Annotated in this window: 54 protein-coding genes and 1 tRNA gene (2 of these 55 cut by a window edge); 22 read left to right on the top strand and 33 right to left on the bottom strand. The window is 49.2% G+C overall.

Translation table 11 applies throughout. From position 1 onward, the window contains the following. Together H6F90_RS27480 and folE are read left to right on the top strand one after the other, a co-directional pair. Positions 1-561 carry the 3' portion of an SDR family oxidoreductase gene (locus H6F90_RS27480; RefSeq protein ID WP_190555172.1) on the top strand. It extends 165 nt beyond the left edge of the window, so only the last 561 of its 726 coding nucleotides appear in the window; its start codon lies beyond the left edge, outside the window; it ends in the stop codon at positions 559-561. 57 nt (positions 562-618) lie between these two features. Further along, positions 619-1,326 carry a GTP cyclohydrolase I FolE gene (folE, locus tag H6F90_RS27475; protein ID WP_190434647.1) on the top strand — a complete coding sequence of 236 codons (708 nt, stop codon included), beginning with the start codon at positions 619-621 and terminating at the stop codon, positions 1,324-1,326. A gap of 79 nt (positions 1,327-1,405) precedes the next feature. On the opposite strand, the gene H6F90_RS27470 is transcribed toward folE, so the two are convergent. Then, entirely contained in the window at positions 1,406-2,071 is a 666-nt protein-coding gene (locus tag H6F90_RS27470) for a phosphoribosylanthranilate isomerase (protein WP_190555171.1), read from the bottom strand. A 221-nt stretch (positions 2,072-2,292) separates the two neighbouring features. Here H6F90_RS27470 and psaK point away from each other — a divergent pair, with 221 nt between their 5' ends. After that, positions 2,293-2,568, top strand: coding sequence for a photosystem I reaction center subunit PsaK (gene psaK, locus H6F90_RS27465; RefSeq protein ID WP_190555170.1), 276 nt, complete (start codon positions 2,293-2,295; stop codon positions 2,566-2,568). A gap of 315 nt (positions 2,569-2,883) precedes the next feature. Continuing rightward, positions 2,884-4,113: a site-2 protease family protein gene (locus H6F90_RS27460; RefSeq protein WP_190555169.1), complete on the top strand. Its 1,230-nt coding sequence runs from the start codon at positions 2,884-2,886 to the stop codon at positions 4,111-4,113. On the opposite strand, the gene H6F90_RS27455 is transcribed toward H6F90_RS27460, so the two are convergent. From H6F90_RS27455 to glnA, 4 genes are all read right to left on the bottom strand, one after another. Next, the gene (locus tag H6F90_RS27455) at positions 4,106-4,927 is read right to left on the bottom strand and encodes a biotin/lipoate A/B protein ligase family protein (protein WP_190555168.1); all 822 of its coding nucleotides are present in this window, start codon (positions 4,925-4,927) and stop codon (positions 4,106-4,108) included. The two genes, H6F90_RS27460 and H6F90_RS27455, sit on opposite strands and share 8 nt — an antisense overlap. Then, positions 4,884-5,384, bottom strand: coding sequence for a YbjN domain-containing protein (locus H6F90_RS27450; RefSeq protein ID WP_190555167.1), 501 nt, complete (start codon positions 5,382-5,384; stop codon positions 4,884-4,886). Before H6F90_RS27450 ends, H6F90_RS27455 begins: the two co-directional genes overlap by 44 nt. Positions 5,385-5,625: 241 nt before the next feature. Continuing rightward, the gene (locus H6F90_RS27445) at positions 5,626-6,534 is read right to left on the bottom strand and encodes a ferritin-like domain-containing protein (RefSeq protein ID WP_190555166.1); all 909 of its coding nucleotides are present in this window, start codon (positions 6,532-6,534) and stop codon (positions 5,626-5,628) included. A 170-nt stretch (positions 6,535-6,704) separates the two neighbouring features. Continuing rightward, positions 6,705-8,123: a type I glutamate--ammonia ligase gene (gene glnA, locus H6F90_RS27440; RefSeq protein WP_190434626.1), complete on the bottom strand. Its 1,419-nt coding sequence runs from the start codon at positions 8,121-8,123 to the stop codon at positions 6,705-6,707. A 521-nt stretch (positions 8,124-8,644) separates the two neighbouring features. On the opposite strand from glnA, the gene H6F90_RS30285 reads away from it, so the two are divergent. Together H6F90_RS30285 and apcB are read left to right on the top strand one after the other, a co-directional pair. Further along, positions 8,645-9,007, top strand: a complete 363-nt coding sequence (locus H6F90_RS30285) for a hypothetical protein (protein ID WP_199296219.1) — start codon at positions 8,645-8,647, stop codon at positions 9,005-9,007. A gap of 352 nt (positions 9,008-9,359) precedes the next feature. Then, the gene (gene apcB / locus H6F90_RS27430) at positions 9,360-9,869 is read left to right on the top strand and encodes an allophycocyanin subunit beta (protein ID WP_190434623.1); all 510 of its coding nucleotides are present in this window, start codon (positions 9,360-9,362) and stop codon (positions 9,867-9,869) included. A gap of 167 nt (positions 9,870-10,036) precedes the next feature. Here the strand turns inward: apcB and H6F90_RS30280 are convergent, their stop codons facing one another. Further along, entirely contained in the window at positions 10,037-10,645 is a 609-nt protein-coding gene (locus H6F90_RS30280) for a hypothetical protein (RefSeq protein ID WP_199296218.1), read from the bottom strand. Positions 10,646-10,718: 73 nt separating this feature from the next. On the opposite strand from H6F90_RS30280, the gene H6F90_RS27420 reads away from it, so the two are divergent. Beyond that, positions 10,719-11,549, top strand: a complete 831-nt coding sequence (locus H6F90_RS27420) for a TlyA family RNA methyltransferase (protein ID WP_190555165.1) — start codon at positions 10,719-10,721, stop codon at positions 11,547-11,549. A gap of 194 nt (positions 11,550-11,743) precedes the next feature. On the opposite strand, the gene H6F90_RS27415 is transcribed toward H6F90_RS27420, so the two are convergent. The 8 genes from H6F90_RS27415 to H6F90_RS27380 all read right to left on the bottom strand — a co-directional run bounded on the left by H6F90_RS27415 (position 11,744) and on the right by H6F90_RS27380 (position 19,391). Further along, the gene (locus H6F90_RS27415; protein WP_190555164.1) at positions 11,744-13,177 is read right to left on the bottom strand and encodes a GTP-binding protein; all 1,434 of its coding nucleotides are present in this window, start codon (positions 13,175-13,177) and stop codon (positions 11,744-11,746) included. Beyond that, on the bottom strand, positions 13,149-14,795 hold the full coding sequence (locus tag H6F90_RS27410) for a DUF697 domain-containing protein (RefSeq protein WP_190555163.1): 1,647 nt from the start codon (positions 14,793-14,795) through the stop codon (positions 13,149-13,151). Before H6F90_RS27410 ends, H6F90_RS27415 begins: the two co-directional genes overlap by 29 nt. Before the next feature lie 237 nt (positions 14,796-15,032). Continuing rightward, a tRNA-Met gene (locus H6F90_RS27405) sits at positions 15,033-15,109 on the bottom strand. A gap of 50 nt (positions 15,110-15,159) precedes the next feature. Then, positions 15,160-16,113 (bottom strand): asparaginase, encoded by a 954-nt coding sequence (locus H6F90_RS27400; protein ID WP_190435073.1) that lies wholly within the window; start codon positions 16,111-16,113, stop codon positions 15,160-15,162. Positions 16,114-16,243: 130 nt separating this feature from the next. After that, positions 16,244-16,741: a CGLD27 family protein gene (locus H6F90_RS27395; RefSeq protein ID WP_190555162.1), complete on the bottom strand. Its 498-nt coding sequence runs from the start codon at positions 16,739-16,741 to the stop codon at positions 16,244-16,246. Positions 16,742-16,798: 57 nt separating this feature from the next. Next, positions 16,799-17,230: a ribosome silencing factor gene (gene rsfS / locus H6F90_RS27390; protein ID WP_190434608.1), complete on the bottom strand. Its 432-nt coding sequence runs from the start codon at positions 17,228-17,230 to the stop codon at positions 16,799-16,801. 3 nt (positions 17,231-17,233) lie between these two features. Then, positions 17,234-17,941, bottom strand: coding sequence for a bis(5'-nucleosyl)-tetraphosphatase (symmetrical) YqeK (yqeK, locus tag H6F90_RS27385; RefSeq protein ID WP_370588110.1), 708 nt, complete (start codon positions 17,939-17,941; stop codon positions 17,234-17,236). A 160-nt stretch (positions 17,942-18,101) separates the two neighbouring features. Further along, on the bottom strand, positions 18,102-19,391 hold the full coding sequence (locus tag H6F90_RS27380; RefSeq protein ID WP_190555161.1) for a glycosyltransferase family 4 protein: 1,290 nt from the start codon (positions 19,389-19,391) through the stop codon (positions 18,102-18,104). Positions 19,392-19,706: 315 nt separating this feature from the next. Here H6F90_RS27380 and H6F90_RS27375 point away from each other — a divergent pair, with 315 nt between their 5' ends. Then, positions 19,707-20,492, top strand: coding sequence for a 7-carboxy-7-deazaguanine synthase QueE (locus tag H6F90_RS27375; RefSeq protein WP_190555160.1), 786 nt, complete (start codon positions 19,707-19,709; stop codon positions 20,490-20,492). 140 nt (positions 20,493-20,632) lie between these two features. On the opposite strand, the gene H6F90_RS27370 is transcribed toward H6F90_RS27375, so the two are convergent. From H6F90_RS27370 to H6F90_RS27340, 7 genes are all read right to left on the bottom strand, one after another. After that, on the bottom strand, positions 20,633-21,238 hold the full coding sequence (locus tag H6F90_RS27370) for a DUF3318 domain-containing protein (RefSeq protein ID WP_370527488.1): 606 nt from the start codon (positions 21,236-21,238) through the stop codon (positions 20,633-20,635). A gap of 196 nt (positions 21,239-21,434) precedes the next feature. Further along, positions 21,435-21,992 carry a hypothetical protein gene (locus H6F90_RS27365; RefSeq protein WP_190434592.1) on the bottom strand — a complete coding sequence of 186 codons (558 nt, stop codon included), beginning with the start codon at positions 21,990-21,992 and terminating at the stop codon, positions 21,435-21,437. A 158-nt stretch (positions 21,993-22,150) separates the two neighbouring features. Next, positions 22,151-23,557 carry a ferredoxin:protochlorophyllide reductase (ATP-dependent) subunit N gene (locus tag H6F90_RS27360; protein WP_190434588.1) on the bottom strand — a complete coding sequence of 469 codons (1,407 nt, stop codon included), beginning with the start codon at positions 23,555-23,557 and terminating at the stop codon, positions 22,151-22,153. 47 nt (positions 23,558-23,604) lie between these two features. After that, positions 23,605-24,468, bottom strand: a complete 864-nt coding sequence (gene bchL / locus H6F90_RS27355; RefSeq protein WP_190434586.1) for a ferredoxin:protochlorophyllide reductase (ATP-dependent) iron-sulfur ATP-binding protein — start codon at positions 24,466-24,468, stop codon at positions 23,605-23,607. A gap of 721 nt (positions 24,469-25,189) precedes the next feature. Further along, entirely contained in the window at positions 25,190-26,257 is a 1,068-nt protein-coding gene (locus H6F90_RS27350; protein ID WP_190555159.1) for an LOG family protein, read from the bottom strand. Between the two features lie 335 nt (positions 26,258-26,592). Beyond that, positions 26,593-26,916 (bottom strand): thioredoxin, encoded by a 324-nt coding sequence (gene trxA, locus H6F90_RS27345; protein WP_190434580.1) that lies wholly within the window; start codon positions 26,914-26,916, stop codon positions 26,593-26,595. Between the two features lie 288 nt (positions 26,917-27,204). Beyond that, the gene (locus H6F90_RS27340) at positions 27,205-28,368 is read right to left on the bottom strand and encodes a GuaB3 family IMP dehydrogenase-related protein (RefSeq protein ID WP_190434577.1); all 1,164 of its coding nucleotides are present in this window, start codon (positions 28,366-28,368) and stop codon (positions 27,205-27,207) included. A 379-nt stretch (positions 28,369-28,747) separates the two neighbouring features. Between H6F90_RS27340 and H6F90_RS27335 the strand changes: the two genes are divergently transcribed. The 4 genes from H6F90_RS27335 to H6F90_RS27320 all read left to right on the top strand — a co-directional run bounded on the left by H6F90_RS27335 (position 28,748) and on the right by H6F90_RS27320 (position 34,096). Continuing rightward, positions 28,748-31,153 carry an endonuclease MutS2 gene (locus tag H6F90_RS27335; protein ID WP_242024651.1) on the top strand — a complete coding sequence of 802 codons (2,406 nt, stop codon included), beginning with the start codon at positions 28,748-28,750 and terminating at the stop codon, positions 31,151-31,153. A 250-nt stretch (positions 31,154-31,403) separates the two neighbouring features. After that, on the top strand, positions 31,404-32,036 hold the full coding sequence (locus H6F90_RS27330) for a DUF3038 domain-containing protein (protein ID WP_370588109.1): 633 nt from the start codon (positions 31,404-31,406) through the stop codon (positions 32,034-32,036). Between the two features lie 73 nt (positions 32,037-32,109). Then, a complete protein-coding gene (locus tag H6F90_RS27325; protein ID WP_190555157.1) occupies positions 32,110-33,642 on the top strand; it encodes a DUF4335 domain-containing protein in 1,533 nt (510 codons plus the stop codon). Between the two features lie 175 nt (positions 33,643-33,817). Continuing rightward, positions 33,818-34,096: a YiaA/YiaB family inner membrane protein gene (locus tag H6F90_RS27320; protein ID WP_190434567.1), complete on the top strand. Its 279-nt coding sequence runs from the start codon at positions 33,818-33,820 to the stop codon at positions 34,094-34,096. 109 nt (positions 34,097-34,205) lie between these two features. Here H6F90_RS27320 and H6F90_RS27315 read toward each other — a convergent pair whose 3' ends face one another. Genes H6F90_RS27315 through H6F90_RS27305 form a run of 3 tightly spaced genes read right to left on the bottom strand, consistent with a single transcriptional unit; the run spans position 34,206 to position 35,327 of the window. Then, the gene (locus tag H6F90_RS27315) at positions 34,206-34,685 is read right to left on the bottom strand and encodes a ferredoxin (protein ID WP_190555156.1); all 480 of its coding nucleotides are present in this window, start codon (positions 34,683-34,685) and stop codon (positions 34,206-34,208) included. Next, complete coding sequence (locus tag H6F90_RS27310) at positions 34,685-35,071, bottom strand: DUF1257 domain-containing protein (RefSeq protein WP_190434562.1); 387 nt, start codon at positions 35,069-35,071, stop codon at positions 34,685-34,687. Before H6F90_RS27310 ends, H6F90_RS27315 begins: the two co-directional genes overlap by 1 nt. A gap of 46 nt (positions 35,072-35,117) precedes the next feature. Beyond that, complete coding sequence (locus H6F90_RS27305; RefSeq protein ID WP_190434558.1) at positions 35,118-35,327, bottom strand: DUF2997 domain-containing protein; 210 nt, start codon at positions 35,325-35,327, stop codon at positions 35,118-35,120. Between the two features lie 367 nt (positions 35,328-35,694). Here H6F90_RS27305 and H6F90_RS27300 point away from each other — a divergent pair, with 367 nt between their 5' ends. Both H6F90_RS27300 and H6F90_RS27295 read left to right on the top strand, forming a co-directional pair. Then, positions 35,695-36,738, top strand: a complete 1,044-nt coding sequence (locus H6F90_RS27300; RefSeq protein ID WP_199296217.1) for a saccharopine dehydrogenase-like oxidoreductase — start codon at positions 35,695-35,697, stop codon at positions 36,736-36,738. A gap of 240 nt (positions 36,739-36,978) precedes the next feature. Beyond that, the gene (locus H6F90_RS27295) at positions 36,979-38,877 is read left to right on the top strand and encodes a serine/threonine-protein kinase (RefSeq protein WP_190555155.1); all 1,899 of its coding nucleotides are present in this window, start codon (positions 36,979-36,981) and stop codon (positions 38,875-38,877) included. Positions 38,878-38,903: 26 nt separating this feature from the next. On the opposite strand, the gene H6F90_RS27290 is transcribed toward H6F90_RS27295, so the two are convergent. The 4 genes from H6F90_RS27290 to H6F90_RS27275 form a co-directional block, all read right to left on the bottom strand. After that, positions 38,904-39,515 (bottom strand): hypothetical protein, encoded by a 612-nt coding sequence (locus tag H6F90_RS27290; protein ID WP_190555154.1) that lies wholly within the window; start codon positions 39,513-39,515, stop codon positions 38,904-38,906. Between the two features lie 237 nt (positions 39,516-39,752). Beyond that, positions 39,753-40,982 carry a type II secretion system F family protein gene (locus H6F90_RS27285; RefSeq protein WP_190434549.1) on the bottom strand — a complete coding sequence of 410 codons (1,230 nt, stop codon included), beginning with the start codon at positions 40,980-40,982 and terminating at the stop codon, positions 39,753-39,755. Between the two features lie 246 nt (positions 40,983-41,228). Beyond that, positions 41,229-42,341 carry a type IV pilus twitching motility protein PilT gene (locus H6F90_RS27280; RefSeq protein ID WP_190434546.1) on the bottom strand — a complete coding sequence of 371 codons (1,113 nt, stop codon included), beginning with the start codon at positions 42,339-42,341 and terminating at the stop codon, positions 41,229-41,231. An 85-nt stretch (positions 42,342-42,426) separates the two neighbouring features. Next, complete coding sequence (locus H6F90_RS27275) at positions 42,427-44,427, bottom strand: GspE/PulE family protein (RefSeq protein WP_190434544.1); 2,001 nt, start codon at positions 44,425-44,427, stop codon at positions 42,427-42,429. A 723-nt stretch (positions 44,428-45,150) separates the two neighbouring features. Here H6F90_RS27275 and grpE point away from each other — a divergent pair. The 5 genes from grpE to rsgA all read left to right on the top strand — a co-directional run bounded on the left by grpE (position 45,151) and on the right by rsgA (position 50,648). Further along, positions 45,151-45,903, top strand: a complete 753-nt coding sequence (gene grpE / locus H6F90_RS27270; RefSeq protein WP_190555153.1) for a nucleotide exchange factor GrpE — start codon at positions 45,151-45,153, stop codon at positions 45,901-45,903. Between the two features lie 185 nt (positions 45,904-46,088). Then, the gene (gene dnaK, locus H6F90_RS27265) at positions 46,089-48,047 is read left to right on the top strand and encodes a molecular chaperone DnaK (protein ID WP_190555152.1); all 1,959 of its coding nucleotides are present in this window, start codon (positions 46,089-46,091) and stop codon (positions 48,045-48,047) included. Positions 48,048-48,136: 89 nt separating this feature from the next. Then, a complete protein-coding gene (gene dnaJ / locus H6F90_RS27260; RefSeq protein ID WP_190434536.1) occupies positions 48,137-49,264 on the top strand; it encodes a molecular chaperone DnaJ in 1,128 nt (375 codons plus the stop codon). Then, the gene (locus H6F90_RS27255; protein ID WP_190555151.1) at positions 49,261-49,530 is read left to right on the top strand and encodes a sulfurtransferase TusA family protein; all 270 of its coding nucleotides are present in this window, start codon (positions 49,261-49,263) and stop codon (positions 49,528-49,530) included. The genes dnaJ and H6F90_RS27255 overlap by 4 nt, the downstream gene beginning before the upstream one ends. Beyond that, a complete protein-coding gene (rsgA, locus tag H6F90_RS27250; RefSeq protein ID WP_190555150.1) occupies positions 49,527-50,648 on the top strand; it encodes a small ribosomal subunit biogenesis GTPase RsgA in 1,122 nt (373 codons plus the stop codon). Before H6F90_RS27255 ends, rsgA begins: the two co-directional genes overlap by 4 nt. 22 nt (positions 50,649-50,670) lie before the next feature. On the opposite strand, the gene H6F90_RS27245 is transcribed toward rsgA, so the two are convergent. The 5 genes from H6F90_RS27245 to hisF form a co-directional block, all read right to left on the bottom strand. Further along, entirely contained in the window at positions 50,671-51,900 is a 1,230-nt protein-coding gene (locus H6F90_RS27245) for a DUF445 domain-containing protein (RefSeq protein WP_190434527.1), read from the bottom strand. 5 nt (positions 51,901-51,905) lie between these two features. Further along, complete coding sequence (ubiE, locus tag H6F90_RS27240) at positions 51,906-52,688, bottom strand: bifunctional demethylmenaquinone methyltransferase/2-methoxy-6-polyprenyl-1,4-benzoquinol methylase UbiE (protein ID WP_190555149.1); 783 nt, start codon at positions 52,686-52,688, stop codon at positions 51,906-51,908. 208 nt (positions 52,689-52,896) lie between these two features. After that, the gene (locus H6F90_RS27235) at positions 52,897-53,868 is read right to left on the bottom strand and encodes a response regulator (RefSeq protein ID WP_190555148.1); all 972 of its coding nucleotides are present in this window, start codon (positions 53,866-53,868) and stop codon (positions 52,897-52,899) included. 496 nt (positions 53,869-54,364) lie between these two features. Further along, positions 54,365-54,712, bottom strand: coding sequence for a hypothetical protein (locus H6F90_RS30925; protein ID WP_242024650.1), 348 nt, complete (start codon positions 54,710-54,712; stop codon positions 54,365-54,367). A gap of 160 nt (positions 54,713-54,872) precedes the next feature. Next, positions 54,873-55,643 carry an imidazole glycerol phosphate synthase subunit HisF gene (gene hisF / locus H6F90_RS27225; protein WP_190434515.1) on the bottom strand — a complete coding sequence of 257 codons (771 nt, stop codon included), beginning with the start codon at positions 55,641-55,643 and terminating at the stop codon, positions 54,873-54,875. 197 nt (positions 55,644-55,840) lie between these two features. Here hisF and H6F90_RS27220 point away from each other — a divergent pair, with 197 nt between their 5' ends. The 3 genes from H6F90_RS27220 to chlG form a co-directional block, all read left to right on the top strand. Continuing rightward, positions 55,841-56,035, top strand: a complete 195-nt coding sequence (locus H6F90_RS27220; protein ID WP_190555147.1) for a DUF2862 domain-containing protein — start codon at positions 55,841-55,843, stop codon at positions 56,033-56,035. A gap of 157 nt (positions 56,036-56,192) precedes the next feature. Next, positions 56,193-57,305, top strand: coding sequence for an ArsA family ATPase (locus H6F90_RS27215; RefSeq protein ID WP_190555146.1), 1,113 nt, complete (start codon positions 56,193-56,195; stop codon positions 57,303-57,305). Between the two features lie 57 nt (positions 57,306-57,362). After that, positions 57,363-57,671, top strand: the 5' end (the start) of a protein-coding gene (chlG, locus tag H6F90_RS27210; RefSeq protein ID WP_190555145.1) for a chlorophyll synthase ChlG. Its footprint extends 783 nt past the window's final position; 309 of the gene's 1,092 nt are visible here — the first part of the coding sequence; its start codon is at positions 57,363-57,365; the stop codon falls past the right edge of the window.

Here is a 57,671-nt window from a genome sequence, read left to right as displayed (position 1 = left end):
ACAGTGAAAACTTATCCGCTGGACTTGTCTCAAGTAGACCAAGTGAAAGAGCGCATGAGTGCGATCGCAGCAGATTTTGGCCCACTAGACATCCTGATCAATAATGCTGGCATCGCCTACACCGGCAGTCTAATGGAAACTCCATTAAATGACTGGCAACAAGTGCTAGATCTCAACCTGACAAGTGTGTTTCAGTGCATCCAAAGCATTTTGCCTAGCATGCGCGATCGCCAACAGGGAACCATCATTAATGTGGTGTCCATTGGAGGACAGCAAGTTTTTCCCAACTGGGGAGCTTACTGCGTCAGTAAGTTTGGCCTCATGGCCCTCTCCAAAGCCCTAGCGGCTGAAGAACGAGCTAACGGTATTCGTGTTTCTGCTATTTGTCCAGGCTCAGTTAACACACCACTTTGGGATACTGAGACTGTTCAGGCTGACTTCGACCGCTCGGCGATGTTAACACCAGAAGTTGTGGCTCAAGTAATTCTACAAGCCGTGCTTTTACCCAAGCAGGCTGTGATGGAAGAGTTAACCTTGATGCCCAACGCAGGAGTGTTTTAAGTTTTTCCCACTCCTGATTCGGCAACACCCACTTTGCAGCTACAAAATCTCTAACTTATGACTACTGCTTCTTCCAACAGTGCTACCGGCTCTAACGTACCTACTGTGTCTGATTCCATAACCCCTGAAGTTCGGCCCGATCGCAATACACTTCATGGTCAAGAGGCCAAAGTAGTTCCTCCTGCGGATAACGAACTCAAGGATGAGATGGCGGATGCCGTCCGGACTCTTTTGCTAGGGGTGGGAGAAGATCCGGAGCGAGAGGGATTGCTGAAAACTCCCAAGCGAGTGGCAGATGCTATGCGCTTTCTTACGAGTGGCTATACCCAGTCTTTAGAGCAACTGGTGAATGGTGCCATTTTTGATGAAGGCCACAACGAAATGGTCTTGGTGCGAGACATTGATGTTTTCAGTCTCTGCGAACATCACATGTTACCGTTTATGGGCAAAGCGCATGTTGCTTACATCCCCAACCAAAAGGTGGTAGGTCTGAGCAAATTAGCTCGGATCGTTGAGATGTATGGCCGTCGCTTACAAGTGCAAGAGCGCCTAACTCGTCAGATCGCTGAAGCGGTACAACAGATTTTGGATCCCAAAGGTGTGGCTGTTGTCATAGAAGCGACTCATATGTGTATGGTGATGCGGGGTGTTCAGAAGCCAGGCTCTTGGACAGTCACCAGCGCGATGGTCGGTGTGTTTCAGGATGACCAGAAAACTCGTGAAGAGTTTCTCAACCTGATTCGTCATCGTCCTTCTTTCTTCTAAAGCACCATTCTGGGTGACCTAACCCCCAGCCCCTTCCTTAGCAGGGAAGGGGAGCAAAATAAAAAAGGTAGGGGTGAGTCTAACTGACCCCTATTTTCTGTGTTTGTTGAAGTTGGTGAAAGAGGTGAGCCACCTGAGCTAGATCTTTGTCACCGGGCGATCGCTCAACTCCACTTGAGAGGTCGATACCGTCGGGTTGTAGCTGAGCGAGTGCCTGAGTAATATTGTCTGGGTTTAAGCCACCAGCTAAAAACCAAGGACAAGCGGGCGCAAATTTTTGCAAGCTTTGCCAGTCCAGGGTGACACCTGTGCCTCCTAGGAGCCCAGGGTGATAGGCATCCAATAGAAGGGTATGAACGTGACTATAGTAATCGGCGGCTTCCTGGAGTGCTGCTGCCGTTTTGATTCTGAGCGCTTTAATCACTTCTGTGTCTGGTAATGTCTCACGTACCTGAGCACAGAATTCTGGGGTTTCTGCGCCATGCAGTTGAACAGCGTTCAAGCCAGCGATCGCGACGACTTGACTAATCTCAGCTAGCGTTGCGTTGGCAAACACGCCGATCCGATCTACTAAGTGACCTGTTTGAGGATGAAGGGGTAACTGTTCTACTACCTGACGAATCTGGTTAGCCGAAACATAGCGAGGGGAAGCTGGAACACAGATAAACCCTAAAGCCGTAGCTCCTAGTTCTGCGATCGCTTGTCCTTGGTCTGGTTTGGTAATGCCGCAAATTTTAACCCGCATGCTGACTTGTAAACTCGTTAAGTAGGTTGTCGGTAAGATATTTAACCAAGGTTCAGGATTGATCGAGGTGGTTGCGATCGCGATCGGTTGCCGAAACTGTTGCGGATTTGTAGCAAAAGTTTAGTGGACTGTTAACTCTTAAGACAAATCCTAATTGTTTAGAAGGCTCTTTTTATAATCCTTCTTGTTTGTATAAGTTTATCAATGCAGGAGACGAAATCTTGCTTTATCCGACCTTGGTAGCGCTACAGGTGGCCTCGGCTCGCTCCACTGATTGGAGCCCCACTATCGGGCTAATTATGACTGCTTGCTGCTTATTTGCAGTTGCGATCGGTCGCTTTGCGATCAGAAAGAAGGGTGTAGGTCCAAAACTTCCTGTCCAAACGCCTGCTCTCTTTAGCAATTTTGGCGTTCCTGAGTTACTCGCCACCATGAGTTTTGGTCATATCTTAGGTGCAGGTGTCATCCTGGGGCTCACCAACGCAGGTGTTCTCTAGACTCCGCACTTTTTGAAACTCTCAATCTAGTTCAGGTAGTAGCGCTCAGCCTTGCGAAGTTTCTTGACAGGCTAGCACTACTACTTTTTTTGCCTATTTTCTAGCTGCTGATTATCTACGGCACCGCTAGCCTGATGTTTCCGTGAGCCATTGTCTATGCTAGTAGGGAGAGGGCTCTAGCTAGATGGTTGTTTCACAAAATTAGTACCGCATACATCGACTGAGCCTGACTTAGCTGCACATTTAGGAAAGGCAGCGCAGAACAATGGGGCTGGGTTTTGGCCGCATTGATCAACCTCAATTTAGGAAATTCCTATGCAGGCAGGCTGGCGAATCGGATCTGTATTTGGTATTCCCCTCTTTATCGACCCCAATTGGTTGTATGTTCTCGCGTTCTTTTCGATCCTCAACAGCGAGAACTACCTCAAACAACAATCCTGGAATCCAGCTTTTGCTTGGGCTGCGGGTTTCATGCTCGCTCTATTATTGTTTACCTCGGTACTGCTACACGAATTGGGTCATAGCCTGGTAGCACAGTCGCAGGGAATCAAAGTTAACTCAATAACGCTGTTCTTGTTTGGAGGGATTGCCTCCATCGATCAGGAATCTAAAACTCCAGGCAAAGCATTTCAGGTTGCCGTTGCGGGGCCTGCGGTCAGCCTCAGCTTATATCTGCTGTTGCGAGCGATCGCGCATATTCTACCAACTCAGAGCGTGGTTGCAGTCGTCACCGCTGATCTATCCCGCATCAACTTAGTTTTAGCCTTGTTCAATTTGATTCCTGGGTTGCCACTGGATGGAGGCCAAATCTTTAAGGCGGCGGTGTGGAAGGCGACAGGCAACCGATTTCAAGGTGTGCGTTGGGCAGTACGATCTGGCCAAACTTTGGGCTGGTTTGCCATTATCCTCGGAATGTTCGTTGTCTTTTTGGACTCAGACTATTTCATTAGTGGATTGTGGGTAGCCTTTCTGGGTTGGTTTATCTTGCGGAATGCTAGCGCTTACGATCGCATGACTGACTTGCAAGAAGCCTTAATGCAGATCAAAGCCGCAGATGCGATGACCCGAGAATTTCGAGTAGTAGATGCCAATCTCACCTTACGTCAGTTTGCAGATGACTATTTGCTAGAAGTTGCCCGACCCCCCACTTACTTTGCCGCCTCCGAGGGGCGCTATCGCGGAATGGTGGCGGCTGATGACTTACGCCAAGTGGAGCGGAGCCAATGGGAAAACCAGGCTCTACAAGCGGTGCTGCATCCACTGACCGCAATTCCTGCGGTCCAAGAATCTACTGCATTGATTGAAGTGATTAATCAGATGGAGACTCAACAACTCAACCGGATCACCGTATTGTCTCCAGCAGGTACTGTTGCAGGCGTGATCGATCGCGGTGATATTGTCCGGGCAGTTGGCAATAAACTGAATATCCAAGTTTCTGAAGCGGCAATTAAACGAATTAAGGAAGAAGGCAGTTACCCTCCGGGTTTACCGTTGCCTGCGATCGCTAGAACTACCGCAGAATCATTTTCTCTAGAAACTAACTAACCGCTACTGGCCCAGAGCCAGCGGGTGATTTGATTAGCTCTGCTTGGGTCATGACGGCTTGCCATTCAGATTCTGAGAGCGGTTGCGGCACGAGTTGCACTCCAAAGCAGCGTTGCAATGCTGTGACTAAGGCTTCTATGAGCGTTTGAGTCAAAGCTGTTCCCTGTAAAGATAAAGGCAACTTTGGCAAATGCAGGTTATCAGGTCCAAATACTTGGGCAAAGAGCGTAGCATCGGGTTCTAAGCGCATAGAACCATGCTGTAGAATTGCAGACCCTCGGCGTAGCTGGGCACTACCAATCAGTTTTTCGCCGTTCGGCAGAATTAAATCTGCGCTAGTGGCTGTGCCAAAGCAGTTGGGATTGTGAATATAGCCTCGGCCCGCCTCGCCGTATTGCAACTCAACGCCAAGCGATCGCCAACCCTGAATCAAAAACTCGCAAATGGCTTGGTACGCTTGCGTGCGGTTGCCTGGAAAACCGGAAGTAATCACGGCATAGGTTAAGTCGCCTTGATGCAGCACAGCGCGACCGCCAGTTGGTCGTTGCACCAACTCTAATGGCCTTTCCTGCCAAGTAATTTCTTGCCACTCAGTAGGCCACTGCCGCTGATGAAAGCCCAAGGAAATCGCCGCTGGAGCCCAAGTGTAAAACCGTAAGGTGGGTGGGTGAAGTCCTAAACAATGCTGATGAAACAGCCAAGCATCCAAGGCCATTTGCAGTCGCCCTGGCGCTTGGAATGGGGGAATGAAGCGCCACGGAGTTGCAGACTCAAGCGGCACTAAACTCAGCTTGGAGGGCGTCGTCGTTGTCATCGGCAATAGAGGCGACCACAGTAATGGCGCGGGAGATTTCACCCGGAGATAACTCTGCAACGGTGCGGGTGGCCACAACGACAACTTGCTCATCAATCAGAGCAAAACGAGCTTCAAAGGTGTCGCTCCAGTTCATCTCCAACAATTTGCGTAAAAGCTGGGCTTCATTTTGCACAGGCAGCTTCAAAATCTGCGCCCAAGTGGTAAATGTGTCGTCGTCCGTGTTGCCCGTGAGTTGGACAAAAACTTCGACGCTACCATACTTAAATTTCCACAGATGGCCGCTCTCGGTATGATTGACCATTGCGCTTTGGTCTTGATCCAGGCTAGAAATCACTGTTTCAATCACATCTGCGTGATTGTTCTGGGTAGAATTCTCGATTAGCTCGTTAACCAGCTGATTGCTAGATAAACTCTGGGTTGAGACAGCTTCCGCATCGGGTTGATAGTTAGTCATAGGAGTTCCTGCTCAGTAGAGTAGATCGGCGTGACGCAAGTACCAATCTACCTCACGTCTCGTCGGTTGTCGCTACCCCAACTGTAGCTTGTGAGGGATTTTTCAATCACGGAATAATTCAGGTAAGGGTAGGTCTTGTGCCCACCCTGTCACCCATCAGGGCAACCATAAGGGATTGCCCCTACAGGCAGCATTTCATAATGTGCAATGCCTTGTGTGCGTTTAGGCGATCGCCAAACCGCTAGGCAGTGGCTTTAGCGTTTTCCGGCTTGCTGGTGCTTGGTTTGCTGATGCCACTGATAAACATGGGGACAAATTTTTGTAAGAAAGCTTGAGGGTCACGCTTCCAAGCCCGCTGCACCACGTCAATCCGGGTTTGTTGTAGATCGGGTGCCAGTAGGGTTTGGGGCAACCGCTCCATCAGGTATTGAGGGCGTTGCCACAATGGCATGGTCTCCGCGATCGCCATCAGTTTCTCCACCCGACGAATTTCAGCCCCCAGCGTAATGTCCATGCCTGATTCAAAGGCAGCTTGCTCAACAGCGGCATATTTGCGCTTGGCTAAATCTACCTTCTGGGCATGTTCTGGACTCTTGCGAGCCAGTTCTGCCAGCCAGCGGTTGCCCCAGCGTACATGCCCCGCTTCCTCAGGCAAAATCCGCTCAATGGTTTCCCGAATTTTAGTATTTTCCTCAGTTTGCGGAGCTTTTTTCAAAGCATGAATGTGAGCTGAAAAATACTCGCAACCGCGCTTTTCAGTGACATTAATGGCTGCCAGAACTGAAATCAAGAATTCATCGCGATCGCGTCCTAGATCCACAGCCTCGCTATCGAGTAAGCGCTCAAACTCTTGAATATAAGAAGAACCAGGTGGCAAGCCGACATTGGCACCCAAATCCACCAGCAGATCCGTCAGCCACATAGCGTGCCGAGCTTCATCAGAAATATGCCGAGAGAGATCGCGGATTAGCTCCGGAGGCTGCCCATCCAACTGTTCGATTAAATCGGTTAAGTCTTTGCAACTGCGCTGCTCACTATAGCGGTAGCGGTTGAGAGTGACTAAATGTAGCTCGCGATCGCGCACTACTTGGCTCAAAATCTCGCGTGCGCCCAGCGTGTTGAGCAGCTTGCGAGGATAAGCAACAGTCATACTTTTTATGTGGTTTTGTAAAGCAACTCTCTCATCCTAGCGTAGTCATTCCTGGCTTAGCCTAGAAAATTGATGCGCTATGCGAGCCATAAAAAAGCCACCCCGTAGAGTGGCTTACAAACTACCCTGGGCGGTAGCTAAAAAACTAGATGTTCAGGGCATTCAGGAGATTAGACATCGTAGTAGAGCGCAAACTCGTAGGGGTGAGGCCGTAACCGCATGGGGTTGACTTCGTTGTCGAGCTTGTACTCAATCCAGGTATTGATAAAGTCTTCGGTGAAGACACCACCCACAGTCAAGAACTCATGGTCTTCTTCCAGAGCCTTTAGGGCATCGAGCAGAGAGCCAGGGGTGGAAGGAATCTTCGACAGCTCTTCAGGGCTGAGGTCGTAGATATCCACATCCAAAGGCTCACCCGGATCGATTTGATTCTTAATTCCATCGATACCCGCACAGAGCATGGCTGCGAAAGCGAGGTAGGGGTTAGAAGTCGCATCAGGGCAACGGAACTCCAAGCGCTTCGCTTTGGGGTTAGTGCCAGACAGCGGAATCCGGATAGAAGCAGAGCGGTTACCTTGGGAGTAAGCCAAGTTTACAGGCGCTTCAAATCCAGGCACCAAACGCTTGTAGGAGTTAGTGGTGGGGTTGGTGAGAGCCAACAGAGCAGGAGCATGCTTGAGGATGCCACCAATGTAGTGGAGAGCCATCTGGCTCAGGTTGGCGTAGCCATCACCCCAGAATAGAGGCTGACCACCTTTCCAAATGGATTGGTGAGTGTGCATACCAGAACCGTTGTCGTTAAACAAAGGCTTAGGCATGAAAGTAACGGTTTTACCGTGACGCTTGGCGACGTTCTTGATCACATATTTGTAGGTCATCAAGTGGTCTGCGGCGCGAACCAAAGTGTCGAAGCGGAAGCCCAGTTCGCACTGACCGCCCGTAGCAACTTCATGGTGATGCTTCTCGATGGGCACGCCGCACTCAGCCATCACCAACAGCATTTCGGTCCGGATGTCTTGCAGCGTGTCGGTGGGCGCAACGGGGAAATAGCCTTCTTTGTAGCGAGGCTTGTAGCCCAAGTTGCCGCCTTCTTCTTTGCGACCAGAGTTCCAGCGACCTTCTACCGAATCCACATGGTAGTAGCCTTCGTTCTCGGTTTGGTCAAACCGGACATCTTCAAAGACGAAAAATTCTGCTTCAGGACCTAAGTAAGCGGTGTCACCAAGGCCCGTGGAGGTGAGGTAATCGACTGCTTTTTGAGCAATGGTGCGGGGACAACGGCTGTAAGGCTCACCCGTTCTAGGCTCTTGAATGCTGCAAATAATGCTGAGAGTAGGCTCAGCCATGAACGGATCAATCCAAGCGGTGTTTGGATCGAGCACCATTGACATGTCTGATTCATTGATGGCTTTCCAGCCCCGGATGCTGGAACCGTCGAAGGGCACCCCGTCGGTGAAGCTGCTCTCATCGATTTGGTCATGATAGACCGTGAGGTGCTGCCAGGTTCCGGGCATGTCAATGAATTTAAGATCAATCATCTTGATCTGTTTTTCTTTGATCAGATTCAAGATGTCTTGTGCAGTCGCCATGAATTACTCCTTAATGTCTGGGCAAATCTAGGAAGGGAGAGGTCTGCGAGCGATGGAGGTCAGCCAGGTGATATAGATGGAGCACAACCTGATTCAGAACTGCACTGCCTCAACGGTGTGACAAAGGTAGAGCCGAGACATGAGCAGTCAGCCAATCCCAAAGTCACTAGCGGTTGATGGGTGATCAGTCACAACTTTTACTTGATGATTCCTGCGACTCGTTATTTCTAGAGGCACTTTGCATTTTGCAATGTTTGCGGCGTCTTTTAGCACACACTCATCGGCAGGGTTGGTTATACCTGAATCATCCTAAAAATAGGGTTGGGGATAGTTTGTATCCTTTGCTACCAAACTCTCTTGAAGCTTACCAAAATACGGACGAAATTAATCTTGATCGTTGTCCTCCTTCAGCCTTCTCTTGAAAAATGAAAAATTGTAGCGGAATTGACAGTTTTTCATTTTTAGGCTGAGTTGGCCCTTAAAATAGTATCAGAAGCTACAGTTCTGTATTTCTAATCACTATGATTTTTGAAACTGATTTTGACCAACAAGAGGCCCTGAAATATCGGCCAGGCCAGAAGGTTGAGCTGAAGCATCAGCCAGGTATGGTGGACGTGATTGCCAGTTACGACCCGATGATGGTGCCGCCCATTTTTCTGGTGAGTGACCCTATGCCTCGCTACCCAGAAGAATTGCACGTTTTGCCAGCTCCAGCCCTGAGCCGCAATTGGCTGAGCTTCTCCGGACAAACTCAGTATCCTGCTTGTTCTTTGGGCGATCGCGAAGCATCACGGCGGGTAAATCGTGAAGTGTCGCGTCAAGCGAACCGTCGAAGTCAGCAGTCAACATTCGGTCAGCGTTCTAAAGACAAAGTTTTCTCTTAAATCTTTAACCTTACTAATTCCTACTATTTCTAAATGTTGAGAATAGTAGAAAATAAGGCACATAAAACTTAACAGATTAGAAGCCATTCAGCTCGAATTCAGCGCCAATTACGCTGATCTTGCCGTGGTAAACTTAACCCTAAATCCTAATGCACCAGCCCGACTCACGGTTGAAGTCAGCGCTGCGCTAGGAGTACAGAGTCATTTTGTGCAGTAAGCTGTAGCAATTGCATGGGCCATCTTCAACCTATTAAAACGTCAGCGTTTAGTAGCTAGAATGACTGACTATTGACAGGTTGACGCGGGTCAAAAATAGCAAACACGTATAGGAACCACTTAGGAGAGTCATTTCATGCGGGACGCAGTGACAAGCCTGATTAGAAACTACGACATTACGGGCCGATATCTTGATCGGGATGCCCTTGACTCACTGAAATCCTACTTTGGCAGTGGCACAGCTAGAGTTCAGGCCGCAGCAGTCATTAATGCGAATGCTGCCACCATCGTCAAGCAAGCAGGCTCGCGCCTGTTTGACGAACTTCCAGAATTGATTCGTCCTGGTGGTAATGCTTATACCACTCGTCGCTATGCAGCCTGCTTGCGGGATATGGACTACTACCTGCGCTATGCCAGCTATGCTCTGGTCGCAGGAGATATGGACGTTTTGGATGAGCGAGTTTTGGAAGGTCTAAGGGAAACCTACAACTCTCTAGGAGTTCCCATCGGCCCCACAGTACGTGGCATCCAATTAATGAAGGACATTGTCAAAGAGCAAGCAACCGCCGCTGGTATTGCTGATCCTGCCTTTGTGGATCAACCCTTTGACTACATGACTCGCGAACTCAGTGAACAGGACGTTTAATTGCTCGATTAACCCCTAGGTTTTGGGGTGAGTCTTGGCATTCAGGTTTGAGCTAGATAGGGGTAGGTTTGGGAGCAAGATTTGCGAGTGGGCAAAGGTTGTTGCTGAGCTTACCCCTATTAGTTTTGCCCTTACTAGTTTTTAAGTTTTGGCATTTGTTGCCAGGATTAAAGGTGCCGGAAGTCTAACTCAGCATCCGGTTCTAATACCCAAACCACATCTCCCTTGACGCTGCTAGTAATAACAGTTTGATCACCACGACGGCTCAGCCTAGCAGCAACCTCAAGTGCTTGGGCTCGGTCTTTAACAACTTTGAAGAAGCTGTAATACTGTCCCTCGACTGCAATGGCTGACAATCGGTGCTCCAAATCCGGGACTCGGATATGGCAGGGACGATATTTGTTGCGAGATTCTAGAACTTTAGCTGTTGCTGAGCTTGTTTTGATGCCCGTTGCCTGTGCCGTGGGTGCTAAATCAGTCTGAGCCGGAAGATCTAGATACGCCTCTCGCTCTAAGACCCAAATTGCATCCCCTTTGATGGTCGCCGTTATTACGGCTTCTTCACCTTTGTTGGCCAGGCGGTTGGCGATCTCCAGAGCTTGCTGTCGCTCTTTCACTAGCTTAAGTAGGCTGTAGAACTTACCATTCACACGAATTGCAGCAACGCGAGCGTCTAAGTCGGGTACGCGGATGTGGCAAGGCTGATATTGAGTTCGAGACTCTAAAATGCGAGGTGGAGGATTCACGGTCGTCTGCGAAGAACCTTCGGGTGGCATGGTGGAAGATGAGATGGCCTCAAAAGCTTTATTTTATAGGTGTTCCTTCATTTTAATTTTTTAGTGCAGTTCCTTGGCTAAGCAACGACTCGATACCTTACTTGTAGACCTAAAACTCTGTGACTCTCGACAGCAGGCCCAGCGCTTGATTCGGGCAGGAGAAGTCAAAGTGAACCAGCAGGTCGTGGATAAACCGGGTACCGAGATTGACTCTACGGCTCAGATTGCCGTGAAGCAGCGATCGCCCTACGTGTCTAGAGGCGGCGAAAAACTAGCCAAAGCCCTAGAAGCCTTTCCCATTGAAATCACTGGTCGTGTCTGCTTAGATGGCGGCATTTCTACAGGCGGCTTTACCGATTGTCTGTTGCAGTCAGGAGCGCAGAAAGTCTACGGCATTGATGTTGGCTATGGGCAAGTAGCCTGGACCTTGCGCCAAGACCCCCGTGTGGTCCTCCGAGAGCGCACCAATCTCAGGCACTTAAAGCCAGAAGAGCTGTACGAGCAAGGTCAGCCTGATGCCGATCTAGGAGTTGCCGATGTCTCCTTTATCTCCTTAACGAAAGTATTACCCGCCCTGTGGCAATTGCTGAAAGAACCGCGAGAAGCAATTTTGCTTGTGAAGCCACAATTTGAAGTGGGGCGATCGCGCGTTGGCAAGAATGGCGTAGTCCGCGACCCCAAAGACCAAGCAGAAGCGATCGCCCAAGTCATCCAAACTGCCCAAGCCCTTGGTTGGCACTACCAAGGCTTAACTTGGTCCCCCCTACAAGGCCCAGCCGGAAACATCGAATACCTTTTATGGCTAAGCATGAGTGACTCCGTTCCTACCCCGGACCTAGGCGCGATCGTCCAGCTCACCAAAGCGGCTCAGCAAGCACTTACGGGGATGAAGGAGGAGGGATGAGGAAGGAAGGAGTAAAGAAAGCAGCTAGAAGTCAGGAGTTGGAAGCTTAACAGCTAAAGTCAACAGCCACCACAACCCAAGACTCGAAACTCCTACGCACAGCTTCGTTTGGAGGGGGCCTGGGGGACGCAACCGTCCCTCAGCGGGGGTTTGGGGGCGAGTGCCCCCAAGGCTCGGCAACTTAGCTTCATTAGCTACCCCAAAAACTCCCCAATTTCCTGCCGCAGGCGATAAACAATCGTGTTTGGCTCAATTTGGCTCAAAATATCTTGAATCGCTGTATTTGGCCCTTGTGGTCCCCAAGTACAACCTTGCTCCAAATACACCTGAGCTGCCCGTCCGATCGCGTAGGCTCCATACCCAGCCGCCGCTGCTTGCACCACAGCTACCCCAGCATAGCCAGAAAAGTTGGCTGGGTTCTCACCCGAAGCGATCGCCACAGTACTCTTACCTAAACCCAACAAAACGCCACTGCCCAACTCACTCAGCAGCAAACTGCCAGAACTAAGCAAAATAGTTTTCCAAAGCTTCCCAGCTTCATAGCGAGTCATCGGTAAGCCATAGAGCCGCGCCAACTCCCGAATTAGCGCTAAATCCGCCACCACACCTCCCGCTAAATCCAAAAACGCAATTGGATTTAAGGCGATCGCCATTGCTTTATAGCGAGTGAACTTCCAGATCAATGCCTCCGCTTCCGGACTGCATAGCTCAATGGTCGTTTGGGCAATTTTGGTTTCGGCTTCCCGCGCTTGCCGCAGAGCATTCAATGCTAGGAGCGATCGCCCTTCCCGGTTCAACAACGTCAGCAGCTTGTCTTGCAACGGCTCAATCTGGGGGGGTGGCGATTCCCACTCATAAGTGACACGACCATCGGGCCACTCTACCCGCACTTGCAACGGGGCAGGCTCGGCAGCCACCATCACAATCTCCTCAGTCGAGAGCAATTGCTGGAGGCGTCGGCTATCTCTGGTGTTGGCTCCTAGTTGCTGTAGGTTTTTATAAATCGCTTGGCGATCGCGATCTGGATACAGATCAATTTTGTTGAACACCAAAAGCAGCGGTTTTTGAGCATCCCGCAGTTCGCACAACGCTTGATACTCAGTCCGGGTAATATCGCCAGAGACCACAAACAAAATTAGATCTGCTTGTCGAGCCACATCGCGAGCCATTTTGGCCCGAGCCTGTCCTTGCACCTCATCCAAGCCAGGGGTATCGATTAACTCAACTTGCACTTTGCTGTCTGCGTTCGGCACCCAACGCACCGAGCGGGGCCATTGCGTGACTCCATTCAGCGGTCCCGTTTGCAAAACTTTTTGCCCTAAAAGAGCATTCAATACAGCTGACTTCCCGCGACTCACCAACCCAAAGGTGGCAATCCGGATCACTCCCTGGTCCAGCTTATTCATGGTGGCAGCTAAGCTCTCCAGCTCTGTTTGCAAAGCCGCTTGCAACTCTAAATTGTTAGGCAGCTTAAATTGCCGCAAACGGTGGGTATGCCGCGCCAAGATTTCCCGTAGGCTGGCTCTAGCTCGACTGAAATGTGATTCTTGTGGAGTAGAACGAGCGGAACTGGAAGCAGACTGAGCGCTATTAGGGGCGTTAGGTTGAGAGGAGGGAGGTTGACTCAAGGCTCGTACTGGAAAGACTGACCGCAGATCTATTCTCCTCTACCAGCTCCAATTCGTGGCTAGCTAGCTGTAGGTTTGGCAACGGGATAGATGCCAATGGTAAGGCTGGCTCTGTGGCAGCGACTAATTGCAATTGAGGTTGTGGCTGAGGAGAGGGATTGGGAGTAAAGCGCTCTGTCACCTGCTTCACTAGAGCTTGGAAAAGACTCACTTGCTGGTTTTGCTGGAATACGGTTTTGAGAACTTGAGTCAGGCGATCGAGACTGAGGGGATTTTCCGCCTCTGAGCGAATCGAGGCACTTTGTTCCTCAAAATATTCACTCAAACTCAATCCAGCTAAGCGGGTTAAATAAGCAGCGCTAGCACCTTGCACAGCCCCACCTGCCACATAGGTAATGGCATGGCTCTTGAGCACGGTACCGATCGCCTGGGTAGATAGCTCGACTAAACCTAATTTCAGCAGCAAACTAGCCATTGTCTTAGCAATGGTCTGCGCCTGTTGTAAGGAAAATTTTTGCTGATAAATGGTACTCAGGTCTAGAACTAGCTGAGCATTAATGGCGCTGGTGGCTAAGAGATCTAGAGCGGGCACTGGGCTAGCAAAAGCCGTGGCTGCGGCGATCCATTGATATTGCTCAATCAGCGGCAAGGCCCGATCGCGGCGAACCTGATTCAGAACTGCTTGCACCTCAGCCTTCAAAGCGATCGCGCTGCGCCAAGTGGTTGCCCAAACCAATTTCTGACTCTCCTGAGTTAACAACTGCTGCAACCGCTCGGAGAGTAAATTAATATCGGGTTGGGGCTGCTCCATCCATTCCTGCACTGACCCATCGGCTTGGTGTTGGCGCACTTTCAAGGGGCTGGGAACTGCCGCGATCGCGACTACATCAGCACTACTTAAATAATCTTGAGTGCGCGATTGCAGTTGCTTGAGCACCAGCGATCGCTCAGTGGGTAAATACTGATCTTGCTTATTCAGAACTAGGAGTAAGTGCTGATTAGCTGTAGCCAGTTGTTGCACCACCTGCAACTCTGACGCAGTCAAGTCTCCTACCACCACAAAAATAACTGCATCTGCGGTTTGCGCCTCAGCGATCGTATCGGCATCGAGGGTGGAAGTTTCTGCTGCGAGCAGAGCGGGTAGATCTTGCCAAGAAACAGATGACGATAAAGATAACCCTTGTGCTTGCAGGACGTGAACCAAAGAAGTTTTGCCCACCGCTTGTCCCCCCACCACGGCAACTCGAAGTGCCTGCCGCTCTAGTTCCGGAGTTAAAGCTTGAAGCTGCGCTTTTAGGGTTGGAATCCGGGCAATGGTTTCCGGGCGCACCTTGTCTAAGGTGGCTACTTCAGCTTGTAACCGCTGAATTCTGTCTTCAACTTCCCTGAGGCTTTGCTCAACCTGTAGACGGCTCACAGGAGATGCTGGAGCAGAAATGGGAGCAATTTGAGCGTTAGGTTTCTGAAGAAACCAAAGACCTGTCCCTGCTGCGATCGCTCCTAGGGTGACTAAACCGCTGACCTCTGCCAACGAGTGCGCCATACTCTCTAGAAACCACAGCCCAAAGGTAAGCCCTACTCCCCCGACTAAAACAGGTCGCCGCCACAGGACAGTCATAGAATTACCAGCAATTGATAAAAAGTTTCTGTTAGCAGTTCTAGCCTGACTAGTATCACTTCTGCGGCGAAAAATTCCACGCCTGACCAAAAGTGTTACTTGCCCACCTTCACATTGCCCTTGATACCTCTATTTTACGGGTAGGACTCTGCTTCTAGAGGGTGTAGTCGGGTGGCTAACAAATTCAAGACAAAAATAAAGCCCTGTAGCGATTAACTACAGAGCTTTATTTTTATTTGGTGGCGGGGCATGGATTTGAACCATGGACCTTCGGGTTATGAGCCCGACGAGCTACCAGACTGCTCTACCCCGCGTCGGCTTTATTAATATAACCAAAAGCTTCTGAGATTGCAACCCCCAATTTCTAAATTAGGGATAATTCACCCAAAACGTCTAAACGCTTGAATGAACTCAGGGTAATAAAGCTCTCGGTTAGAGTCTCTGCGATCGCCGGTGTCACCCAACCCAGCTGCTTCAGAATGTGAATTGCTGCTGCGTATTTAGCTCGCTTAGCTCCATCCACCACCTTAATGGCTAGCCCTAAGCCTTCACCCACTCGACCAATGCACTGCACGCCTTCAGCACCCGATTTGCTGACCAACTCGCCTTGAGTCAGACGCATGACCTCGGTGTCAAACTCGCCCTCTCCCGCCACCATATTTGGGTGATGGGTCATGGCTCGGACAATTCGCTCCATATCTAAACTGCTGCCAGAGGCAAGCTGGGCATAGAGGGTCGCCATTTGTCCCAACTGCAAGAAATAAGTAGGAGCACCACAGTCATCGCGTGCACCTATAAATTCCTCGGCTGGCATACGGAGCAGCTCGGCAACCTTAGCCAAAATCAACTTCTGAACTGGATGATTGCGTTGTAAATAATTAGACAGCGGCCAGTTGCGTTGTTGACAGACTGCTAGCATCCCAGCATGTTTGCCAGAGCAGTTGTACTCCAATGGGCTGCGCTTGCCTTCAGGAGTTGGGCATTGCAGCGCCGATGGATCAATGTCGCTCCGCCACAGGATATTAAAAGCCTGCCGCACTTGCTCAATCGTGCCCTTGTGCGAGCTACAAATAATCGCTAAATCTCGATCGGTCAGGTTGTAGCGCTCTAATGTGCCCGTTGTGGTTATAGATAGCGCCTGAAACGGCTTGAGTGCAGAACGCACAAAGGTAGCAGTTTCTGCATTGCCTGCAACTGACAACACCCGCCCTCGGTCATCACAGGCGACAGCTTGGACGTGATGGCTGGACTCGACCAAACCTTCACGCAGTAATCTAACTTCTAGCTCAGCGGCTTGAGTTCGTTTTCCCCTAGTCATGGCTAAGACTGTGACATACTCCAGTTCCCAAGGCAAGCCTAGCTTACAGAGCTATAACACTTGCAATATTTTGGTTAATTTTTGTGGGACTAATTTTGTCGGCTAATGTTCTGGGGCTTAAATTTGGGGCTTAGAGGTATTGCCAAACAATGCCACCACAACAGAAAAGCGCGATGAGACCTCCGAAGCTGCGCTGTAAACGCCGTAAAATCGGTTGAATTTCGTAACTGACAATTAAGCGATCGCGCGTCAGCACTTCCGGCGGCTTGGGCCAATATTGACCGTCATACCAACCAGACTCTTCGTAGAAAACAGTTTCGTTGAGGAGGCGATCGCGAATATAACTCCAGCCCAAATATAGGCGGAGTAAAGGCAGCGCCACCATCAAGCTGGCCCCTGCTGCACCGCTGAGCGCAAACTGCACTGGATGCTTCACCCAGGAAAAGCTGTAGGTTGCCACTGGCCCAACCACAACCCAACTGCAAACCCAAATCCAGAGCATTGTGGTGAAGTAAGTTTGCAGAGGTAACGTAGCCCAACGGAAAAACCAAGACTCCTTCAAGTCTTGGTATTCGTTGAGCGGTTGCTGCTCAAAAGGAACGGGACAAATAGGGGTAGAAATATCCATAGGCAACACTAGCAAGTGCAGAGGCTACCCGAGAGCCATCTAGTCCCTTTAATTTACCTAATCCTTTGCCAACGTGGAAAACTCAATTTTTTCCGCATGGCCCCAAAACGCTTCAAGATTATAAAATTCTCGCTGCTCTGGCATAAAGATGTGGGCAATAACATCGCCGTAGTCTTGTACCATCCAGGTGCCATCGCCTTGGCCTTCTGTGCGGAGTGGGAAGCGTTGGGATTCTTCCTCTACCTTGTCCTCAATGGAGCGTGCGATCGCCCGCACTTGGACGCTGGAGAAACCTGTGACTAGGACAAAATAATCTGCTAAGTAGGAAACCTCAGAGACTTTGAGGATGACAATGTCAGCTCCCTTGCGATCGTCGGCAGCTTCAGCAACCATCAAAGCCAATTGCTTACTAGTATCTTGCTTCGCCACATCAGCCGGTTGAGATGAAGTAGCAACCGCTGGGTAAGAACGTACTTTGAAATCGGTCATTATTTAGTTCTCAATTCCTTGTGTAATAACAGAATTCGTGGGATGCGATCGTTTCAAGAACCAATTGCGCGTGAGAACAGTTCGAGGATGAATTAGCCGATGGGTATTGAGAAAATACTTCAAAGAATAGTCACAAGTTAAGTAAACTGCTTGGTGTAAATCCTGCAAACTGCTTTGTCGCAAGGCCTCTAATTCAGGATTCTCTCCTCGTCCTGGCTCTAAACTATCTGCTAAAAAGACAACACAACTCAATAAACCCATTCCAGGTCTACCTAATGTGTGGTCACAGATAGCTTGCAAGACTTCTTCGTCTTCAATCCCAAACTCATCTCTAGCTACAATGGCACTTGCGGGTGCATGAAGTAAGTGAGGATGGGCCGCCTCTACAGGGTCTATCTCCAAACCCTCAGCTTCAGCCATTTCTAGGAGACGTTGGGGCTTGAAATACTTTGCTAGATCATGCATCAAGCCTGCCTGGGCCGCTTTCTCTACATCTAAACCATGATGCTGAGCTAGCTCTACAGCAGTTTGCTCCACTCTCAAAATATGCTTGAGCCGCGCGTCAGGCACATTTTCTGCTAGCCAACTCAACACCCGTTCGCGTTCTACTATACCTGGCTGATAGTCAATGCCAGGAGGGAGAGGGCCAGAAGCATTTGGAGAGTGATTAGAAGGACGATTGCCCAAACTAGAAGATGGTTTGACCTGCAAAATTTTTGAGGAAAGATTTATTCAATCTGCCTCCCATTTTAGCTGAATTATTTGTAGCAGCACGTAAAGTTAGGGGTTTGTAAACCGTACAAAAATGCCCAGATACCACGATACCTGGGCTAGCACTGGTTTTCAGTGTGAAGTTTCTCTCCCAGAAGACTTAGAGATCAACCAAAGATTTTTCAGTCACAAGTTCTGGTAAAACAGGGCGCTTATTAGAAGCGTTTGCTGCCACAGTCTTAAACAGAGCCTCATACTGGTTAAGTGCTTGGTCAAAGGCATAGCGCTCAACCGCAAACTGTCTACCTTTCTGGCCTAGCAGTTGGGCTTTAGCAGGATTGGCGTGCAGTTCCAAGATGGCGGCGGCCAGTGCTTCAGGACTTTCTGGCTCAACTACAACACCCCCCCCGCTTTGCTGGACTGCTCTAGCAGCCGTTCCAGTGTCAGGAACGGAGGCAATAATGGGGCGACCACTCGCCAATAGCACCTGGGTTTTGGATGGCATATTGAAAGAGATCACATTGCTCTTTTGCACAATCAAGCCAATGTCAGAGGCGGCGAGCATTTCCGGCAATTTCTCTCGTGGTGCAAATGGCAAGAGCAGTACATTATCTGCCCCTCGAGATTGGCAGTAGTTTCGCAAGCCTTGCAGCGCTTTTTCCTCACCTACAATCACTACAGCGATTTCGGGAATGTGGCGCAGGCGGGTAGCGGCTTCAACGACTGTTTCTAGCCCTTGGGTCAGCGCGATATTGCCAGAGTAGAGGACGACAAACTTGTTTTCGAGTTTATGGGCGACTCGAAAGGCATTGTTTTCTTTGGGCAGGGGTCGGATGAAGTTGACATCCACCCAGTTGGGAATGCAGACCATCTTGTCTGGATCAACTCCCTTCGCGGTGAGGTTATCCACGAACCCCTCCGTAATCACGCTGATTTTGGTGGCAGTGCGATAAGCAAATTTTTCTAAGGCTGAGAAGACGCGAATCATGGTCTTACTCTCCAACAGCCCGACATGCACCGCTGCATCCGGCAAAATATCTTGTAGATTCAGTACCACTGGGCAGCGTCGTATCCAGCCGAGTAGCGCAGCAGGAACACTGACGGGTAAAGGTGGAACCGTGAGCAAGATGACATCAGGCCGCCAACCGCGCATGGCTTGCAGGAAGCTGGTCAAGACAAAGCTGCCATCTAGGAGAATGCGATCGAGTAAACCAGGCTTTGGCTTCACCCAAACAAAACTGCGTTGGATTGTAACTCCGTTTTTTTCTTCAGTGACATACCACTTCCCTTGATATTCGTCGTAAATGCGACGTTGGGGGTAGTTGGGCATGCCAGTGACGACGCGAACTTCGTGGCCTCGTTGCACCAATCCTTCTGCCAATTCGGTCATTAAGGGGGCAATCCCGATTGGCTCTGGATGGTAATTATAGGAATAAATTAGAATTCGCATAGTCGCTAAACTTAGATCGTTCTACGGAGCTGCGAGTCCAACGCACACCTTCAGAGTTTGCCTATATTGCATAGGACTCTAGAATGTTGCTGCGTCCTCACTAGCAACTTAGCGATAGATCACATACTTAAGAAACTTTAATGGTTATGCTTCAGCGAATCTTTTTGTAGGATTTTGTTCTTTTAAAGATCCGATAAACCTTTCCTCTAAAAGTGGCTGTTTTTCTGAGTAGGGCCACTGAACCTAGAGACACCCCGAATTTTGCGCTGTTTGGTCGTCTACAATGGGTTTTCCCTGCTAACGGCAATTGTTGAGATGACCGCTGACACCGCCACAGCTCGCTTGGTTGAAGTCTTTTCAGCTATCCAAGGCGAAGGACTAAATGTAGGCACGCGCCAACTTTTTATTCGGTTTGCCTTCTGCGATTTACGTTGCCACTTCTGTGATAGCGCTCATACCTGGACGGCCCCTGCTACTTGTCAAATTGAGCGATCGCCTGGACTACGAGATTTTGAGACGCATCCTAATCCAGTGACTTTACCCACTTTATTGGAGTGGGTGCAGCAGCAAAATCAGCCAGGGCTACACGACAGTATTAGCCTGACAGGAGGCGAACCTTTGCTGCACGCAGCATTTCTAGCCGAATTTTTACCTCAAGTGCGTCAGCAAACAGGACTGCCCATTTACCTCGAAAGTGGTGGGCATCGCCCTGAGCAGTTGGCAATGATTTTGCCGTATCTAGATGCGGTGGGCATGGATGTAAAGCTACCTAGCGTCAGTGGTGAGACTCTGTGGCAAGCTCATGCCGAGTTTCTCCAACGCTGTCATGATGCCTCAGTAGAAGTGTTTGTCAAGGCGATCGCCTCCCAAGCCACCAAACTAGAAGATTTAGAGCAGACGGCTGAATTAGTAGCTGCGGTGGATCCAGCGATTCCAGTCTTTCTTCAACCTGTAACTCCCCTAGATGCTGCTCACTCCCTGGGTCATGATTTTTCGCCACCCACTCCCGATCAAGTTCTGACCTGGCAAACTCTGATGAAGCGCTATTTAAAACAAGTTCGGGTTGTCCCCCAAACTCATAAAATGTTGGGCCAACTGTAAGGGCGAACGCCGTTTGCCCCTACAAGAATCTGTGAGGCAGAGTTAGGGAGTTGGTATGAGTTAAAACGGAGCTGAGTGTTTCCCCAACTCCGTTTAAGTCAGCCAAAAAGTCTCGGCAACGGGGCGTAATGATGAATTTGTTACAGTTCCGGACGGCTACCCTTGGCTTTGGCTTTAGCTTTCGCTGCACTGCGCTTCAAAGCTTCCAACCGAGCTTCGTACTTGCCGCGTTGCCGCTTCTTGGGAGTTTGATCAATTAAAGCTTTGAGGGCACTACCTAAACTCTTGTAAGCATTGGGTAAGCTGTAACCAAATCGAGTGGCTAGGGCGATCGCCTTCTCATCGGCATCGATCGCTTCTCGGACTGTACGCTCGTTATTGTTCTTCTGGAACAAGCGGTAGCCCGAAACCCCACACAATCCTAGGGCTAGCAGCAACAGCAACCCATCTTGGACCCAAAGTTCTCCTACAGCGCCACCCAGACCAATGGCTAAAGCTGCCATTTCCCAACCATCTTTGGGGATTGTATCGTTCTGGATGCGAGCGACTTCGTGCCAAAATAGTAAGTTACGCTGATCGATCGCTAGTTGCTCCCAGCGAATTAAGTCAATCTGAATTTCAACTTGATCCTTGCCAATCTCTTCAGCCGTAATCAGGGGAGGGTTAACAGTTGTGGCTCCCTCCACCATGACCCAACTTTGCAGTTCAGGGGGTAGCAAGGCTTTTAAACGCCGGAGTTCGCTCATCTCGGCTCTGGTCGTGGAGGTTGCATACGATGTCATAGTCCGGGCCTTGGCAACTCGCAACAAGAAAAGATACTACTTTGGAGTATAGCCGTCTTTCCATGCCAATAATTCTCTGCTTATCTAGTTAATCTAGGGCATTAGACGAGAATTACATCAGCAAGAATAAACTAGCGATCGCCTCCGCCTTATTTATTATTTACTCAGAAGGAAACGTGCCGCGTCGCTTCCGGGCCTCCATTGCTCGCTCTAACAGCTCCAAAAGTCCCGGTGCTTGTTCTTGCAGCGCCAACAGTAGTCTCTCTCCTTCTTCTTCGTAGCCTGGGTCTTGCCCAGTCTCCATCACAGCTTGCAATCGTGGCATCGCCACTTCATCTACGATTTGCACTAAGCCTGCTAAACAGCGGTTAAATTGGCGTTCTGTCAATAGAGAATCTTCGAGAGGGAATTCAATGATGGCTCGAATTTCACCATCAGACGGATCGTATTCCCATTGCAGCATCTTAGTTTCCCAAGAGATGCACAACATGGTTTGCAGGATGGCATTTTTGTAGGGGTGATTTTGGATGTCCGAAAGGACTTGAGGGGCAAACAGCTTAAAGAATTTGCCCTCCTCGTCTAGCTGAACCACAATGACGAAGTTTTCTACATTATCTGCCTCAACGCCTGTAACGATACGGTAGTCTGCTTCATCAAGATCGTAAGTCCAACCTTTGTTATCTAAATATTTGGCAATCTGTTGCAATGTCGCGCCCATAGGTGCCTCATCGGTGATTCGCTAAGCAAGCGGGTGAGATCAAAATGCTTAATCCTCTGCCCTATTGAATTTATCTGAGAAGAGGTAATCAGACAAAACCCCCACCAAGGGTAGGGGCAGAGCAGAGGCATAGATCACAGGAGGTAGATGCTGACAGACTAGAGTTTGGCTTCTTCTCGGACTAGCTTATCCCAACCCAAATCCTTTAGATTATTGTTCCGACGGAGGGGCCGAGTTACCAACTCGAGAATGTCACGGGAGTTGGTAAAGCCGTGAATCTGAGCGAAAGTAAACTCCACAGACCATTTGGTATTGATGCCTCGCGCTTCCAGAGGATTGGCGTGGGCCATACCAGTGATCACTAAATCTGGTTTGAGTTCGTGAATCCGTTGAATTTGGTTGTAATTGTCAGGCTTTTCGACAATTCGTGGGGTCGGCACTCCCATTTCGTGACAAGTCTTCTCTAGTAGCGCCAGTTCAGCCGCTTGGTAGCGCTTGTCCATATAAGGGATGCCGATCTCGGGACAACTCATGCCACAGCGAATCAAGAAGCGAGCTAGGGAGATTTCTAGCAAGTTGTCTCCCATAAAGAAGACGGATTTACCCCGAATTAACTGGAGATAATCTTCCAAGCTGGCCCATATCTGAGCTTCCCGCTCGGCTAAACCTTGGGGTTCAATGCCGAAGACTGAGCAGATTTTTTCTAGCCAAGCCCTGGTGCCATCGGGACCGATGGGAAAGGGAGCACCAATCAGCTTGCATTTGCGACGACGCATGAGTGTAGTAGCAGTGCGGCTGAGGAAAGGATTTACCCCAGACACGTAGTAGTTTTCTTCAATTACGGGTAGCTCGGTGTAACGTTTGGCAGGTAGCCAGCCACTGACTTTAATTCCTTGCCGCTTCAACTCTAAGGTGAGTTGCGTAACGACAGGGTCAGGCAAGGAGCCGAACAGAACCAGAGGAGGATGCTCAGCGTATTCCGATTCTTCGGCGGCAACCTCTTCTTTCTTGCGACCAAAGTTGAGCAGTTTGGCGATCGCATTTTGCTCATTTTTACCTGCTTCGGTCGTCGCAGGCTTGTCTGGGCAGCGCTGAGCCATGGCCGCTAGAACGGTGTCTTCTCCTTGAGTAAAGGCATAGTCCAACCCATTCGCACGAGCCACTACAATCGGAATCCCGATTTCTGACTCTAGCCTGGGAGCCAAGCCTTCTAGGTCCATTTTGATGATTTCGGTGGTGCAGGTGCCGATCCAAACAATCACACTGGGGTTGCGATCGCGCTTAATTTGATCGCACAAGCGCTTGAGTTCTTCGTAGTCGTTGAGCTGGGCCGAGATATCTCCTTCTTCTAGCTCTGCCATCGCATAACGAGGTTCGGCAAAGATCATCACACCCATCGCGTTCTGTAGGAAGTAGCCGCAGGTCTTGGTGCCGATGACCAGAAAGAAGCTATCTTCAATTTTTTGGTATAGCCAAGCCACGCAACTAATCGGGCAGAAGGTGTGATAGTTACCAGTTTCACACTCAAAATTGAGGGCTTGGGGCTGAGTATCAGCAAGGGTCATGAACGGTGTTCCTCTCCAGGGTTCTATTAATTTGGGGCGGCTGGTGCTTAAACCATCATTAGATCTAGTTCTTCGTCTTCTCTCTTGGGCGCTGGGGCGGGGTTGAGATAGAAATCGGACAATAGAGCAAACAGATCCCGATCAGGAGTATCGGTGGGTACGACACCTTCAGGTTGAGCCAAGATCTGGTCAGCAATGTTGAGGTAGTAGTCGCAGACAACGTTCAAGGAAGGATCGGACTCGGCCATCTCGAACAAAGTTTTGCCCTTGACTCGGGAAACCCGGATGTCTTCGATCAGAGGTAGCACTTCGAGTACAGGCATGGGCACTTCTTCAATGTACTTGTCAATCAAGTCGCGCTTGGAGGTCCGGTTGCCGATCAAGCCAGCGAGTCGCAGAGGGTGAGTTCTAGCTTTTTCCCGGACAGAAGCCGCAATCCGGTTAGCTGCAAACAAAGCGTCGAAGCCGTTGTCTGTCACGATTAGGCAGTAGTCGGCATAGTTGAGAGGAGCCGCAAACCCACCGCAAACGACGTCGCCCAAGACATCAAACAAAATCACATCGTATTCATCAAAGGCGTTGAGTTCTTTCAACAGTTTGACGGTTTCACCTACGACGTAGCCACCGCAACCTGCCCCAGCGGGTGGACCACCAGCTTCCACGCAATCTACGCCGCCATAGCCTTTGTAGATGACATCTTCTGGCCAGACATCTTCGTAGTGGTAGTCTTTGGCTTGCAGTGTGTCAATGATAGTGGGAATCAAGAAGCCCGTGAGGGTAAATGTGCTGTCGTGCTTTGGGTCGCAGCCAATTTGTAAAACCTTTTTGCCGCGCTTGGCTAGAGCAGCTGAAATGTTGCAGCTCGTTGTCGATTTGCCAATTCCGCCTTTGCCATAAACTGCTAGTTTCACGCCAGTCTCTCCTATAGCTTCGTATCAAAATCTGGGGGACGCATTAGCTGCACGGCGCTTGGTGTGACCGTGGAATGCGCTTTAGTCAACCTGTTGAATGCATTATTGTTGAACCTCCAAGGAAAAGAAAGGGGGTGTGAAGACGTTTGGAGGCGCATAACGATGCTAGAAAGCTCCAATAGCTCTCTGAGAGGGCTAAATCTATCAGAATCTAATTCAGGACTATAAAAGCTCAATCAGCCAATTTTATCGAACGGTTTTCATAGAAATTGGAACAAAAAACAAAAAATGTTCTGCTTCAATTTCTATGTAGAGAGGATTCAGACTCTTTCAAACTGTGATCGCTCTTAACCCACTCAATTTTTTACCTAAAGGGCCAGAAATGACTGAGCGGCGATCGCGACACTCTAGGCTCCCTTTGTCTCTGCTTCAATGGCTTGAACCTGGAAACGCTTGAATACTCAGCAGTTTTAGTCAGCAGTGAACAATTGGGTGAAGGGCGGTCGCCAACTTGAAATCAACCTGGGATAAGTACATATCCTCAGGCGAAAAAGGCGAGACCAGGCAGTTTCAAGAGTTTTGTTAAATATGGTGAATTTTGCCCTGATCAGCCTCAAAGCTTTATCAAACGTCACATCGCATTTAATCCTCCAACAATATCCACAAAAAAATTGGGGTGAGTGAATCTCGCCCCAACTCGTAAAGATGACAAATATGGTGATTACTTTTGTTCTGGGTGCTCGGTGTTGGGAGAAGGCAGACCCAGGCGATTAATGGCAGCAATCAGTTGGTACAAGCGGCCTAAATCGCGTTGATTGAAGTACAAGGCCAATCTAGGCAAGTCGATTGTCTCGTCTGGAGCTTCTTGTGGCAGAGTTTTGCTTCTTTCGATCCGACCCTTCACCAAAATGTCACTGAACTCTTCATTCAGCATTTCTATGTCTTTATCCATTAACTCGGATTTGAGTCGAATGATCAGTAGACTGCCGACATAACGACTAGAGTGAAACACTCGATAGAAACTCGCGATCGCCTCGCATGCCAAATCTAGGTCGTCAGTAATTGTATACAAGCTAGGGTCTTCTGGACTAATTAAGCCTCGCTGTAGCAACTGCTTGTCAATGTATTCAGCCCAGCTCCGCCAATAATCTCCACCTGGGCGATCGATCAATACCAGAGGCACAGGAGCAGATTTACCAGTCTGACTGAGCGTTAGAGACTCAAAAGCTTCATCTTGCGTCCCAAAGCCACCTGGAAACAGCGCTAGAGCGTCACTTTCTTTTAAGAACACAAGCTTACGAGTAAAGAAATACTTGAAATAAACCAGCTTGGGATCGCCTTGGATAAAAGGGTTGGCTCCTTGCTCAAAAGGCAAATGAATGTTGAGGCCGAAGGATTGCCCTATTCCCGCTCCTTCATTGCCTGCCTGCATGATGCCGCCGCCTGCTCCGGTGATCACCATGAAACCTTGTTCTGTGATGCGACGGGCAAACTCAGCAGCCATTTGATACTCAACACTGTCAGGTTGAATCCGAGCAGACCCAAACATAGAAATTTTGCGAACGTGGCGGTAAGGATAGAAAGCTTTAAAGGCTCGCTCCATATCCTGTAAGGAAGCAGTCACAATCTTCCAATCCAAGCGGTCTACTTCACCCTCGGCCATCCGTATAATAGTGACCAAAGCTTGTTGAATTAACTCTCCCTGCTCATGTGTCGGCAGACGATTAATTAATTCAGTGAGATTGGTCTGGAGCGATGCAAGCTCGTTGAAAGATGACGAGGAGACCATGAATGATTCTCAACTGGCGGCATTCTATTCTACCGAGATTCCTAGACGATTTGTACGTCCCAGAAGGAAGCTGAGGCCTAGGGATAACGGTAGGGATCAACACTGAACCCATAAAAATTAGCAAGAACACACTAAAACTTGGTGCAGTCGTTAGGGCCAAAAAATATAAAAAAATGCAAAAAGCGCTTCGGCATTTACATCCCAAGCGCTGATATTAAGAGAAGGCTTAAGTTCTAAGACATTAAAGCAGACAAAGCTTCGTAAACCAGGCTATTGAATCAATTAGGACCTGAGATACAAAAGATTTCTCAACAAAATGGTTGACCCTACTTAGCTTAAAGATACTTTTCTAAAGTGTTGGCTAGGGTGGTCTTCGGTACAGCGCCAACTACCATATCCACTCGCTGTCCTCCTTTAAAGATCATCAGCGTTGGAATGCTGCGGATACCATATTGGCTTGCAACGCTAGGATTTTCATCGGTGTTGACTTTGACGACCTTGATTTGCCCGTCGTACTGTTGGGCAATCTCGTCAACGACAGGGGCGACCATCCGACAGGGACCGCACCAAGGAGCCCAAAAATCGACTAAAACTGGAACTTCACTCTCAAGTACTTCTTGCTTAAAACTAGAATCCGTAACTTGTGCGGCTGCTGACATGCTCGGAAATCCTTGCCTACGTTGTTTTCCAAAATTTTATCATAGACAAAACAGTCCCCTTGGCTCTTAAAGCTTATACATTTAGGTAGAGATTCCAGGGCTCCAATCCCCAGAAAATCTTCCTTTAAAATTAAGAACCGCCCGAACCGTAAGTCCAGGCGGAGTGTGGTGTGAGGAGTGAACGGAAACATGCGTCTCCGCTACTTCTATTGTAAGCGACAGCTTTATTTTTTCCAGGGTTCCTGGGTAGAGACCGGAAAAGTTTTAAGAATTTGTTGGGAAGTAAAATTACTTGCCCATTCCTAGCTGTTGCGCTTTCTGATAAACCTTGCCTTCGGTGAGCAAAGAGGGAGCAATTACGACTTCAACTTGCTGCATTTCCTTGATGTTTTTAGCGCCTAAGGTGCCCATGCTGGTTTGCAAAGCACCGAGGAAGTTGTGAGTACCGTCATCAAGTTGGGCGGGACCACGGAGAATTTGCTCTAGGGTGCCAGTGGTGCCGACCCGAATTCGGGTTCCGCGTGGCAGGACGGGGCTAGGAGTGGCCATACCCCAGTGGAAACCACGACCTGGTGCTTCGGCTGAGCGAGCAAAGGGAGAACCAATCATCACTCCATCCGCGCCGCAAGCAATACACTTACAGATGTCGCCACCTGTCACCAGTCCGCCATCCGCGATCACGGGGACGTAGTTGCCCGTTTCTTGGTAGTAGTCATCCCGCGCTGCGGCACAGTCGGCGATCGCGGTAACTTGAGGTACCCCTACACCCAGGACTCCACGAGAAGTACAAGCAGCACCTGGGCCAATACCGACCAATACGCCTGCTGCTCCTGCCTTCATCAGGTTTAGTGCCACTTCGTAGGTGACACAGTTGCCTAGAATTACAGGCATCGGCATTTCTTGGCAAAACTGAGCTAGATCCAGGGGCACAATGGACTCTGGAGATAGATGGGCTGTAGAAACGACCGTTGCTTGAATAAAGAACAGATCAGCGCCTGCTTTAGCCACAATCGAACCAAACTTGGCCGCTCCAGCGGGAGTTGCGCTAACCGCAGCAATACCGCCTTGGCTCTTAATTTCTTGAATTCGCTGCTCGATCAGCTCTGGTTTAATCGGCTCTGCGTAAAGCTCTTGCATCAGGGGAACAAACTCAGTGGTTCCTACCGAAGCGATTCGATCCAGAATGGGGTTGGGGTCAGCATAGCGGGTTTGAATGCCCTCTAGGTTCAATACACCCAACGCTCCCAACTGAGATAGGAGCACAGCCATTTTGACATCTACGACTCCATCCATTGCACTCGCAATGATTGGGATTTGCCGTTCGATGCCACCAATCTTCCAGCTTGTATCGGCCAAGCTCGGATCAAGCGTCCGCTGACCGGGCACTAACGCAATTTCGTCGAATCCGTATGCTCTACGAGCCGTCTTACCCCGCCCAAGTTGAATTTCCACGCTTCTATTTCTTCACAAGACCATTTGGACTAGACTACCAAATTTGGGTGAAGGATGGGTCTTGTCAGCGTTAAGGATTTGGTCTTTTTCGATTAAGGGTGTCGCGATCGCGTAATTTTGTCTGTCTATCCGGGAAAGCACTAAGCGGTTTTTAGTTTAACCCTGGACTATCTATTTCTTTGTCAAAAGCTAAAAGAACTTAACGATCAGCCTGCTGACTGAAATTCTCAATCTTCAAAAGACTAATGTTGCTGGGTGTGGATGGTAGGCGATCGCAGGACAGAAGCAGCTCGTTACAATATAGATAGAAGCGTAGAGGTTCGATGATTCGGACTCGCTAAGTTTAAGATTATTTAATCAATTCCCAGTCACCCATTCATTGAGACTCGGCACTCAGACTTTGATTCAAGCTGAAACTTTAGACCTTTTAGAATGGCCGCGCCTGTGCCAACATTTATCGACCTTTGCGGCTACCAAGTTAGGGGCGATCGCAGCGCGACACCTCACCATTCCCACTACATTAGATGAAAGTTTAGGGCTGCTGGCCCAAACCAAAGAAGTTTATCAACTAGAAAGTCGCCTCACATCGGGGCTTTCGTTCGAGGGTATTAGTGATATCGGGGAGGCGCTAGAACGGGCAGAGCGCCAAGGGCTATTGACTGGAGAAGAATTATTTGCGATCGCGACGACATTGGCAGGAGCACGTAATCTCCGCCGCGTGATCGACAACCAGACGGATGTGCCCGTCTTAACTGAGTTAGTGACAGAACTGCGAACTTATCCAGAATTAGAACAGGAAATTCACCGCTGCGTTGACGAGCGCGGCAAGGTGATGGACCGAGCTAGCCCCAAATTAGGCGAAATTCGGGAGCAGCAAAAGCAGGTGCGCGATCGTGTCTATCAAATGTTGCAAAACATTTTGCAACGGCAATCAAATGCGGTGCAGGAACAGTTAATTACGCAGCGGAGCGATCGCTTTGTGCTTCCGGTAAAAGCGCCGCAGAAAGACGCGATTCCAGGCATTATTCATGACACTTCCATGAGTGGGGCGACGCTATATGTCGAGCCGCATTCCACGGTGCAGTTGAATAACCAGTTGCGGCAATTGCTGCGGCGAGAACAGGCGGAAGAAGAAGCGGTGCGTCAAGTGCTGAGCATTCAAGTTGCTGAAGTTAAAGCAGATTTGGAGCGGCTGCTAGCGATCGCGACGACGCTCGACTTAGCCACTACCCGCGCCCGCTACAGCTTGTGGTTGCAAGCCAATCCGCCCCGCTTTGTCGATCGAGGGGCAGGGGAAAACGTGACGTTGCGAAACTTGCGCCATCCACTTCTGGTCTGGCAACAACAGCACGAACAAGGGCGAGCCGTAGTCCCCATCGATCTCATGATTCGGCCCCAAATTCGTGTGGTCGCCATCACCGGACCCAACACGGGCGGTAAGACCGTGACGCTGAAAACCTTGGGCTTAGCGGCTTTAATGGCGAAGGTGGGGCTGTTTATCCCGGCTCGCGAACCTGTAGAAATTCCTTGGTTTGACCAAGTTCTGACTGACATTGGCGATGAGCAGTCCATTGAGCAGAGCCTTTCCACGTTTTCCGGGCACATTCGCCGGATTAGCCGCATCCTGGAAGTGATGACCGAGCGATCGCTGGTGCTGCTTGATGAAGTCGGCGCAGGTACCGATCCTTCGGAAGGTAGCGCTCTAGCAGTAGCTTTATTGAAGTACTTAGCAGATCAGGCTCAACTGGCGATCGCCACCACTCACTTCGGCGAACTCAAAGCTCTGAAGTACCAAGACGATCGGTTTGAAAATGCCGCCGTTGAGTTTGATGATGTCTCGCTCTCGCCTACCTATCGTCTGCTTTGGGGCATTCCTGGTCGTTCTAATGCTTTGACGATCGCTCGACGTCTCGGTTTAAAGGCAGAAATTACCACCCAAGCTCAGCAATATGTTGGTGGTGCTTCCGAAGAGGTGAACGAGGTGATTGCGGGCCTGGAAGCACAGCGCCGACAGCAAGAAACCAAAGCTCAAGAAGCGTCCCAACTGCTAGAGCAAGCGGAACGGTTGCATCGCCAAGTTTCTCAGAAAGCAACGGCACTCCAAGAGCGAGAGCGGGATTTGCAACTGGCACAAGAACGAGCGGTACAAGACGCGATCGCCCAAGCCAGAGGGGAAATTGCCCAAGTAATTCGGCAGTTGCAGCAAGGCCCCATGACCGCCCAGGAAGCGCAAAAAGCCACCAACGCGCTGAATGGGATTGCGGGTCGCCGTCTGCCCTCGAAACAGAAGCCAGCTCCACCAAAGCCTGCTTTCCGTCCCCAAGTCGGCGATCGCATTCGGATTCCCCGCTTAGGTCAGACCGCCGACGTCCTTAGCGGTCCCGATGACGATGGCGAGCTGACGGTGCGGTTTGGCTTGATGAAAATGACAGTGAAACTCCAGGATGTCGAATCGCTGGATGGGCAAAAGCCAGAAATAGTAGCCAAGCCCAAGCCAGCCCCAGAACCTGCTCCGGTAGAGGTAAAGCCTGCTCCGGTGATTCGCACCTCTCGCAATACCGTAGACATTCGCGGTAGTCGTGTGGCCGATTCAGAAGCCACCCTTGAGGCTGCAATTAGAGAAGCTCAAAGTCAGGGAACCGTGTGGATTATTCATGGTCATGGCACTGGTCGTTTACGCCAAGGCGTGCATGAGTTTCTCAAGCACCATCCCCAAGTCGAGCGGTTTGAACTAGCCGAACAAGCGGAAGGCGGTTCAGGCGTAACGGTTGCCTATCTCAAATGAAGGTGGACCCTTCAGTTAGTAAAATTGCAATAGCTCAGGAGCATTTCTGCGATCGCGGCGGTCTATCTTAGGAAAGAGGCGGACTGGATCTGTCTCTATCCAAGAGGGTGATTGGATTGCGTCAGGCTACTCGTTAGACTAGCTAAAATGGCCCTTAAACCCTCGCATTTCTATTTTCTTCTGTCAGGTAAAAGTTAAGAGCTTGACCTGATGCCCCCAGTCTTGTTTCAAGACCTGTAACCGCCTGCTTGTGTCTTGCCCCGTTCTCTATCCTGAAGATATGCGCTCCACCGTTAAGCCGCCTGCTTCATCTCAATGGGAAGAGTTTCCCCTACCCTCCCAACCCGACTCTGGACAACTGGACAATATCAAAGCTCATCTGGACTTGATATTGCTGGCCCTAGAGGCATTGGCAGGGATTGGCTCTGAGGCCATGCTGCAAGCAGCCACAGATCTAAACCTAGAAGAGATGGTGAGCGATCGCGTGGCTCTATGGCGGTTGCGGCAGTCGAGCCCGCTACGTAAGGGCCAAGGAGGGCGCAAGAAGTTGGATGTTGAGGAGGCGCGATCGCTCGTTTTAATTAGTTGTCATCTAGCCAAACAGCACCAAGAATTAATTCGTCGAGCTGTGGCGCTACTCGAACAACTCACAGAACAAAACAAGGAACCTCACCAAGCGGCGCTTCTAGGAGATTATTTAGACAAATTCAATAACACCTATCAGGAGCGCATGGAAGAAGGGGAAGACACGCCACCCGACATCCTGACTCACTTGGCGCTCAAGCTGCTGATCGACCTCTTGTTCTACAGTGCGCCTGGTGGCCCTCGTCGCTTCTGGCTAGCCCTCTTGGATCGTTCACGGGATGGCGTAGCCGCTGTCTAACCCTGTGGGTTAGCACCCTTGCTTCACTCAGTTCCGATTGCCTAGCCTACTCCGACGCATTCCAGAACCACCCATGCCTTTTTTGTCTACCTCAGTCCTGCGACGGTATACTCCGCCTACCTGCACCCTAGAAATCGTTGCCAATGATTCGCCATTGTCTCGTTGGGCAGGTCGTCCACTCCTGAGAAAACTGCGATTTCATCTGAGTTTGGATGACCCTCGTTTGACAGACTCTGAGCAGATTTCCTTACGGGGCGATCGCTTTCAGCTAGATGAACTGTCTGATGCGGTGAGTGCCTACGTTCAAGACTTTCTCAAGCAATCGCCCGCTTTGATCAGTGCCGGGGGGCGATCGTCAGTCGCAACCTTGGAAGCACCACCATTAATTTCTCCTCCGATCGATCTCAATGCTGCGAGATCAGCGAGGACTGCGGCGCTGAGCGTCATCGAGCCAGAACCGGATGCCCTCTCAACTGAGCAATCTGGTGAGCTAGCCAGTGCGGCGGAGGCAGCGGCTCCATTGGTGCTTGAGTCACCCAGAATTTTTCTGGAACCACAAGGGCTTCTGTCTCACAGACTTCACCTAGGCTCTCTAGCCAGTGGATTGTCTAGACCATTCATCACGTTAAGCGCCACTCAATTGGCTGACTTAGCCACTGCATTAGATGAATATGCGGCAGATGCGATGGCGCTGCCCGAGCTGAATCAACGTAGCTGGGTTCCAGTTCTGCCAGCTTGGGCACCTACGGCTGCGGCTGTTTTGCTAACCGCTGGTGTGACTGCTGGAGTAGTTAAGAGTCTGGATCAACCGACGCCTGAACTAAAAACAGCGGTCTCCCTTTCGACCCCTCAAGCGACCGGGCAGCAAGCAATGGTGCCAGGACAAGTAGCAACTGGACCTTTAGGTGTTCCTGCCCCTCCTCAAATGGTGCCGCCACCGCCACCCGCAGGAGCGCTTAAGTCAGGATTACCGATTGTGCCAGTACCGGATACGGCTGCTCCGAATGCGATCGCTCTGGCTCCAGTGCCGCCCGCTCCAGCAGGTGCTAGTTCAAATCCTGCACCTACTACCAATAAGCCGATCGCCTCAATTCCGATAGAGCCTGGATCAGTGGCTCTAGCACCCCAAGCTGAATCCGCGCCACAGCTTGAACTGGAAAATGTGCCGGAGGCAGAACCTGTGCCGCCACCACCAGCAGCAGCAAAGCTGCCAACCCTAGATGCAGCTCGCAATGCCGCAGCGCCAGAGGCAGCAGGTGAAACCGCTCGTTCGGGTGCAGAGGCGGCTCAAGCTCCTGCGGCTGACGAAGCTGCTGGTTCTGCGTTTGATAGCATTCCTCAAGTAGCCGAAGTGAGAAGTTACTTTGAGGAGCGTTGGCAACCACCCGAAGGATTGACCCAGACGCTAGAGTACACGCTGCTGATTGGGGCAGATGGCTCAATTCAGCGCATCGTTCCTTTAGGCCAATCGGCAGGAGACTATATCGATCGCACGGGAATGCCTTTAGTCGGTGAGGCTTTTGTAACTCCGATTCAGGGAGGCCAATCTCCACGAGTTCGAGTGGTGTTAAGCCCAGATGGACAGGTCCGCACTTTCTTGGAATGAAGCTAAGCTATGGCTTGCGAAGTAAAGGCAATGCTTTCCCTAACCCAAGCAGGCTCATACCATCTATGCTTTGGTGTTCACTTCAGGAACTGCCCTTGTGACTCATGTAGCTGTTGTTTGAATTGATACGTTGAGCCACAAAGCTAATTGAATTACAAGGGGCGATCGGTAAACTATGCAAGATATGGGACCTCAAGTTCACAGCCCAGGCTGGCTTATTCAGTCTTGGGCCTCTTTTGCTCTTGCAATTTCTGCAACAGCCATCGGCATTGCTTATCTGCCCGTAGACAACTGGACTAAAGGGTTTATGGGCATGGGCCTAACCTTCTCGGTTGGATCTACATTCAGCGTTGCTAAAACTACCCGTGACTCCCATGAGGCGAGAAAGCTAGCTTACAAACTAGATGAAGCAAGGGCAGAAAAGTTGCTCAAAGAACATCACCCTCTCGTTTAGGCTGAATGCTGCTCCAAGCCCAGATAAGCATAAAAAATAAGCAAGGGTGTCTAGTTACCCTTGCTTATTTTTCAGCTCTCTCAGCGATCGCTCAATCAACCCTAACAAATCACTTACGGCGAATTCTCAGCTTTTGACGGCGACGATTGGTAGCAATCACAGCTCGGTCAACTGGAAAACCTGGAAGTGGTATGACTTGATACTTCCGTTCTTCTTCTAGCTGCTTAAGTTCGGTGTAATCTACCCAATGAATGCAGTCTACGGGACAAGTGTCGATCGCTTCTTGAACAATGTCTTCCGGATCGCCATCCTGACGAATTACCCGCGATCGCCCATAATCTGGCTCGATATAGAAGGTATTTCGTGCCACATGAGCACAATGCTTACAGCCAATGCAGGTAATCTCATCAACGTAGACTCCCTTCTGCCTAAAGCTGCCGCCCAGTTCTGGCTCCAGACCAGAGCGTTCAGCAGCGTCCCGCCAGTGACCACCGAGTTCTGGTTCAAAACCAGTTCGCAAGTCTGCTTGGCCTTCACCTCCCACATGCGAATTGTTAGGGTCTGCGAAAGGTGAAGGAAAGTCAGACATTACGCACTCCAGCGCTGTAGCACTAAGCGAACTGAACCGTCTTCATTCTGTTGTTGCTCAGCAACTTGAAACCCCGATTGAGCCCCTTCTTTGACAATGGTGTGGTAGGCGTAGCGCTGCGTCACTTTGTTGAGGAAGCGATCGACAGACCAATTTTGTTGCCAAAACTGCAAATCTGCCACTAACTCGTAGGCACTGCCGTTCCAGCTAAAACCAATGTCGTAACCATTCTTCTGTTCAATAGTGAGGTCAGCTGTGGTGGTTTGCCCACGATATCCTCTGACAGCCTGAGGACCAGACTTCCAGTCAACTCCTAGATCGCTCAATGCTGCTTGTAAGGAGGTGAGGTTGCGGATTTGAGTTTTAATTTGGCTAAAGTGTGACATAGTTTTTTGTCAAAAAATTAAACAAGGACAAAACTGAATAAACAACTTACCACTCACTAAAAGTAGCCTGAGTGGATACCGTCGTAGCCTGTTGCACCGTTGTAGCAAAAAACTCTGAGGTCGCCTCATGGCTGAGTACCTGCCCTAGCTGAGCTTCAATGGCTGCGGTAACTTCAGCGCAAGAGGCACCGACAATCCCGGTTACTTTTTCCAGGACCCGACCATCTGGGTAAATCACAAACTCCAATGTTTCCATGCTTTGGCTGAGGGCTGTAGGGTGATTTAGGTAGGAGCGCGTTCAGGGGTCACTAAAACGCTGCATTATTAAATGTTTATATGATTTTAAGAGAAGGGAACTCAGTTAGCCACTGGGCTGAATTTTTATTAGCCGAGATATAAAGAGTTAAAGCTTAACGAAACTTGTTATTTGAAGTGAGCTTTACCCCAGTAACTGTCAGTTTCGCTTAACTCTCCAAACCAGTCAAGGGAGAGCGAGACCGCAAAATTAAGGTTTACAAAAATATAAAATCATTTCTAATGTTTCTGCTCTTCCGCCTATGGGTTGATCTAACACCTAAATAACCCAGGATAATGAGAGTCTAATTTGATTCATGTAATCGGTAATGAGCGAAGCGCAAGCGACAAATTTGAACTATTCTCCATCCAGTTTTTCGTCTGTAAAGGCACCCATTCGAGTTGGAATCCTTGGCTTTGGCGGATTGGGTCAGGCAGCGGCTAGAGTCCTCGCTCCTAAACAAGAGATGCACTGGGTCGCAGTAGCCGACCAAAAGGGATACGCCTATGCATCTGAAGGGTTATCTCCGCAGCAATGTATCACAACATATCAGGCTCAAGGTTCTATTGGATACCTAGAAACTGGAGGTGTGCTGAGTAATAACAGCATTGCTGACTTGATTCAACAGGTAGGTAACGTCGATGGCTACTTCTTAGCGTTACCAAACTTGCCCAACACATTTATGGCTTCTGTGGCGCGGCAGTTTATCGAAGCAGGTTGGCAAGGGGTGCTGGTAGATGCGATCAAGCGCACTAGTGCTGTGGAACAGCTTTTGGGTATGCAAGCGGAATTGCAAGCGGCAGGAATTACCTACATGACAGGGTGTGGAGCGACTCCTGGCCTATTGACGGCAGGTGCGGCTTTAGCAGCCCAAAGTTATGCGGAAATTCACAGCGTCAAAATTACTTTTGGGGTAGGGATTGCTAACTGGGAAGCCTACCGAGCAACCGTGCGAGAAGACATCGCTCATCTACCTGGCTACAACGTCGAAAAAGCGAGAGCCATGACCGATGCCGAGATAGAAATGCTGTTGGACCAAACCAATGGTCTAATTACGCTAGAAAATATGGAACATGCTGATGATGTGATGTTGGAGCTGGCAGGCATCTGCCCTCGCGATCGCGTCACTGTGGGAGGCGTAGTTGATACTCGCAACCCCAAAAAACCCCTCAGCACCAATGTCCAAGTGACGGGACGAACCTTTGAGGGCAAAATCTCAACTCACACCTTTACTTTAGGGGATGAAACCAGCATGGCTGCTAATGTCTGCGGTCCCGCCTTCGGTTATCTCAAAGCTGGGTTTAATCTGCGTCAGCGCGGGATCTACGGATTGTTGAGTGCTGCGGAAGTGATGCCGCAATTTGTGCGATAACAACTTCGGGTGAATACTTCAGTCTCTGAATCATTTACACTAGGAAAATTGATTTTTGCCATATACAAAGTCAATTTTTCTAGTTCTTTGCCGTACCATTGCTCACCCACTGGGGCTGAAAGCCTTGAGGGGTGTAACACCGTGGTAGTTCCAGCCTGAATACGTAAGAATCATTACCTTGGTGAGGCCCTATGAGTTCTTGCCAAGTTGGGATGGTTTGGCAAAGAACTACAAATAGCAATGACGCCCCCTTCAATTCCTGTAGGAACGCTGTTACGGCAACGGTACGCAATTCAGCAAGTTTTAGGTCAAGGTGGATTTAGCCGGACTTATTTAGCGCTGGATGTGGAACGTTTTAATGAACCCTGCGTGTTGAAGGAGTTGGCGGTACCGCAGCAAGATGGAGCTTTATTGGCAAAAGCCGAGGCTCTGTTTCAGCGAGAAGCTACGGTACTCTACCAAATTCAGCACCCGCAAATTCCTCGGTTTCTAGCCGCTTTTGAGGATAATCAACGTTTGTTTTCTGTGCAAGAGTTTGTAGATGGTCAAACTTACCGTCATCTTTTGCAAGAGAGAAAAACGCAAGGAAAAGTGTTTTCAGAACTAGAAGTCTTGCAGTTTCTCAGCCATCTGTTACCAGTTTTGACCTACATTCACGATCGCAACATTATTCATCGTGATATTTCTCTCGAAAATATTATTTTACGGCTGCGACCCAGTCGAGCTGAAGAGGTGGCTGCTAACTCTACTCTGGGTTTGCCCATCCTGATTGATTTTGGGGCGGTCAAATCGGTTGCTAATTACCTCTATACTGCTTTTCCTTCGTTCTCCACGTCTTCTTATCCTTCGGAGATTACCTGTGTAGGCAAAGCAGGCTACGCACCTCCAGAGCAGTTACAAACGGGTAAGGTACATCCTCATAGCGATTTATATGCTTTAGCTGCCACTAGCTTAGTTTTGTTAACTGGCAAAGAACCCAAGACTTTGCTGGATAGCGGCACCTTAAACTGGCAGTTGCGCCCCTATGCACAGATTAGCGATCGCTTTGAAGCCATTTTGTCCAAGATGCTGTCGTTACGTCCAGGCGATCGGTATCAATCTGCTCAAGCAGTGCTCACCGATCTGCAACCTCTGCTAGAAACGGCTGTACCGACGACCCAGCTAAATTCCGGGGCCAATGTTGCAGCTTCTGCCGCCGTTATTTCAGGCTTATCCATTCTGCCGTCCAAGTTAGGCCAGGCTGTTAGTGGCGATCGTTCATTCATGCAATTTGGAGCTGCTAACCAAAATAAAACTTTGAAAGGTTCCAGAAAATGGTACCGCTGGATCGGCGTGAGTGTTGGCATTGCCATCACGCTGCTGTTAGCGCTAACAGTACCAATGCTGTGGCGCTTGACCGTAGCAGGTGGACCACAGCGCAATGAGGTTTGGGTGTCTGGAGCTCGCATTCCTCAATCGGAAGCATCTCAAATCATTGGCTCTAAGCAAGATGCGAATGCCACTTCATCTAGAACGAATCAGGCTGAACCGATTCAGTTTGACCCAGGAGCTATTTCCAGCGTCATCCAGGGCAACTTACAAAACCAACCGTTGAAATCTTATGTTCTTAGGGCCGCTCAGGGTCAAATTATGACAGTGGCCCTGACTGGACCTGAGGTGACAATGAACTTACTAAGGTCTGATCAACAAGGCATTGATGCGGCTGCTTACGCCACTCAGAACTGGACGGGTCAGTTGCCCAAAGATGACGACTACTTAATCCAAGTGGTTGGTGCTGGGGCTTACAAGCTAGAAGTAGCGATTACACCGCTGAGCCAGGCGATCGCAGTCTCTACCCAAGCGATCGCTCGCATTACAATTGCTCCTGGGGCAACGGGCGCTAAAGTCGCCGGAAGTGTTGTTCCAGAACAGCCCCGCCGATATTTATTAGCGGCTAGGCGAGGCCAAACAGGAGTAGTTAAGGTGATACAAGGTTCGGTTCGTATCCAGGCGATCGCCCCTAAGGGTCAGTCTATCGGTAACTTGAATGGGCAACAGCCGCAAGTTTGGCGCGGCAAATTTCCTGCCGATGGAGACTATACACTCGAAATTTCGTCTCTTAAGCCTGAAAAGTTTACGATCTCCCTGCAATTTCTCTAAGGTAGCCGCGAGCTGCAAACTCTCGCTCATTCTTCCAGATTTAAGCTGCTAGAAGTTTCAGGTTCTCCTGCCTCCTCTACCTCATTCACGCTGCCAAGCGATTGATTCACGAAAGGTAGCGTAGCCCCTGTAAGGCCACGCTTGATTCTGGCTGGTGTTTCATCAAAAGTGATAAACAGAGGATGAACAGCTTCCGCTCCCTCATTCAAAATATGTTCATAGCGTGGCGGCATGAGCCATTCATATCCGCGATCGAGCCATACTTGAGTTTGTCGCCAACGTCCCAGTAAGGTAGAAAAGTCTTCTTGAGGGCGATGAATAAAGACTAAAATCTCAACTCCTGTTTTAATCTTCCATTCTGGATCACACATCATAATGGCTACCTCACAAGGCAGCCGAACTAATTCCTTAGCCCTAGGACGAGTCTGACTATAATCAGCAGCATTATGCTCTTGAAATCGCTCAGCTTGGTTTACCCTGACTAAGGGTAAAGGAATAGTAATAATGCTCTCTTCAGAACGGCGCATGCTAGGCACCATTTCTAAGTAAGGCCGATGCTGTTTTAATAGAGCGATCGCTGCTAGCTGGTTACTGTACTCAGCTAATAGCTCTTCGTAATGAGATGGTTTAATCGCCATAACTTTATTAAACTTTTGGAGTAAGCAATAGACCTTTTCTGTATTGTACCTAGGCTTAAAAGTTCAGAGTTCAATGTTTCGAAAGCAGCATTGTCTGAATTAACATTGCCTGAATCAACGCTAGTGAGAACTTGTACTAGCTGAACCATCCTTAACTCAGACTCTCCTACCTACAAAGAAACCCCCTACTAAAGAGCAGAGGGTTTAGAGAAACTGAAAGTCAAAGCCTTTTAATGTTTAGCCAATGCTTTCGAAAACCTTGAACATAGGCAGATACATGGAAAGCAGAATTGAACCCACCATGCCTCCTAAAAACATGATCATAATCGGTTCCATAATGCTAGTTAGAGCTTTTACTGCCTGCTCCACCTCATCCTCATAAAAATCGGCGACTTTCATCAGCATTTTGTCAACTTCCCCAGTTTCTTCCCCAATGCTAATCATCTGAATAGCCATGATTGGGAAGACTTGTTCTCTCTGGAGAGCAATGCTAATCATGCCGCCTGTCTGAATTTCTCTTCGGGCTTCATCAATCGCATTAGAAACGACTTGGTTACCCGCCGTATCTCTCACAATCTCTAGAGCTGTAAGGATGGGCACTCCAGAACGGGTTAAGGCTCCAAAAGTACGGCAAAAACGAGCAGTTGCGGTCTTCTGAATCAAGTCACCAAACAAAGGTGCTTTCAGGGACAAGCGATCGATAGTTTCGCGACCTGCCCGTGTTTTGTAGTACTGCTTATAGGCAAAACTAAGGCCAAAGAGAATCAGAATTAGGCCTACAACGTACTGGGGAGTTCTTAGGAATTTACTAATAGCGAGCATAGCTTGGGTAAAAGCTGGCAGCTCTGTTCCTAATTCCTCAAAGATAGAAGCAAAGGTTGGTAAGAGGAAAACGGTCATACCAATAAAAATAACCGTTGCCAAAACACCGACGGTTACAGGATAAGCCATTGCTGACTTAATCTGGTTTTGCAACCGAGCAATATCTTCTAAAAGTTTAGCTAGACGATTTAGTACCTCGTCGAGTACACCGCCTACCTCACCTGCTTGCACCATGCTGACGTACAACATATCAAAGCACTGGGGATGCTTGCGCATTGCATCCGATAGGTTAGTACCTTGCTGTACGTCTCCATTAATTTCTAGAAGTGATGCTTTGAGTTTAGGATTTGTGCATTGCTCAGATAGCACACCTAAACTACGAACCATTGCTACCCCAGCATTCACAAGCGCAGCAAACTGTCGGGAGAAAACGGCCTTATCTTTGACTGAAACGCTCGTGAAAGCAAGCTGAAACTTTTGAAGGTCAATCTTACTAAGGTCAAGGCTCTTGTCCTCCTTAAGGTCTTGGACCACAAAGCCTTGTTCTCTTAACGTAGAACGAGCTTCACCCGGAGAATTTGCAGTGATTTTTTGTTTCTTGGCATTTCCTCTGGCATCACGTGCACTGGCAATGTAAGTAGGCATAGTGCAAATCTGGCTGAAAGTGGTTAAATTGGCTCAAAATTGGTTTAGGGGAGCAGCGAAGCCTAACTTAGTATCCGCTGTCAAAAACAGCGATGCTACTTCTCCCCAGATATTTATTAACTTATCTGACCTGTAAAAATTACTCGAGACATGGCTAAATGGTAACGGTTTCTAGTTTCTGCTAATCAGCATGACTGATTCAATAAGTCATTATTAGTCAGAAACTAGAACTTGCTTACAACTTAACTAGTGTCTAGCGGCTGTACCTGCCTGGGCCGCAGCAGGTGCTCCACCAATCATCCGCTGCATCTCGTCAGGTCGTGAAGTCTTCGAGATGGCAGCCTCGAAAGAAATACTTCCAGCTTTATAGAGATCGGACAAAACTTTTTCCAAGGTTTGCATCCCTAATTTACCGCCTGTTTGAATCGCAGAATAGATTTGGGATGTTTTTCCTTCTCGAATCAAGTTAGCAATAGCTGGGGTGACAACCATGATTTCCTGAGCCATGATTCGACCGTATTCACCCGGCTTGACGTTCTTTTTGGGAACGAGAGTCTGACTGAAGACGGCAACTAAGGAGTTGGATAATTGTACTCGTACTTGCATTTGCTGCTCCGGGGGAAACACGTCTACCATCCGGTCAACGGTTTGTGAAGCAGAACTGGTATGCAATGTACCAAATACTAAGTGGCCTGTTTCAGCGGCTGAGATGGCAAGCTGAATCGTTTCCAAGTCCCGCATTTCACCTACAAGGATGACGTCTGGGTCTTCCCGTAAAGCCGCTCTTAGCGCATTCGCGAAACTCTTGGTGTCTTCACCGACTTGGCGCTGGTGAATCACGCTCTTAACTGATTCATAGACAAATTCAATTGGGTCCTCAACCGTGAGAATATGCTCTGCGCGAGTCATATTGATGTTGTTGATCATGGAAGCCAAGGTGGTTGACTTACCCGATCCGGTTGGGCCAGTAACGAGCACCAAGCCTCTAGGCTTTTCTGACATTTCTCGGACAATGTCTGGCAACCCTAAGAGGTCCATGCTAGGAATTTTGGAACTTAAAGCTCTTAAACAAGCGGCGTAGGTTCCTCTGTCCTTATAAACGTTGACTCGGAAACGAGCCAATCCTTTAACACCATAGGAGCAATCTAGCTCCCAGTTCTGCTCCAAATTCTTCCGCTGGGTGTTGTTTAACATGCTGAAGATGAGTCTCTGGCAGCTCTCAGACGTCAGGACTTCGTGCTCTGTGGGAGTTAAGTGACCGCTGACGCGAATGTAGGGGGGCAGTCCAGAAGAAAGGTGCAGGTCTGAACCACCCCGCTCAATCACTTCTTCCATCAGGTCTTCAATCATTAATTCCATAGATTTCTCTCACAAATTTCAAGGTAGATGGGTAAGATTCGCCTATAGCTGGGGGCGATCGCAAAAGTAGTTAACTCAGTTTTCGTCAATCTTGGAAACGAGGAGTAGTGCAGTAAGGGCAGTCTATCCATTCTGGTTTAGCCTCAGCTCCGCAAACCCGACAAGTTAGGGAACTCTTGCGCTTAGCTTTAAGCTCAGCTTCCAAGCCTGTGTCAGTAAAGGTTACCCGTTCCACTTCTTCTAATGTCGTAGCACCTCGACGCACTAAGTTAAGACTGTAGGCGAGTAAGGTCTGCATGCCTTCTTCAACGGCAACCTCTTTGATCCGCTCCGTAGGTGCACCCTGGGCAATCAGAACTTGCAGTTGCTCCGTGATTCGCATCACCTCATAAACACCATTACGCCCTTTATAGCCAACGCCATTACAAACAGAGCAAAGCTGATTTTGCGCTCTAGCTTCCTGAATTTGCTCTGGCTGTAGTGTGTTCGCTTTATAGAAAGTGACTCCAGCGTCGTGAGTGCTAGACATCCCAAACTTGGCTAGTTCGTTAGGGTCAGGGTTATAAGGAATCCGACATTCGGGGCATACCCGTCGCATCAGACGTTGAGCCACAACTCCGAGCAGGGCACCGGAAACCATGAATGGTTCTACGCCCATTTCATCTAGACGGGCGATCGCGCCAGCAGCGTCATTGGTATGAAGGGTGGTTAATACCAAGTGCCCAGTCAAGGCTGCCTCAATCGCCGTTTTCGCGGTTTCCTTGTCCCGGGTTTCACCCACCAGAATCACATCTGGGTCTTGTCGCAGGAACGCCCGCAGAATGGCTGCAAAGTCCATACCCTTTTCACGAATGACCTGGACTTGATTGATACCCGGTAAAGAGTACTCAATCGGGTCTTCTGCCGTACTGATATTGACGCCTGGATCGTTACGTTCTGCTAAAGCTGAGTACAAAGTAGTGGTTTTACCAGAACCAGTCGGCCCCGTCACTAGAATTAGGCCGAAGGGACGTTTAACCATCTCTTGGACAATCTGCAAGGAGTCTGGATCAGAGATCAACTTATCTAGGCCCAGTTGAGTCGCTGAGTTATCAAGGATTCGTAAAACTACCTTCTCGCCATAACGGCTAGGCAGGGTGTTGACCCGGAAGTCAATTTTGCGGTCCTGAAAAACCCGCCGAATCCGACCGTCTTGGGGAGCTCTACGCTCAGCAATGTCTAGTTCAGAAATAATCTTGAAGCGAGCTGTGACGGCTGGAATGATTTTTTTGGGTAGTGGATCAAATGCCTGACGTAGCACCCCATCCTTGCGGAAACGAATTCTTAAGTATTCCTCTTGGGGTTCAATGTGGATGTCAGAGACTCCGTCTTGCAACGCTTTGATGAGGATTTTGTTGACCAAGCTAATGACTGGAGCGTCGGATGCTCCTTTGGCGACATCATCTAGATTGGCTTCCATATCTTCAGGGGCATCCTGAAGATCCAAGTTTTCTAAGCCTTCCAAGTCAGATTGAACATCAACAGACTTTTGAATTTCGATTTGCTTAGTTTTCTCAACTTGCTCATCTAAATATTTAGAAATCAGCTGGTTATAGTCTTCCAGCGTGATCACCATCCGAGACAAAGCTAAGCCTTGAGCCCGCAGAATGCGATTGAGGTCATCCTGAGCGTCTAAGTTGTCAGGATCAACCATTGCGACCAAGACACCAGGGGGAGAGTCATGCCTAGAGAGCGGTACTAATCGGTAGCGACGGCAAATGTCAATGGGGATCAGAGTATCAATTAAATGCCCTACCTGACTTGCAGTAATGTCACTGACTTCAGGGTCAAGGGACTCAACCCCATAGAGAATCTTCAGTTCAAAAAGCTGCTGCTTCTTGTATTGCCGCAGCAGGTCGGGAGTAAGTTGACGCCCGGTAATAGTCTCTAGAACTTCTGTAATCGGTCTGCCAGATTTACGACTCTCAATCAGAGCCTGCTGCATCTGTTCGTGGTTGACATACCCAGACTGAATGAGCTTATTCCCAAAGGGAGAGAAGTCATTCTTAACGATAAGGGCGCGCCGCTGTGATGAAGAGTTAGTCATAGCTGATGAAGAAGATCTCCTTTTTAAGTGTTCCCACAAGTCCTGGGCAGAATTACGAGTAGCAATATGATGTTTGGTAAATCTATGATCCCAACTCTCTATTCTTTGGATTCTTGAATACTTCTAGCCTTGACAAGCTGGGAGGTTTAAAGGTCACGCCTAGAGACTGCTCTATCATCTTGGTCCTTTAAACTCAAAGGGCTATGACGGAGAGTGTGAGTTGGGAAGGCAAAAATTAAATTGGCTTTAGGTATTTTTGCTATTGAGCTAACTAGCAGTTGCCAAAGCGTAGGCTATCTACCTTTGGTTTGATGTTTAGACTATAACGAAGTTCTCAAGATCATAGCCCTTGGGCTAAAAATTAGTAGGATTTTGCAACACACTTTGGTGGTATTGCACTTATAAATAACTCATTGCCCAATTTGTGAATTTTCTAACTCAACTATTTTAGTGAGACAGATAAGCGTCTTATTGCAAAGACTCAATTTACAGATTAGGCATTCCTGGAGCTGCGATCGCAATTGCCAAGTCAGTCAGGGCACTTACTGACCCAGTCGTTACAATTAGGAATGGTATGTCGTGGAAGTTTACGGCTGCTAGCTCGTGGTTGGCCAGTTGAGAGTTAGTCAACTCTTGGCGATAGAGTTTCCTTTAAGGCATTTTAGGGAATGCCAAGAGCGGGGTTGTCAAGGTAGCATTCTCTTAATGTAGGATTAGTGCACAATGATGGGTGAAGAAAATCAGCTAGAGAACCTTCAAGATCTGACAGTTGATTCTTCTGGGTCTCCTGAAGAAATAGCCGACCAAACCATGTCAACAGAAGCAGATTTAAATTCCGAAGAATTCAACTTGGCCTCCCAGGCCAATGATGATAGTCCTACAGCAGAAAGCTCTGAGAATGGAACTTTCACTTTGGAGCCTGATAATGCTGCAAGTGAATCTGAGTATCAGGCAGCTCTAGAAGAGTTATCTCAAGAAGTGGAGTCTCTCAGGACTCAGGTAGACGACCGGACTAATCAATATGTCAGGATCGCCGCAGACTTTGATAACTTCCGCAGACGGGCTCAGAAAGAAAAAGAAGAGCTAGAAGAAAAAATTAAGTGCTCCACCATTACCGAGTTGTTGCCTGTCGTAGACAACTTTGAGCGGGCTCGCTCCCACATCAAGCCGCAAAATGACGGCGAGATGAACATTCATAAGAGCTATCAGAGTGTCTATAAGCAGCTAGTAGACTGCCTGAAGCGAGTTGGCGTTTCGCCTATGCGATCTGAAGGTAAAGACTTCGATCCAAACCTGCATGAAGCAGTGATGCGAGAAGCCACAGATGAGCATCCAGAAGGCACCGTTGTAGAGGAGTTAGTCCGAGGCTATATGCTTGGCGATCGCGTCTTGCGCCACGCAATGGTGAAAGTTGCTGCTGCTCCGGACCCCGTGGTAACCTCTGAGGAGAGTGACCGAGGTCATGGAGACAGCTGATAGGCTTTGATTTGACAGGAATCCTTGTGAGCTTCAGATGCAGTTACGGGTAGTCTAGCTTCTGAGTGCTTAAGGGTTGAATTAGTTACGGAATCTCAAAGCATGGTTCCTTGCTTTGAGATTAGGGTTCCACAAACGCTCAAGCTCTGTCCACTTCTGTTGTCCTACATTAACCGCCGCTAGCTATGGGAAAGGTCATTGGTATCGACTTAGGCACGACGAATAGTTGTGTTGCTGTCTTAGAAGGCGGGCAACCGAACGTTATCTCGAACTCTGAGGGTGGGCGGACAACTCCGAGTATTGTGGGATTTGGTAAGGCTGGCGATCGCTTAGTTGGGCAACTGGCTAAGCGTCAAGGCGTAACCAACGCTGAGAATACAATCTTCAGTATCAAACGATTTATCGGTCGCCGCTGGGAAGATACCGAAGCTGAGCGCGGTCGGGTTCCGTATGGATGCATTAAAGGTCGAGACGAAACCGTTGATGTGCAAGTGCGCGGACGGACCTATACTCCGCAAGAGATTTCAGCCATGATCTTGCAAAAGCTCAAGCAGGATGCTGAAAACTATTTGGGTGAGCCTGTTACCCAAGCTGTGATTACAGTTCCTGCCTACTTTACAGATGCTCAGCGGCAAGCAACTAAGGATGCAGGAACCATTGCTGGCTTGGAAGTCCTGCGCATTATTAATGAGCCGACTGCTGCTGCCCTTTCTTATGGCTTAGACAAACAAGATCAAGACCAGCGAGTTTTGGTTTTTGACTTAGGCGGTGGCACCTTTGACGTTTCCGTCTTGCAGTTAGGCGATGGAGTATTTGAAGTAAAAGCCACAGCAGGCAACAATCACCTCGGCGGCGATGACTTTGACAACTGCATTGTTCGCTGGATGATTGATTGCTTCCGCGATCAAGAAGGCATCGACCTCTCAATGGATAAGATGGCACTTCAACGTCTGCGGGAAGCGGCGGAAAAGGCCAAAATTGAGTTGTCTAGTACAGTGACAACTTCCATCAACCTGCCCTTTATTACTGCCGATGAGACTGGACCCAAGCATTTGGAGATGGATCTCAGTAGAGCTAAGTTTGAGGAATTGGTAGGCCATTTAGTCCAGGGCACCATTGACCCGGTTAGTCAGGCCCTAAAAGATGGTGATCTAAAAACTGATGATATCGATCGCATCATTTTAGTTGGCGGTTCGACTCGAATTCCGGCAGTACAAGACGCAATTCGGAAGTTCTTCGGCGGTAAGGCTCCCGATCGCTCTGTGAATCCTGATGAAGCAGTGGCTTTAGGTGCTGCAATTCAAGGTGGAGTGCTCGGTGGCGAAGTCAAAGACTTACTGCTCCTAGACGTGACTCCTCTATCTCTAGGCATTGAGACGCTAGGAGAAGTCTTTACCAAGGTGATTGAACGGAATACAACCATTCCAACCAGTAGGACTCAAGTTTTCTCGACCGCAACAGATGGTCAAACCTCGGTAGAGATTCATGCGCTTCAAGGGGAGCGGGCGATGGCTAGAGACAACAAAAGCCTAGGAAAATTTCAGCTAACTGGGATTCCTCCAGCCCCTCGTGGTGTCCCTCAAATTGAAGTAGCTTTTGATATTGATGCGAACGGTATCTTAAAGATCTCCGCCCGTGACAAAGGTACAGGACGCGAACAAAGCATCCAGATTACCAACACAGGGGGTTTGAGCGACAGCGAAATTGAGCGGATGCGGCAAGAAGCTTCTCTCTTTGCTGACGAGGACACCAGACGCAAGCAGGTGGTCGAACTGAAGAACCAGGCAGACAGTTTGTTCTACAGCTACGAGTCTACAATTAGAGACAATGGTGCTTTAATTGGGGACGCTCTCAAGGCTCAAGCTAACGAAAAAGCGACAGAGTTACAAGCAGCTCTCGGCGATCGCTCCATTAGTATTGAAGAAATGAAGCAGCGGCTCGATACGTTCCAGCAAACCTTGTTTGCAATTGGAGCAGCCGTTTATCAACAAGCAGCAGATTCCAGTGACGATCAAGATTACTCTTTCACTGACGGTGACCCCACGTTTGATGGCAGTGGTAACTCTAAAGTTTCTCAAGATGAAGACGAAGATGTGAATTTTGATGATGATACAGTAGCCGCTGACTACGAAGCCATCGACTAGCCCCGGTGGTAATGCTCTACTCTATTGAATGGTTCGTTCCGCTCTTTTAGTCATTCTCTTATCCTCAATCACCCCCAGAACAGCATTCTATGGCCCGCGATTACTATGAAATACTTGGTGTCTCTAGAGACGCTGACAAGGAGGAAATTAAGCGTGCCTATCGTCGTTTAGCACGGAAGTACCATCCTGATGTCAATAAAGAGGATGGAGCTGAGGAGCGCTTCAAAGAGATTAATCGGGCTTACGAAGTTCTTTCCGAGCCAGAAACTCGTTCTCGCTATGATCGTTTTGGTGAAGCAGGCGTAGGCTCCGCAGCGGGAGCTGGCTTCCAAGATATGAGCGATATGGGGGGCTTTGCGGACATCTTTGAAAGCTTCTTTAGCGGCTTTTCTGGGGGGATGGGCTCAACTGGGCGGAGACGTGGCGGTCCAGCGCGAGGAGATGACCTTCGTTTAGACCTGAAGCTAGACTTTCGTGATGCGGTTTTTGGTGGCGAAAAAGAAATCCGGATTAGTCACTTAGAAACTTGTGCAACTTGCAGCGGCTCTGGTGCTAAACCGGGAACTAGACCGCGTACCTGTTCTACTTGCACGGGTTCTGGCCAAGTGCGTCGCGCGACTCGCACTCCCTTCGGTAGCTTTACTCAGGTCTCAGTCTGTCCGACCTGTAATGGTTCTGGGCAGATGATTGAGGATAAATGTGAGGTTTGCAGTGGTAACGGCCAAAAGCAGGAAACCAAGAAGCTGAAGATTACAGTTCCTGCTGGGGTTGATAACGGCACTCGGTTGCGAGTTTCCAGTGAAGGCGATGCTGGACAACGGGGTGGCCCACCTGGCGACCTTTATGTTTACCTCTTCATCAACGAAGACCCAGAATTTCAGCGAGATGGCATTAATGTCCTTTCGGAAATAAAAATTAGTTACCTTCAAGCGATTCTAGGGTGTCGCTTAGAGGTGAATACAGTAGATGGTCCAGCTGAACTCCTGATTCCCCCAGGGACACAGCCGAGCACTGTATTAACGCTGGAAAATCGAGGCGTGCCTCGCCTGGGTAATCCTGTCAGTCGGGGGGATCACTTAATTACGATTTTAATTGATATTCCAAATCGCATTACGGCTGAGGAGCGAGAGTTACTCGAGAAGCTAGCCAAAATCAAAGGCGATCGCACGGGTAAAGGTGGATTAGAAGGATTTCTGGGAGGGCTGTTTCGGGGATGAGCAACGCTGAATCATTGACGAACTCTGGTAGCCCAGATGCTCAAATTGATCTGCGTGGCACTCCCTGTCCGCTCAACTTTGTGCGAGCCAAGCTCCGTCTAGAACAAATGGCTCCTGGTTCACTGCTAGAGGTCTGGCTTGATCCAGGAGAACCGATTGAGCAAGTGCCTGATAGTCTAGCAATGGAAGGCTACGGCATTGAACTAGTGGAAGATCGGAGTGAATTCTTTGCTTTAAGGGTTCGACGGCCAACTGTTTCTACATGAATGTTGCTGGAGTAGAACTCAATGCTGCCGAAGCTGCACCCCAGCTTCTCGGAACGGTTGTGGCTGTTCAAGCAAATTATTATCAGGTGCGATTAGACACTGCTCACTTGTTGTCTGCCGAGCCAGAGACATTAGAAGTGACAGAGTTGTTATGTACCCGTCGCGCTCGGCTGAAGAAGATTGGTCAGCAGGTGATGGTGGGCGATCGCGTACAGATTGAGGAACCCGACTGGGCCGGTGGCCGAGGCGCGATCGCCCAGGTTTTGACGCGCACATCTGAGCTAAGTCGTCCCCCCATTTCTAATGTGGATCAAATTCTGTTGGTGTTTGCTTTAGCAGAACCGACGCTAGACCCACACCAACTGAGTCGATTTTTAGTCAAAGCGGAATCGACTGGGATAGACGTAGTGTTGTGTTTGAACAAGCGAGATTTGCTGACACCAGCCGAACAGGAGCAATGGTGCGATCGCCTCAACCAATGGGGCTATACACCAATTCTGATTAGCGTGTATCAAGAGGATGGTCTAACGGACTTACAACAGCGCCTAAGCCAAAAAATCACGGTAGTGGCGGGGCCTTCTGGCGTTGGCAAGTCGAGTTTGATTAACCATTTGATTCCAACGTTGGACTTACGGGTCGGTCGCGTTTCCGGCAAGTTGGGGCGGGGTCGCCACACCACTCGGCATGTGGAATTGTTCGAGCTACCTACAGGAGGGCTGCTAGCTGATACGCCTGGGTTTAACCAGCCGGAAGTGGATAGTGCGCCAGAAGATTTAGCTTACTGTTTCCCAGAAGCACGACAGCGCTTGGCAAGTGCCAACTGTCAATTCAGTGATTGCTTGCACCGTGATGAACCGAACTGCGCGGTTCGGGGTGACTGGGAACGCTACGAAGATTATCTAAATTCGCTGGATGAAGCAGTCGCTCGGTATACCGCGATCGCCCGCCTCAAAGACGCAGAATCAACCACTAAAGTGAAAAGTGGAGAAGAAGGGCAAGTTCAATACGAACCTAAACTGGAAACTAAGCGGTATCGTCGCGTGTCTCGTCGGGTACAACAACAGAACCTCAAAGAACTATACAAAGATATGGATAGCGGTTTAGTTGAACCTGACTAACCGTAACTGAATTTCTGCTGAGTCAGCGTAGCAAGAACGAAATGCTCTGAAAAGAGCCGATGACAAAACCCAGAATGCCACCTAAATTGACGATCGCTTGTAACTCGCTACGGACGATGCCTTGAATTGCCCCTTCTAAATCAGCCGCAGAAGTGGCTTTGACTCGATCAATAATCACCTGATCGATGTCTAAAATCGGAATTGCTTGCGCCACAATAGATTCTAAATCTCGCTCTAAATATCGTTCTAGAACCAAAGCGAGTTCCTGACTCACTGTTTCTAGGGAAGCATTAACCACAGCAGAATTGCGTAAGCGGCTGAGCACAATCGTCGCGATGTTTTCCCAGTCGATGGATTTGCTCAAGCCCTGCAAAACCTCAGCTCCCCGATTCTGCACATAAAGCCGCACGCTGTCACGCATGGTTTTGCGTAGCTGCCGAACGGTAGAGACGGGCAAATTCTGTAAAGACAGATTTTGCAACCACTCCCGCAAGCGCTGTTTTACGGCTAAAGACAAAATCAGCTCGGCGATACGAGTGTTGCTAGCTTCCCGTTCATCCAGGCAGAAAGTGCGTAGACGGGTCAAAGAGTTACGCAGTCCGAAGAGATTGGCAACGACCCAATAAGTACCACTTGCTTTTTCCCGAAAGCCCTCATCAATAATTTGAATGTTACGATCGGTCAAAAAATCGATTAGGGCCTGACGAACCACATCCGGTGGTAGCACGACTTGTAGAAGCCAGTCTGACAATTTGCTCGCTTGGTCTTCTGTCAGTTGAAACTCCAACAAAACCTGATCAAAAATCTGGTTCAACTGAGTTTCTAAAAAATCTTCTCGCCGCGCTAAAACTTTGAGCAAGCGAGGCATCGACTGACCCAACAAATCTCGTAGAATGCCACCTAAAATTTTGGCGGTTTTTTGCTCTTTATCTGCTTGAACTTGATCCAGTCCTAACTGTAGCAACCACAGAATGGCTCCTTGAACTCGCTCTGTCTTCAGCAGGCGACGAGCTAGATTTTGCAATTCCTCTGGAGTCAACAAAGACCCCATGATGGTGTCTGCAATTCGTTTCGCCAAACGTTCCTGATTTTTGGGAATCAAGCCAGGCGTAAATGGCAGCTGCTTCTTGCCCAGATAATAGGGTCGATAGGGGCGAAACAGCATCTTGATGGCAATATCATTGGTGAAGTAGCCAATGATGCCACCGACGACAGGAGGACCAGCGAAAAGCCAGAGGTTAGACAGCTCCAAGGTACTTAGTCAGATCCTTTTGTCACAACTAATACTCCCATCGTACCCCCGGCGATTGGGTAGTGTGTGGCTTCAGAGAAACCAGCCTGACGAGCTAGATACATCTGCTCAGAGCCGATAGGGAACTTTTCTAGACTAGGACTGAGGTAAGCATATTCTTCGCGCAGGCCAAATTGTTCTGCCAGGGGCACCACAATGGTATTCAGATACCAAGCTTGAAACGCTTGAAAATCTTGATTAGCAGGACGATGAAAGTCGAGAAGCGCTGCTTTGGCCCTTGGTTTTAAGACACGATGTAATTCTTTTAAGCTACGGGGAATATCGGTCACGTTGCGCAACCCGTAACCCATTGTCGCTGCATCGAATTGAGCATCTGAGAAAGGAAGATTTAGTGCGTCCGCCTCAACCCAATCGATGATGGCAGGACAAGAGCTAGCTTCTAGCCTTTGCTGAGCGATCGCTAACTGGGCTTTAGAAAAGTCTGCGCCAACCACTCGACCCGTTGGGCCAACTTGCCGAGCTAAGCGCTGGGCTAAATCACCGCTGCCACAGCACAGATCTAAGCAAGTGTCTCCTGGTTGGCAATTGCTCCATTTGACCGCCATTTGTTTCCAAATTCGATGCTGCCCCAAGCTCAACCAATCATTAAGTTGATCATAGATGGGAGCAATCCGGTCAAATAAAGCTTGAATCGGAGCGGCTTGAGCCGCATTCTGTAGCTCTACAGTTTGTTGAGAACTAAGGCTGTTTTCTACTAAAGAAGTTTTGCGATCGCAATCGGGTGTCATTACCAAACTTATAAAACCGCATCAAAATTAGGCCAGTTACACTAGCCTACTACTCTACCTTGGCATTGAAGACAAGCTTGGTAACTAAACATGCCGATGGGTATCCATGATTTGGAAGGTTTTAGGAAGTTTGGTGAGCGCGATCGCACCCACCCCTCGATCACCCAAACTATGGAAATGCATTTTTGGCCCAAATTAAACCCTAACCCTAGACCACGGGACGATAGTAGCGAGTGCAGGTTAAAGCCAGTGCCACTTGCTGAGCCGATAAGTGAATCAAGGTCAACTCGTCCTCCCGCAACTTGCAAGGCTTTTTCCATTGCAGCGAGAGTACTGCCAAGACTTCACCACGATAGGTAATAGGGACAATAAGATGCGCTTGCACTCCAGAAGTTTGATAGTGACCGACGCTAGCCAAAGCATCATCTGTGGGGATGTTGACCGCAACTTGCATTTGCTGATTGGCGATCGCTGCTTTCGCTAGCGGATCTTGACCTAACCAGTTTTCTAGACCGTCGGCTGTACTGTAAGTGCCCTGACCTGCCACTAAAGCGTTACCTTCTACCAATTGCAGAATGCAGCCATGCGCCAGGAAGTTTCTGCCAAAGGCGATCGCAATCGGTTCTAAGCAATCCTCTAATCTGGAGGAGCTTTGGGCAACATGGACAATGGCGGAGAGTAAATTTGTCTGGGCCTGGGCTCGTCGTAGCTCCTCAGTCCGCTGCTTCAGCAGTTCGTAAGTTTCTGCGGCTCGTTGCACTACAGCCTTGAGTTCGTTAGGGTCCCAGGGCTTAGTGATGTACTTGTATACCTGTCCAGAGTTGATAGCCTCTACTAGGTCCTCAACATCTGTAAAACCTGTCAGGATGATCCGCATGGTATTAGGAAATTGCGGGACGGTTTTACTGAGAAACTCCGTTCCCTTCATTTCTGGCATGCGTTGATCTGAAATAATCACCGCTACTTCACCTTCGGTGGCGAGCACGTCCAACGCCATGACGCCGCTCTCAGCTCGTAGGACTTGAAAATCGCGCCGAAAGGTACGGTAGAGCAAATCCAGATTATCTGGTTCATCATCTACCACGAGCATTTTGGGCTTTTGAGGTTTTTCTAGGCTCATTAACTGACGACTAATATTATCAAGTTCGGGGATCGCAAGTTCTGGGATGGCGTTGTCCATACGGGTGTTAATAGATTTCTGCGGAAGATCTGGGTGAGCAACTCATCCACTTTATTCAAAGTTCCCAAAGACACTCGTGAGACTACAAATAAAGTCGTAAATGATAAATGCCAATGTTATTTGACTATCAACTTAACTTCAGTTGTTTAGATTGGCCTCACGGCAGGTCAAAGGTTGGATAGATTGGACCCTAGATCGAACCAGATGCTATGTCTAATGCTAAGTCTATAAATGAAGAGGTGAAGCACTAAGCTAAGCCCTTCTAGTGTGGCCTCTAGTTCCGTATTTCTAACCTGATGCAGAGAAATTTCTAGTAAAGTTTAACTGCTTTCCTAGCCCAGGAAATTTGTATAATTTTGACTTTAAGTTTCGAATCTTATCGAGTTTTAAGCTTTCACCTGCTATCTCAGGATTGCTCAGAGCTGCGTGATCCCTAGCAACCCCAAGCATTTTATGAATTTCCTGTCGAAAGAACGAGACACCAATATTCTTGTTGTTAGGGATTGACAGTAGCGAAGGTTTGAGGAGCACGCTTCTGTAAGGTTTCTCGATGCAGCGGTAGGCTGATTTGGGTCATTTCTTCGGCTTGAATTTCCCAAATCGGCAGTTCGGAAAAAGTGTAGGTTACATAAGGACGCTGGGCGAGCTGGCTCACGTAACCCATGTAGTCGCCCATCATCAGATAAACTCCCATGATTGCAGCGGCGGCTGTCGCAACTAAGCACCCTGCCAGCATCAAAGAAAATTCTTGATGCTCAATGGCTTCTTGCATCAAGCGTAAGGCCCAGGTCACGAGGGCAATAACGACCATCAAAATAGCGAGAACGATCAAAGGAGTAAACATTGGTTGTTTACGAAAGGCAATCTTTACGGATTGTAACAGAAATTAAGATAGCCTAACCGTTAAGCGCCGTCCGGGATCTAGACCGCTGTCTGTGATTTCAGTGAATTGCCTTTGTTATCAGTTTGTTGTCAGCAGAGGCTGAGAGTAAAACTAGCCAAAGTTACAGCAACCTTACGGGCACCTGATGGTCAGCAAGGTGATGTTTAATCTGGCTTACCGTTAACTGACCGTAGTGCAGCAGAGAAGCCAGCAGAGCTGCTTCGGCCTTGCCTTCAGTTAAAACCGTATGGATGTGCTCACAGTTTCCGGCACCGCCAGAGGCAATGACCGGAATCTGCACTTGCTCAGCGATGGTGCGGGTCAGCTCTACGTCGTAGCCTGCTTGGGTGCCATCCGCGTCCATGCTGGTAATCAGCAGTTCACCCGCTCCTCGTTGCTCGACTTCTTTGGCCCAGGCGATCGCATCGAGCCCTGTATTTTCTCGCCCACCCCGCACAAACACATCCCAACCAGGATTGCTGGGATCTGGTCGCCGCCGAGCGTCAATGGCAATGACAATGCACTGTCTACCAAAGCGATCGCTGGCTCGATTGATTAAATCTGGGTCGCGTACCGCCGCAGAGTTCAAACTGATTTTGTCAGCTCCCGCTCTTAACAAATTTTTAATTGTTTCTAAGTTTTGGATGCCTCCACCCACCGTCAAAGGAATGAACACTTGTTCTGCGGTACGGTGAACGACATCAAAAATGATGCCTCGGTCTTCGTGGGTTGCCGTGATATCCAAAAAGACCAGCTCATCAGCCCCAGCTGCGTTATAGGCTTGCGCCAACTCCACCGGATCGCCAGCGTCACGCAGATCTACGAAATTGACTCCTTTCACCACTCGTCCTGCTTTTACATCTAAGCAGGGCAAAATCCGCTTCGCTAACATCGCAGTTTCCTTGCACAGTATCAATATGGTGCCAGCAATGGCGGTTGATTGTGTAACCTCTACCAGCCCATTTGACTTTACCGCAGGAGCAGAGGCCAGGGTTTTCGAGGGAACTAAATTTCTTGCCGCTAGGGATGCTGTTGCAACAGCAAGACGCTGATAGACTGTGAAATGGTTTGTAACAATTGAGTTCAACAATGAAAGTCGGTCAAAAAGTACAACTTCGCCGTTTGAGAGATCGGGTTCCGCCTGCTGTTATTAGTAAATTGGGCCAAACTGGCACCATTCGTGATTTCAGGATGGTGGATAGCAGCAGTGTGGGTGTGCTCGTAGAGTTTGATGATAAATTTGCGACTTGGTTTTTTGAGGATGAAATAGAAGTAAGCCAATAGGACGGTTGCTGAAGTGAGCCAGTCTTGAAGCGCTCCGTTCTTACAGTGGTTGACGCTGAACCTACCGCTAAGCTGAGGACAGCCTTCAGTGCAGCCATTTAGCATAGAAGTCCTAGGCAGCAAATGAGTTGCGCGCTGTTGTTATAGGAAGCTTTTAATGTCCTTAATTTTGACGTTTTTGGGAAAAGGTGGCACAGGTCGGACAACGGTTGCGATCGCCACTGCCAAACGCTATGCCAGTGAAGGTAAGCGAGTTCTGCTTGTCGGTCAAGCGCCAGACCCAAACTTGGGTGGGTTATTGGGAACTGCTTTGACGGCTGACCCTCAGGAAATTGCCTCTAACTTGCAGGCTGTGCAATTGCAAAGCGCTGCTTTGCTGGAACGCAGTTGGGAAGAAGTGAAGAAACTGGAAGCCCAGTATTTGCGGACTCCCATCTTAAAGGCTGTGTTTGGCCAAGAGTTGGGGGTGCTACCCGGTATGGATAGTGCTTTGGCTCTCAATGCTTTGCGCGAGTACGATGCCAGCGGTCAGTATGATGTCATTGTCTATGATGGTTCTGGCGACCAAAGTACGCTGCGGATGCTGGGTATGCCCGAAGTATTGAGTTGGTATGTGCGCCGCTTTCGCAAGGTGTTTACCGATTCCGATTTAGGTAGAACTATTTTAGAATCTCCCTTTATTCAGCCTCTGGTTGGCACCGTGCTAAACGTCAGTTGGTCGCCAGATAATTGGGCTCAGCCGACGAACCAGGTGAGCAATATATTAGACGACGGGAGAGCCGCTGTTACCAATCCTCATCGTGTGGCAGCCTACCTAGTTACCACCGCTGACCCAGCAGCGATCGCAACGGCTCGTTACCTGTGGGGCAGTGCTCAGCAGATTGGTCTCACCGTAGGCGGGGTGATTCTGAACCAAGCAATGGTGAGTCAGGCTGTGGCTCAAACTGTCACCACTGAGTTTGATCCGCTAAAAATTAATGCTTTTCCGGTGCGAACAGGAGATGATTGGCAGCCTTTAGTCGATGCGTTGCCTGACTTCAGCCAAGCCGATCAAGCACCTAGAGCGATCGCAGTCAATGTGGCCGAGCGCAAAGTCGCTCTGTTCCTCCCAGGCTTTGACAAAAAGCAAGTTAAGCTGTCTCAAAACGGCCCTGAAATTACGATTGAAGCAGGGGACCAACGGCGTAACATTTCCTTGCCACCGGAATTAAGCGGTAAACCCGTGACGGGTGCCAAATTCCAAGATGGTTACTTAATCATCTCGTTTTAATCTATAAGATCTGTTGAGCACTAATTGCCTGGACTAGGCATGGAATCTAGAAACCCTATGTCTGACCCGACTCCCTTAACTCCAGACTCCAACGTTTCTCCAGCAGTTGAGGTGGCACAAGGCCAAAATACTGCCGCAGATCTAGAGGTGCAAGCCAATACCGCTGCACCTCTGAGCACAACTGCTCCAGAAGCTACTAATCGGAGTGCCAAAGCTCGGCAACTCCTAGGTATGAAAGGAGCGGAAGCAGGAGAAACCTCGATTTGGAAGATCCGCCTGCAACTGATGAAGCCGATTACCTGGATTCCTCTAATCTGGGGAGTCGTTTGTGGTGCAGCTTCTGGCGGACGCTTCAGTTGGAGTCTA

The organism is Trichocoleus sp. FACHB-591 (assembly GCF_014695845.1).
Lineage (GTDB): Bacteria > Cyanobacteriota > Cyanobacteriia > FACHB-46 > FACHB-46 > Trichocoleus.
This window is presented reverse-complemented; position numbering and strand designations above follow the sequence as displayed.

Coding starts and splice junctions, on each gene's coding strand:
- H6F90_RS27400 (WP_190435073.1), bottom strand. CDS start 16,113: ATGACTAGGGGAAAACGAACTCAAGCCGCTGAGCTAGAAGTTAGATTA.
- H6F90_RS27325 (WP_190555157.1), top strand. CDS start 32,110: ATGCCTTTTTTGTCTACCTCAGTCCTGCGACGGTATACTCCGCCTACC.
- H6F90_RS27470 (WP_190555171.1), bottom strand. CDS start 2,071: ATGCGGGTTAAAATTTGCGGCATTACCAAACCAGACCAAGGACAAGCG.
- H6F90_RS27255 (WP_190555151.1), top strand. CDS start 49,261: ATGAGCAACGCTGAATCATTGACGAACTCTGGTAGCCCAGATGCTCAA.
- hisF (WP_190434515.1), bottom strand. CDS start 55,643: ATGTTAGCGAAGCGGATTTTGCCCTGCTTAGATGTAAAAGCAGGACGA.
- H6F90_RS27235 (WP_190555148.1), bottom strand. CDS start 53,868: ATGGACAACGCCATCCCAGAACTTGCGATCCCCGAACTTGATAATATT.
- H6F90_RS27455 (WP_190555168.1), bottom strand. CDS start 4,927: ATGACAACGACGACGCCCTCCAAGCTGAGTTTAGTGCCGCTTGAGTCT.
- rsgA (WP_190555150.1), top strand. CDS start 49,527: ATGAATGTTGCTGGAGTAGAACTCAATGCTGCCGAAGCTGCACCCCAG.
- apcB (WP_190434623.1), top strand. CDS start 9,360: ATGCGGGACGCAGTGACAAGCCTGATTAGAAACTACGACATTACGGGC.
- H6F90_RS27305 (WP_190434558.1), bottom strand. CDS start 35,327: ATGGAAACATTGGAGTTTGTGATTTACCCAGATGGTCGGGTCCTGGAA.
- H6F90_RS27215 (WP_190555146.1), top strand. CDS start 56,193: ATGTCCTTAATTTTGACGTTTTTGGGAAAAGGTGGCACAGGTCGGACA.
- H6F90_RS27375 (WP_190555160.1), top strand. CDS start 19,707: ATGACCGCTGACACCGCCACAGCTCGCTTGGTTGAAGTCTTTTCAGCT.
- ubiE (WP_190555149.1), bottom strand. CDS start 52,688: ATGACACCCGATTGCGATCGCAAAACTTCTTTAGTAGAAAACAGCCTT.
- H6F90_RS27290 (WP_190555154.1), bottom strand. CDS start 39,515: ATGGCGATTAAACCATCTCATTACGAAGAGCTATTAGCTGAGTACAGT.
- dnaJ (WP_190434536.1), top strand. CDS start 48,137: ATGGCCCGCGATTACTATGAAATACTTGGTGTCTCTAGAGACGCTGAC.
- H6F90_RS27450 (WP_190555167.1), bottom strand. CDS start 5,384: ATGACTAACTATCAACCCGATGCGGAAGCTGTCTCAACCCAGAGTTTA.
- H6F90_RS30285 (WP_199296219.1), top strand. CDS start 8,645: ATGATTTTTGAAACTGATTTTGACCAACAAGAGGCCCTGAAATATCGG.
- H6F90_RS30280 (WP_199296218.1), bottom strand. CDS start 10,645: ATGCCACCCGAAGGTTCTTCGCAGACGACCGTGAATCCTCCACCTCGC.
- H6F90_RS27300 (WP_199296217.1), top strand. CDS start 35,695: ATGAGCGAAGCGCAAGCGACAAATTTGAACTATTCTCCATCCAGTTTT.
- H6F90_RS27395 (WP_190555162.1), bottom strand. CDS start 16,741: ATGGATATTTCTACCCCTATTTGTCCCGTTCCTTTTGAGCAGCAACCG.
- dnaK (WP_190555152.1), top strand. CDS start 46,089: ATGGGAAAGGTCATTGGTATCGACTTAGGCACGACGAATAGTTGTGTT.
- H6F90_RS27350 (WP_190555159.1), bottom strand. CDS start 26,257: ATGGTCTCCTCGTCATCTTTCAACGAGCTTGCATCGCTCCAGACCAAT.
- H6F90_RS27310 (WP_190434562.1), bottom strand. CDS start 35,071: ATGTCACACTTTAGCCAAATTAAAACTCAAATCCGCAACCTCACCTCC.
- H6F90_RS27220 (WP_190555147.1), top strand. CDS start 55,841: ATGAAAGTCGGTCAAAAAGTACAACTTCGCCGTTTGAGAGATCGGGTT.
- H6F90_RS27365 (WP_190434592.1), bottom strand. CDS start 21,992: ATGGGCGCGACATTGCAACAGATTGCCAAATATTTAGATAACAAAGGT.
- folE (WP_190434647.1), top strand. CDS start 619: ATGACTACTGCTTCTTCCAACAGTGCTACCGGCTCTAACGTACCTACT.
- H6F90_RS27275 (WP_190434544.1), bottom strand. CDS start 44,427: ATGACTAACTCTTCATCACAGCGGCGCGCCCTTATCGTTAAGAATGAC.
- H6F90_RS27360 (WP_190434588.1), bottom strand. CDS start 23,557: ATGACCCTTGCTGATACTCAGCCCCAAGCCCTCAATTTTGAGTGTGAA.
- H6F90_RS27410 (WP_190555163.1), bottom strand. CDS start 14,795: ATGACTGTCCTGTGGCGGCGACCTGTTTTAGTCGGGGGAGTAGGGCTT.
- H6F90_RS27445 (WP_190555166.1), bottom strand. CDS start 6,534: ATGACTGTTGCTTATCCTCGCAAGCTGCTCAACACGCTGGGCGCACGC.
- H6F90_RS27295 (WP_190555155.1), top strand. CDS start 36,979: ATGACGCCCCCTTCAATTCCTGTAGGAACGCTGTTACGGCAACGGTAC.
- rsfS (WP_190434608.1), bottom strand. CDS start 17,230: ATGACCGATTTCAAAGTACGTTCTTACCCAGCGGTTGCTACTTCATCT.
- H6F90_RS27370 (WP_370527488.1), bottom strand. CDS start 21,238: ATGAGCGAACTCCGGCGTTTAAAAGCCTTGCTACCCCCTGAACTGCAA.
- glnA (WP_190434626.1), bottom strand. CDS start 8,123: ATGGCGACTGCACAAGACATCTTGAATCTGATCAAAGAAAAACAGATC.
- H6F90_RS27460 (WP_190555169.1), top strand. CDS start 2,884: ATGCAGGCAGGCTGGCGAATCGGATCTGTATTTGGTATTCCCCTCTTT.
- H6F90_RS27280 (WP_190434546.1), bottom strand. CDS start 42,341: ATGGAATTAATGATTGAAGACCTGATGGAAGAAGTGATTGAGCGGGGT.
- trxA (WP_190434580.1), bottom strand. CDS start 26,916: ATGTCAGCAGCCGCACAAGTTACGGATTCTAGTTTTAAGCAAGAAGTA.
- H6F90_RS27315 (WP_190555156.1), bottom strand. CDS start 34,685: ATGTCTGACTTTCCTTCACCTTTCGCAGACCCTAACAATTCGCATGTG.
- grpE (WP_190555153.1), top strand. CDS start 45,151: ATGATGGGTGAAGAAAATCAGCTAGAGAACCTTCAAGATCTGACAGTT.
- H6F90_RS27380 (WP_190555161.1), bottom strand. CDS start 19,391: ATGCGAATTCTAATTTATTCCTATAATTACCATCCAGAGCCAATCGGG.
- H6F90_RS27320 (WP_190434567.1), top strand. CDS start 33,818: ATGCAAGATATGGGACCTCAAGTTCACAGCCCAGGCTGGCTTATTCAG.
- H6F90_RS30925 (WP_242024650.1), bottom strand. CDS start 54,712: ATGTTTACTCCTTTGATCGTTCTCGCTATTTTGATGGTCGTTATTGCC.
- H6F90_RS27285 (WP_190434549.1), bottom strand. CDS start 40,982: ATGCCTACTTACATTGCCAGTGCACGTGATGCCAGAGGAAATGCCAAG.